Raw genomic sequence first — 55346 nt, forward strand, 5'->3', positions numbered from 1 at the left:
TTCTGGCGTTGATTTTTGGCACGCTGTTGAGTTCTCAAGGAACGGACGCTTCCTTTGTACTCACCCTCTCGGGCTTTCCTCCGGGCTTTCGTTCTTGCGTTTCAGACTCTATCAGAGTCTTTCTCGCTTGCTTTCCAGGTTCTTCGCTTTCGCGCTTTCCCTTTCCGGCGGTTCCGACTCTATCAGATCCTTTCGGGCCTGACTCCCAGTCAGCGGGTTTTGCGTTCCGGGCTGTTGGGCCCTTCCGGCGAGTGAGACAGTAGCGGATTCCCTGCCCCCGAACCTAATCGGCGGCTGCGTCCTCGGACGCGGATTCCTCATTCGCAAATACGCATGAAAACGAGACGACGAAGTGCGTCGTTTCGTTCGAATGTGTAGTGCGGGATGGCTGTCCGGGGACCGACCGGAGTCGGCGCTCACTTCGGACAACTCGAAGAACCTTACGGACCTGGGACACCTGTGTCAACCCCAGGCTGACCGCCGGCGAGGTCCCCTGCGGGCGGGCCGCGCGGGATGGCGAAACCTCACGACGTCTCGACCTCCTTCCCTCTACCCTCGATGCATGACTACGCATGCGCTCACGCTCAGCCTTCGCTGGTGGGCCGCCTGACGGCGGCCGACCTTCCACGCGAGCACGCATGCGCTCACGGCCGCCGCTTCGGCGGCCGTTTCTGTTTCTCCCCTCCCGGGAGTGGCTCGGTCGCCGGATGCGGCCGCTTCGACACCACCACTCACACAAGGGAGAGCAGGACATGACGAGGATCTTCAGCGGGATCACGCCGTCGGGGCATCTGACGCTGGGCAACTACCTGGGTGCCATCCGGCAGTGGGTCGCGGCCGAGCAGCCGGCCGGGGACGCGCTGTTCTGCGTCGTCGACCTGCACGCGCTGACCACCGAGCACGATCCGGCGCGGGTGGGCCGGCTCAGCAGGCAGGCCGCGACGCTGTTCCTCGCCGCCGGGCTGGATCCGCAGCGGTGCACCCTCTTCGTACAGAGCCACGTCGACGAGCACACCCGGCTGTCGTACCTGCTGGAGTGCACGGCCACCGACGGGGAGCTGCGGCGGATGATCCAGTACCGGGAGAAGGCGGCGAAGGCAGAGGCTTCCGGGCAGGGGGTGCGGCTGTCCCTGCTGACGTATCCCGTGCTGATGGCCGCCGACATCCTGGCGTACGGGACGGACGAGGTGCCGGTGGGTGAGGACCAGCGGCAGCACGTGGAGCTGACCCGGGACCTGGCGGTGCGCTTCAACCAGCGGTACGGCCACACCTTCAACGTGCCGAAGGCGACGGTTCCGACGGTCGCCGCGCGCGTCATGGACCTCCAGCAGCCCACCTCGAAGATGGGGAAGTCCGCCGCGAACGGCGCCGGGATCGTCTACCTGCTCGACGAGCCGGCCGTGATCACCAAGAAGGTGATGCGGGCTGTGACGGACAGCGGGGACGACGGGGTGGTCTACGACCGGGCCGCCCGGCCCGGGGTGGCGAACCTGCTGGACGTCCTGGCCGCCTGTACGGGTGGCGAGCCGGAGAAGCTGGCCACGGGGTACAGCCAGTACGGGCCGCTGAAGCGGGACGTCGCCGAGGCGGTGGTGGAGCTGCTGCGGCCCCTCCAGGAACGGCACGCGGAGCTGGCGGCCGATCCGGGTGAGGTCGAGCGGGTGCTGCGGGAGGGAGCCGGGCGGGCCCGCGCGATGGCGCGGCCGGTGGTGGACCGGGCGTACCGGGCCATCGGGCTGCTGGCGGCCTGAAGGAGGAGAGGGGACGGGAATGCGGCAGGGCCCGGCGGTGCCGGGCCCTGCCGCGAGGTGGTGCTCCGGTCAGTTGCTGCCGCCGGCGAGTTCGCGGCTGCGGTCGCGGGCGGCTTCGAGGGCTGCGATCAGGGCGGCGCGCACGCCGTGCTTCTCCAGCTCGACGATGGCGTTGATGGTCGTACCGGCCGGGGAGGTGACGGCCTCGCGGAGCTTGACCGGGTGCTCGCCGCTGTCGCGGAGCATCACGGCGGCGCCGATCGCGGCCTGGACGATCAGGTCGTGGGCCTGGGCGCGGGGCAGGCCGAGGAGGATGCCGGCGTCGGTCATCGCCTCGACGAGGTAGTAGAAGTACGCGGGCCCGGAGCCGGAGAGGGCGGTGGCCGCGTCCTGCTGGGACTCGGGGACGCGCAGGGTCTTGCCGACGCCGCCGAAGATCTCCTCGGTGTGGGCGAGGTGCTCCGCGGTGGCGTGGCTGCCGGCCGAGATGACGGACATGGCCTCGTCGACGAGGGCGGGGGTGTTCGTCATGACGCGGACGACCGGGGTGCCGGGGGCGAGCCGTTCCTCGAAGAAGGAGGTGGGAATGCCCGCGGCGCCGCTGATGACCAGGCGGTCGGCGGGGACGTGCGGGGCGAGCTCTTCGAGGAGCTTGCCCATGTCCTGCGGCTTGACGGTGAGGATCAGGGTGTCGGCGCGCTTGGCGGCCTCGGCGTTGGAGACGGACTCGACGCCGTAGCGGGTGCTGAGCTCCTCGGCGCGTTCGGCGCGGCGGGCGGTGACGAGGAGTTTCGAGGCGGGCCGGCCGCCGCGGATCATTCCGCTGAGCAGGGCCTCGCCGATCTTGCCGGTACCGAGGACTGCCACTGTCTGGGTCATGCCCGATTCACCTCGCCGAACTGTTCTGTCTGTTCTGACTGTTCTCCACATCCTTGCACCCGGGCCGGGGAGTGGGCGGGAGTGTCCGGAGTGCGGTCAGGCCCTCCGGTCGGTTCAGGGGGTCCGGCGGCGGAGGGTGGCCGCGCCGAGGGCCAGTACGAGCAGGGCGCAGGCGGCGACGATCACGGCGTCGCGGACGAAGTCGGCGGTCATGTCGGTGTGGGTGAGGACCTGCGTCATGCCGTCGACGGCGTAGGACATGGGCAGGACGTCCGAGATGCCCTCCAGGACCGGGTGCATGGTGCTGCGGGCCGCGAAGAGGCCGCAGAGCAGCAGCTGGGGGAAGATCACCGCCGGCATGAACTGGACGGCCTGGAACTCGGAGGCGGCGAAGGCCGATACGAAGAGTCCGAGGGCCGTGCCGAGGAGTGCGTCGAGCAGGGCGACGAGCAGGAGCAACCAGGGCGAGCCGATGACGTCGAGGCCGAGCAGCCAGAGGGCGAGGCCGGTGGCGAGGAGGGACTGGACCACGGCGACGGCGCCGAAGGCGAGGGCGTAGCCGGCGATGAGGTCGCCCTTGCCGAGCGGCATGGCGAGGAGGCGTTCGAGGGTGCCGGAGGTGCGCTCGCGGAGGGTCGCGATGGAGGTCACCAGGAACATGGTGATGAGGGGGAAGATCCCGAGGAGCGACGCGCCGATGCTGTCGAAGGTGCGGGGGCTGCCGTCGAAGACGAAGCGCAGCAGGGTCAGCATCAGGACGGGGACCAGCAGCATCAGCGCGATGGAGCGCGGGTCGTGGCGGAGCTGGCGCAGGACGCGGCCGGCGGTGGCGAGGGTGCGGGCGCCGTTCATCCCTGGGTCTCCCTTGCGAGGGCGTTGTCTCGGTCGCTGTCTCGATCGTTGGCTTCGTCGACCAGGCGGAGGAAGCCCTCTTCGACGGTGTCCGAGTCGGTACGGGTGCGCAGTGCGTCGGGGGTGTCCTGCGCGAGGATGCGGCCCTCGCGCATGAGGAGCAGGTCGTGGCACCGCTCGGCCTCGTCCATGACGTGGGAGGAGACGAGGATCGTCGCGCCGCGGGTGGTGGTGATGTCGTGGAAGAGGTTCCACAGGTCGCGGCGCAGGACGGGGTCGAGGCCGACGGTGGGTTCGTCGAGGACGAGCAGCTCGGGGGTGCCGAGCAGGGCGACGGCGAGGGAGACGCGGCTGCGCTGGCCGCCGGAGAGGTTGCCGGCGAGGGCGTCGGCGCGGGTGGTGAGGTCGACGTCGGTGATGGCGCGGTGCACGGCGGCGGCGCGGCGTTCCGCCGCCGGCCGGCCGGGGTCGAGGATCGCGGCGAAGTAGTCGAGGTTCTGCCGGACGGTGAGGTCGTCGTAGACGGACGGCGCCTGGGTGACGTAGCCGATGCGGGAGCGGAGCTCGGGGTGGCCGGCGGGGCGGCCGAGGACGTCGAGGGTGCCGGTGACGTGGGCCTGGGTGCCGACGACGGCGCGCATGAGGGTGGATTTGCCGCAGCCCGAGGGGCCGAGGAGGCCGGTGATGCGGCCGCGGGGGACGTCGAAGGCGATGCCGTCGAGGACGGTGCGCGGGGTGCGGCCGGTGCCGCGGCGGACGGTGAGGTCGTCGGCGTGGACGGCGGGGACGGCGGGGTCCGGTGGGGCGGCGGCACCGTCGCGCGGGTTATTCATCATGTGATGAATAATGCTCCTGGCTGTGCCGGGGCGTCAATCGGCCGGGGGCTCGGAGTTGGGGAGCTCGGCTCGGGAGCCGTTACTTCTTGCGCTTGGGGCGACGCGCGGCGGGGTTGCCCGTGCGGGCGCTGCGACGGCGCTCGAATTCGGTCTTGGCCCGCTCGTACTCGGTGCGGCGGAGCTTCTCGCCGGGGGCCTCGGTGAGGGAGCGCAGGAAGTACGCGAAGAGGGAGCCGATGAAACCGATCGCCTTGAGGCCCTTGAGGGCGGCCTCGTCGGAGGACGGGGCGGGGCGGCGGCCGAAGGACTCCCAGGTCTTGGCGAAGGCGATGGCGCTGGCGATCGCGAAGAGGACGACGACGGAGATGCTGAGGAAGGGGCCGACGTCGCCGATCTCCAGGCCCTCGTAGGCGAGGCGGAGCAGGTAGGCGGCGGCCGCGGCGGCGAGGAACGAGCCGACGGCCAGGCCGGCGCGGCGCAGGGCGTAGCCGCCGTCGTGGTTCACCCAGGTGGTCCCGAAGAACCGGATCGGCTCGGGCTCGGGGCCGGTGGGCGCGGTGGGCGCCGCGGGCGCCGGGGCCGGGGCCTGGGCCTGCGCGGCCGGCTCGGCGGGGGTGCTCTGGTCTCGCTGGTCGTCGCTCACACCAGCGATTATCCCCCGCCGGGCCGGTCGGGCCGGGTGCGTCTCACGTGTCAGACGGGGCCCGTGCGGGGCCGGGGACGGGCCGGCTCCCCTGGAGCTCGCCGGTCGAGTGCGCGGTCCGGTGCCGGGCGGCGCGGGTCGGGCGGCGCGGGTCGGGCGGCGCGGGTCGGGCGGCGCGGGTCGGGCGGCGCGGGTCGGGCGGCGCGGGTCGGGCGGCGCGGGTCGGGCGGGGCCGGGGAGGAGAGTCCCCGGCCCGGCCCGTCAGCCGCAGTGGGCGGCCACGTAGCCGTCGCTGCCCGTCTTCACGTACGCGTCCGAGACGAACTGACCGTTGCCGATGCAGTCCCAAAGGCTCGTGGTGCCGTACGGACCCGAGACGGTGGTGCCCTCGCACTGGCAGCGGATCGTGACCCAGGCTCCGAGCGTCAGGACCTTGACCACCGAGTAGTTCGTGCCGGGTCCGCTGCGCACCTTCAGCTGGACGCCGGGTGCGACCGGATAGGACTGGTAGCCCGAGTCTCCGGCGAGGCCCTGAGCCTCATTCAGGTCATTCACTTCGTTCTCAACCGACATGAAACATCTCCCCCCTTGAGCATGACGCTCTGCAACTCGCGCAGGCTAGCAGGACCTTCCCGATTCATATGAGCCATCGACTAGGCTCCGGCGGGGGTGGTCGGAGGTGCACTCACTGCGCGCGGAACGGGCCGGGTTTCCGGAATACGCCGGGCAGTACCGGCTGGAATCGGTGCTGGGTTCCGGCGGCATGGGCGTGGTGCATTTGGCCACCTCCGACTCCGGGCTGCGGCTCGCCGTCAAGGTCGTACACGCCGAGCACGCGGTGGATCCGGAATTCAGGGCCCGCTTCCGGCAGGAGGTCGCGGCCGCCCGGCGAGTGAGCGGGGCCTTCACCGCTCCCGTCGTGGACGCGGACCCGGATGCCGAACGGCCGTGGATGGCCACCCTCTTCATCGATGCCCCGACGCTCGCCGACCGGGTACGGGAGCGGTTGTTGGACGCTGCCGAGGCGGCCCGGCTCGGGGCCGGGCTCGCGGAGGCGCTGCGGGACATCCACCGGGTGGGCGTGGTGCACCGCGACCTGAAGCCCAGCAACGTCCTGATGGCGCCCGACGGGGTGCGGGTCATCGACTTCGGGATCTCCCGGCCGGCCGACAGCGATCTGCGGACCGAGACCGGAAAGCTGATCGGGACGCCGCCCTTCATGGCACCCGAGCAGTTCCAGCGGCCGAAGGAGGTGGGGCCGGCCGCGGACGTGTTCGCGATGGGCGCCGTCCTGGTGCACGCGCTGACCGGGCACGGGCCGTTCGACTCCGACAGCCACTACCTGGTCGCGTACCAGGTGGTGCACAACGAACCCGACCTCACCGGGGTGCCGCCCGCGCTCGCGCCGATCGTCGCCCGCTGCCTCGCGAAGGATCCGGCCGACCGGCCCACGCCCGACGCGCTGCTCCTCGAACTGCGGGCCGCCGCGTACCCGACGGGCGAGGAGACCCGGGCCTTCATACCGCAGCCTCGACGGCCGTCGGGCGACGAGTCGAAGCCGAGCAGTGCCGAAGTGGACACCCACCGACGGGTGCGCCTTCCCGCCGCGGGACCGAGTCGGAAGCGCAGGACCTGGCGCCTCGCCGCAGCAGCGGCTGTCACCGTGTTGCTGACGGGCGGGGCCGCCGGGGCCTACGCGGCGTTCGGGCCCGCCGGGGCCAAGGCGGGTCAGAGGGTCTCCGACAAGGGCGCGCCCGGGCGGGGGGCGGCCCCGGAAGCGCGCACGCCGTGGTCCGCCACGGTCGGCGGTCCCGGGCAGGGGAATGCGGTGACGGCCTGTTCGTGGGGGCCGGGGGCCCTTTACTGTTCCGCGCCCGGTGTCCTCGCGGCCCGACTGAACCCGACCGACGGCAGGGCGAGCTGGTCGGTACCGGCGGCGGCCGCGGCTCCCCGGACGCCAGGGGCCACGTCCACCGCGCCCGTCGTGAACGGAGACCTGCTGCTCTCCGTGACACCGGGGAGCGGAGCGCTCCAGGCGATCGATCCGGCCACCGGTGCGCTGCGGTGGCACAAGGACCTGCCGCAGGGCACGCGGACGGTGCCGTGCGGCCGGAGGGTCCTCCTCGTGACGGATTCCGGGAACGCCACGGCGGTCGATGCGGCGACCGGGAAGGCGGAGTGGTCCAAGCGCCTGGGCGGAACGGGGGCCCTGTGGGCCGTCGGCCCGGAGCAAGCGAAGGGCAGTCGCGACCTGTACGTCTCGACGCGCTCCCCCGACGGCACCTGGTCGCAGGTCGCGGCTTTCGACTCGGAGAGCGGCACGCCCCAGTGGCAACTCCGTGTGCCGGGGACCCTCGATCCCCTCGGTACGGCACAGGGCGGGCTGTACCTGCTGTCGAGCGACGCCCACGGTATGACCGGGGCGGTCGTGCGCATCGATCTGAGCTCGCGCGCGGTGCGGCGTACCGCGCTGTCGGTCTCCCAGTTGCAGGCCGAGGCCGCCGTCGGACCGGACGGGGTGGTCTACGTCATGGGCATCTCGGGCGCGCTGGCGGCCATCGGCCCCGACAAGGAGCTCTGGCGGTTGGAGACCGCCGTGAGCGCCGCCTCGCGCCCGGTCGCCGACGGCGGGCGCGTGTACATGACGGCGGCTGACGGGCGGCTGATCGGCATCGATGCCGCGGCCGGTCGGCTGGTCGGGCAGACGATCCCGCGCATGGGCAACGGCAAGGGGACCTACACCGCCACGATCCCCGCCCCCGTCGTCGCCGACGGTCGGGTGTTCGGGTCCGCGCCCGATGGGACCGTGTTCGCCGTGGATGCGGCGAACCCCGCCGGGTGGTGATGCGGCCGGCGGGGTTCGGGGGTGGTGCGGTGGGTCAGCCCAGACGGCTGACGTCGCGGACCGCGCCCTTGTCGGCGCTGGTGGCCATCGCGGCGTAGGCGCGCAGGGCCGCCGAGACCGTGCGGTCACGGTCCTTCGGGGCGTAGACGCCGCCCAGGGCCTCGTGGCGGGCCGCCAGCGTGGCCTCGTCCACCAGGAGCTCGATCGAGCGGTTCGGGATGTCGATGCGGATCCGGTCGCCGTTCTCGACGACGGCGATGTTGCCGCCCGAGGCCGCCTCCGGGGAGGCGTGGCCGATGGAGAGGCCCGAGGTGCCGCCGGAGAAGCGGCCGTCCGTCACCAGGGCGCAGACCTTGCCGAGGCCGCGGCCCTTGAGGAAGGAGGTCGGGTAGAGCATCTCCTGCATGCCGGGGCCGCCGCGCGGGCCCTCGTAACGGATGACGACCACGTCGCCCGCCGTGATCTCCTTGCGGAGGATCTTGTCGACGGCCTCGTCCTGCGATTCGCAGACGACCGCCGGGCCCTCGAAGGTCCAGATCGACTCGTCGACGCCGGCCGTCTTGACGACGCAGCCGTCGACGGCGAGGTTGCCCTTGAGGACGGCCAGGCCGCCGTCCTTCGAGTACGCGTGCTGGACGGAGCGGATGCAGCCGCCCTCGGCGTCGAGGTCGAGGCTCTCCCAGCGCTCGGACTGCGAGAAGGCGGTGGCGGAGCGGACGCAGCCGGGGGCCGCGTGCCACAGCTCCATGGCCTCGGCGGAGGCGGTGCCGGAGCGGGCGTCCCACTTCGCCAGCCAGTCCTCCAGGTTGGTGGAGTGGACCGAGGTGACGTCCTTGTTCAGGAGGCCGCCGCGGTGCAGCTCGCCGAGGATGGCGGGGATGCCGCCGGCCCGGTGGATGTCCTCCATGTAGTACGTGCCGCCGGGCGCCACGTTCGGCGCGACCTTGGACAGGCACGGGACGCGGCGCGAGACGGCGTCGATGTCCTTGAGGTCGTAGTCCAGACCGGCTTCCTGGGCCGCGGCCAGCAGGTGCAGGATCGTGTTGGTGGAGCCGCCCATGGCGATGTCGAGGGCCATGGCGTTCTCGAAGGCCTCGCGGGAGGCGATGGAGCGCGGCAGGACCGAGTGGTCGTCCTGCTCGTAGTGGCGCTTGGTGATCTCGACGATCGTGCGGCCGGCGTCCTCGTACAGGGCGCGGCGGGCGGTGTGCGTGGCGAGGACCGAGCCGTTGCCGGGCAGGGCCAGGCCGATGGCCTCGGCGAGGCAGTTCATCGAGTTGGCGGTGAACATGCCGGAACAGCTGCCACAGGTGGGACAGGCGTTCTCCTCGATGCGCAGCACGTCCTCGTCGGAGACGTTCTCGTTCGCCGCGTCGACCATGGCGTCGATCAGGTCGAGCTTGCGGACGGTGCCGTCCACCAGGGTCGCCTGGCCGGCCTCCATCGGGCCGCCGGAGACGAAGACGACCGGGATGTTGAGGCGCATGGCGGCCATCAGCATGCCGGGGGTGATCTTGTCGCAGTTGGAGATGCAGATCAGGGCGTCGGCGCAGTGCGCCTCGACCATGTACTCCACGCTGTCCGCGATCAGGTCGCGGGAGGGCAGGGAGTAGAGCATGCCGGCGTGGCCCATCGCGATGCCGTCGTCGACGGCGATCGTGTTGAACTCGCGCGGGATGGCACCGGCTGCACGGATCGCGTCGGAGACGATGCGGCCGACCGGCGCCAGGTGCGTGTGCCCGGGGACGAACTCGGTGAACGAGTTGGCGACCGCGATGATCGGCTTGCCGATGTCCTCGCTCGCTACGCCCGAGGCGCGCATTAGGGCGCGTGCGCCCGCCATGTTGCGGCCGTGGGTGACGGTGCGGGACCTCAGCTCGGGCATGGTTCACTCCCCATGAGTGCGGCTGTACGGTCAGCCGCGACTGTGGATATGGCTCAGCTACGAGGCTACGCCCACCGCTCGCGATCCGGACAGCTCGTCCGGATCCCGGGACGGGAGGGTCACTCTTCGGGCAGGTTCAGGCCTCGGTCAGGTACCGCTGCAGGGTCGGTGCGACGAGGGTCACGATGGCTTCCGGGTCCGCAGAGGCCAGCGGCTCGACCCGGACCACGTACCGCAGGATCGCGATGCCGACCATGTGCGAGGCGGCCAGTTCCGCCCGGAACGTCGGATCCGGCACGTCGAGCTCGACGGCGACCCGTTCCAGCACCCGGCGCAGCACCAGCCCGCGCAGCACCTTCGCGGCGGCTTCGTGGGTGAGCGCGGAGCGGATGACGGCGAGCAGCGGGACCCGGGTGACGGGGTTCTCCCACACGCCCAGGAAGTAGCGGGCGAGCCGCTCCCCGATGCCGTCCGGCCCCTCGCCGAGGATCGCCGGGACCACCAGGGCGGGCTCCATGCTCACCTCGATGGCGGCGGCGAAGAGGTCTTCCTTGCTGCCGAAGTAGTGGTGCACCAGCGCCGGGTCCACGCCGGCCACCTTCGCGATGCCGCGTACGGACGTCTTGTCGTACCCGCGTTCCGCGAACACCTCGCGGGCGGCGAGCCGGATGCGTTCCTGGGTGCCGGGACCGTCGTCGGCCTCGTCCTGCCTCGGCCGACCGGGGCCGCGGCGCCGCTTCACGGGCTCGCTCACGGCCGCCGGACCTCGTGCCGGCGGGCCGTCGCGGACGTCGGGGCCGTCGGAGCGGTGGCGAGGTGCAGGCGCGTGAACGCCAGCGCTTCGGCGAGATCCGCCTCCCGCTCCGCCGAGGACATGGCCCGCCGGGTGTTCACCTCGATGACGACGTGCCCGTCGAACGCACTCCCGGCCAGCCGCTCCAGCAGCTCCGCGCAGGGCTGCGTACCCCGCCCCGGGACCAGGTGCTCGTCCTTCGCCGAGCCGTTTCCGTCGGCGAGGTGCACGTGGGCCAGCCGGTCGCCCATCCGGTCGATCATCGCGGTGGCGTCGGTCCGCGCCGTCGCCGTGTGGGAGAGGTCGACGGTGAAATGCCGGTAGTCGTCCTTGGTCACGTCCCACTCGGGCGCGTAGGCGAGCATCTCGCGGTCCCGGTACCGCCACGGATACATGTTCTCGACGGCGAACCGCACGTCCGTCTCGTCGGCCATCCGCCAGATCCCGGCCACGAACTCCCGCGAGTACTGGCGCTGCCACCGGAAGGGCGGATGGACGACCACGGTCGACGCCCCCAGCCGCTCGGCGGCGGCCTGCGCCCGCTGGAGCTTCGTCCAGGGATCCGTCGACCACACCCGCTGCGTGATCAGGAGGCAGGGCGCGTGCACGGCGAGGATCGGCATCCCGTGCTGGTCCGACAGCCGCCGCAGGGCGTCCACGTCCTGGCTGACCGGGTCCGTCCAGACCATGACCTCGACGCCGTCGTAGCCGAGGCGCGCGGCGATCTCGAAGGCGGTCGCCGTGGACTCCGGGTAGACGGAGGCGGTGGAAAGGGCGACTTTCGCGGTCGGGACACGGACTGGTTCTGCCACGGGGACAGCGTACGGGGCGCGACGGACCCGGGCGGGATGGCTTTGCTCACCCGAGGCCCGCCGCTTACCGCGCGCGTACGGTGGAAATGCGGCCGCTTGCTCCCGCACAGGAGGGAAAGGTCATGCCCGAACACAGGGTCGGCACGCAGGAGGAATTCGAGGCAGCCCGCCGGGAACTCCTCGTGGAGGAGAAGAAACTCACCCGCCGCGGCGACGAGCTCGCGCGCAAGCGCCGCGAACTCCCCTGGGTACCGGTCGCGAAGGACTACCTCTTCGAGACCGCCCGGGGCACCAAACCCCTCGCGGACCTCTTCGACGGCCGGTCCCAACTCCTCGTCTACCACTTCATGTTCGGCCCGCCCTACGAGGCCGGCTGCCCCGTCTGCTCCTCGATCGCGGACACCCTCGACCCCAACGCGGTCCACCTCGCGGCCCGCGACGTCACCCTGATCTGCTCCTCGCGCGCCCCCGTCGACAAGCTCCTCGCCTACCGCGACCGGATGGGCTGGACCTTCGACTGGGTCTCCTCCGGCGGCAACGACTTCCACCGCGACCTGGGATTCCAGTACACGGAGGAGGAACTGGCCCCCTTCCTGGGCGGCGAGATCCCCCCGACCGTGATCCAGATGGCGAAGGCGACCGGCACGGACGTCCTCGGCTACGTCACCGAGGGCCCCGGCATGAGCTGCTACGCCCTCGCGGACGGCACAGTCCACCGCACGTACGTCACCACCGCCCGCGGCCTCGAACCGGCCATGGCCTACTACGGCCTCCTCGACCGCACCGCGCTGGGCCGCCACGAGGAAGGCGAACAAACCCACTGGCTGCGCCGCCACGACGAGTACGACCGGCCCTGACGGTTCCCTGGCGGGACCTTGCCGGGGCCCTGCCGGGCCCTGCCGGGTGGTCGGCCATGGCGTCGTCGGCCGGCCCGGACGGGCCGCGGACGCCGTCGGCGAGGAGCGCGTAGCGATCCGTCGCGCCGTGGATCAGCCCTGGACGGGTAACCCCCCAACCCCTCTCGCCGCCGACCGACCGAGGCCCCGACCGGACCGAGACCCCGACCGGCGGACCGGGCGGCGTGGGTGCCGCTGCGCGGAGCCGCTCCCCTACCCGCCCTTCCACCGTTCCCCGGGCTCCGCCCGGACCCCGCGCCTCAAACGCCGGCGAGGCTGAAAGACCCGCGGCTCCGCCCCGGCCCCCGGTCCTCAAACGCCGGACGGGCTGGAAGGCGGGCGCCATCCCCAGGCCGCGCCCCAAACCGGTGAGCCGGTGAGCCGGTGAGCCGGAACCAGGCTTCGGGGAAGGGAATCCCCAGCGCCCGGCGCCCCGGCCCACACCCAAGGGGGCGGGTGGGCAACCACCGACCCGGAGGCGGGGTCGAGGGGGTGGAGGCCCCGTACTCCCCCAACGGCACCCCACCCCGCCCCTACCCCACCGGCTCCCCCGGCGTCGGCAAGTGGTCCAGGCGGCGCAGGATCACGCCCTCCCGCAGCGCCCACGGGCAGATCTCCAGCGCGTCCACGCCGAACAGGTCCATCGCGCCCTCCGCGACCAGCGCGCCCGCCAGGAGCTGGTTGGCCCGGCCCTCCGAGACGCCCGGCAGGGCCGACCGCTGGGCCGTGGTCATCGCGGCCAGGCGGGGGACCCACTCCTCCAGGGACTTGCGGGTCAGGTCGCGCTGGACGTACAGGCCCTCCGCCGAGCGGGCCGCGCCCGTGATCCGCGCCAGCTGCTTGAAGGTCTTCGAGGTCGCCACGACGTGGTCCGGCGCGCCGAAGCGGCTGAACTCGCCGACCGTCCGGGCGATCTCCGCCCGTACGTGCCTGCGCAGGGAGCGGATGTCCAGCGGGTCGGGCGGGTCCCCGGGGAGCCAGCCCGCCGTGAGGCGACCGGCGCCCAGCGGGAGGGAGACGGCCGCGTCCGGGTCCTCGTCGATGCCGAACGCGATCTCCAGGGAGCCGCCACCGATGTCGAGGACCAGCAGCTTCCCCGCCGACCAGCCGAACCAGCGGCGTGCCGCCAGGAAGGTCAGCCGGGCCTCGTCGTCGCCGCTGAGCACGGGCAGGTCGATGCCGACCTCGGCCTTGACCCGCGCCAGGACCTCGTCCGCGTTCGTGGCCTCGCGCACGGCGCTGGTCGCGAAGGGGAGGACGTCCTCGCACCCCTTGTCCTCGGCGGCCTGGACGGCATCGGCGAGGACGGTGATCAGACGCTCTATGCCCTCGGGGGTGACGGCTCCGCCCTCGTCGAGCAGCTCCGCCAGCCGCATCTCCACCTTGTGCGAATGCGCGGGCTGCGGGCGCGCGCCGGGGTGCGCGTCCACCACCAGCAGGTGGACCGTATTCGAACCCACATCCAGGACACCGAGTCTCATAGGGGGAAACGCTACTGCGGCGAACGCGTAGGGGTCTCGTAAGGGGCGTTTACGCTTGGGTTTGTGCCAAATATGAAGAAGGCCGACAAGACCCGGTCGAAGAAGGACTCGGGCAAGGGCAAGGCCAAGAGCAGCCCCAGCAGCATGCAGAAGAACGAAGCCGACGAGAAGGGCCTGGACTTCCCCCGGGCCTGGGTGGAGTTCCCCGATCCCGCAGACGCGGAACAGGTCTTCCGCTGTGACCTGACCTGGCTGACCTCCCGCTGGACCTGCATCTTCGGCAGCGGCTGCCAGGGCATCCAGGCGGGCAGGGCCGACGACGGCTGCTGCACGCTGGGCGCGCACTTCTCCGACGAGGACGACGAGAAGCGGGTCGCCGAGCACGTGGCGCGGCTGACGCCGGAGTTGTGGCAGTTCCACGACGTGGGCAGTGAGACCGGCTGGACGCAGTTCGACGACGACGGCGAGAAGCAGACCCGCCGCTGGGACGGCGCCTGCATCTTCCTGAACCGGCCCGGTTTCCCGGCCGGGGCCGGCTGCTCGCTGCACATCCTGGCCCTGAAGAACGGGCAGGAGCCGCTGGAGACCAAACCGGACGTGTGCTGGCAGCTGCCGATCCGCCGTACGTACGACTGGATCGACCGGCCCGACGACACCCGCGTGCTCCAGGTGTCGATCGGCGAGTACGACCGTCGCGGCTGGGGCCCCGGCGGCCACGACCTGCACTGGTGGTGCACGTCGGCCACGTCCGCGCACGGCGCCGGCAAGCCGGTGTACGAGTCGTACAAGGCGGAGCTGACCGAGTTGATGGGCAAGGAGGGCTACGCGGCCCTCGTGGAGCTGTGCGAGGCGCGGCTGTCGTCGCTGCTGCCGATGGCTCCGCACCCGGCGGACCCGGCCTAGGGCCGCACCCGACGGACCGGCCTGGGCGGGGTCCGGCGGGGGTCCGGACCAAAGCGGACCCCCGCCGCCCCGCTGCCCCGCCGCCCGCCGACCCGCCGCCCCGCCACCGCTCACGCCCCCGGCGTGGCTCCCGGGGCCGGGGAAGCCGTTCCGCCCGGCCCCGGCGCCGGCTCGCTCGCGCCGGGCGTCGGCGTCGGGGATCCGGGCGGGATCTCGGACGGCGTCGGGGTGGGGGTCGGCGTCGGAGTGGGGGTCGGTTGCGGGTTCTCGGAGTGCCCGGGGGTCGGAGTCGGGGTCGGGACCGGAGTCGGCGTCGAGGGCGGCTGCGGTGCCGGGCGCCCCTTGCCCTGGATGGAGACCACGGTGCCGCCCGGGTCCACGCCCACCCGGGCCCTCCAGGCGCCCACGGGCTGGGCGTCGTGGTCCACGGCGATGGTCAGGGTGACCGATTCTCCTGGGGCCAGCGTGCCCGCCGTACGGCTCGCGCGCAGCCAGGGCGCGTCGGACCACAGCCGCCAGTCCACGGGGGCGCCCCCGGAGGCGGTGAGGGTGAGCACGGTGGTGCTGCCGTACGAGGACGCGACCACGGTGAGCCGGCCGGCGGCACCGGCCCGGTCCGTCACCGGCGGGCCGCTGCTGATGACCTCGACGGAGACGTCCGGGTCCTCGCTGCCCGGGGCGAAGCCGGGGGCGCCGGTGGTGGTGGCGGTGTTCCCGGTGTTCTCGTACGCGGCCAGCGGGTGGCCCTCGGTACGGGCCGTCGGGAGTTCCGACTCGCTCGCGGAGATGCGGGCGGACGTGCCGCCGACGGGCTCGGCCGTGCTGGGCGCGCCCCGGTAGGCCGCCCAGAGCGCCAGGACCGGGGCCGCGACGACGGTGGCGACGACGGTGGTGGTCACGGCGCGGGCGCGCAGCCGGTCGCGGCGGGCGGCGCGGTCCTTGGGGTCCATCGGGAAGCCGGTGCGGTCGAAGCGCGGGCCGGGGCCGCGGCTGCGGCCGCCGCGGCCGGAGCGGAGCATCGCGGCGTGGACGGCGGTACGGGGGGCCGGGACGAGCGGGAGGCCGACCGGGTCGATGCCGCCGGAGCCGGGCCAGGGGGCGCCGGCGCCCACGCGTTCGGCGACGCGGCGGCAGCGCGGGCAGTCGTCGACGTGTCGGACGAGCTCGGCGCGCAGGCTGCTGGAGAGGAGCACTCCCCCGCCGACGGACCCGGCACCGAATCCGGCCGCCCCGGCCCCGGCCCCCGTCCCGTCGTCGCCGGTGAGTCTGGAGACCGACGGGCAGTTGCCGGTCTCGACGACGGCGAGGGCGGCGCGGGTGCGTTCCACCTCGCAGGCGGCGCCGGTCAGCAGCTCGCGGGCGGCGGCCGGGGGCGTACCGAGGACGGCGGCGAGTTCGCCGACGCCGAGGCGGTGGCGGACGGCGAGTTCGAGGGCCTCGCGCTGTTCGGGCGTGGTGCCGGCGGCCTCGGGCCAGGCGAGCCGGGCCAGCTCGGTACGGCGGTAGGCGCTGACGTCAAGCGGGCGGTGCGCGGGTGTCGGGGGCGTCGCGGGGTCCGGACCTCCGTCACCACCCGGCGCACGGCCGCGCCCGGTGTGCTCCGGCGCACGCCGGGCGGAATGCGCGCCCTGTCTCGCGCGCCGCTGCTCGGCAAGCCTGCGCAGGCAGCCCCAGCGGGCCAGGGCGTACAGCCAGGCCCGCCGGTCCCCCTCGTGGGGGCAGCGGCCGGGGTACCGCTCGGCCACGGAGAGGACGTCGCCCAGCACGTCGGTGGCGGTGTCGTGGTCGCACAGCACCGACAGGCAGTACGTGAACAGGCCGTCCAGGTAGGGCTCGTGCCGGAAGGCGGGCGGCTGCTCCGCATCGAGAGGGGCGCGCCCGTGCGCCCGGTGTGCGCCGGTGCGCGGTGAGGGGTGTGCCTGGTGGCTGCTGTTCACCTGGCGACCGTAGGCGGCGCGCCGGTGACGCCTTGGAAGCCTTCAGCACATTTAGCCCTTACGGGTGAACAGATCGGTACGGCACTGACACGGGCACTGACACCGACGATGACGCCGGCGCTGACACCGGCGCTGACACCGGCGCTGGCGGCCCGGCCGCACCCTCCGTACCGGACGGAAGTCCCCGCTGTCGGTGGCGGCGGCTACCGTTGCGGCATGGCTGCCCGTACATCTCGTTCATCCGCCAAGGACCGGCCGTCCTACCGCTGCTCCGAGTGCGGCTGGACGACCGCGAAATGGCTCGGCCGGTGTCCCGAATGCCAGGCGTGGGGCACCGTCGAGGAGATGGGCGCGCCCGCCGTGCGGACCACCGCCGCCGGGCGGGTGTCGGCGGCGGCGGTGCCGATCGCGCAGGTCGACGGGCGGACGGCGACCGCGCGCAGCACCGGCGTGGACGAGCTGGACCGGGTCCTCGGCGGCGGGCTCGTGCCCGGCGCCGTCGTCCTGCTCGCCGGGGAGCCGGGCGTCGGGAAGTCGACGCTGCTGCTGGACGTGGCGGCGAAGGCGGCGAGCGACGAGCACCGCACCCTGTACGTCACGGGCGAGGAGTCCGCGAGCCAGGTGCGGCTGCGCGCCGACCGGATCAACGCGCTGAGCGACCACCTCTACCTGGCCGCCGAGACCGATCTGTCCGCCGTGCTCGGGCACCTGGACGCGGTGAAGCCCTCCCTCCTCATCCTCGACTCCGTACAGACCGTCGCCTCGCCCGAGATCGACGGCGCGCCCGGCGGGATGGCCCAGGTCCGCGAGGTGGCCGGCGCGCTGATCCGGGCGTCCAAGGAGCGCGGCATGTCCACGCTCCTCGTCGGTCACGTGACGAAGGAGGGGGCCATCGCCGGCCCCCGGCTGCTGGAGCACCTGGTCGACGTGGTGCTGAGCTTCGAGGGGGACCGGCACGCCCGGCTGCGGCTCGTGCGCGGCGTCAAGAACCGGTACGGCGCGACCGACGAGGTCGGCTGCTTCGAGCTGCACGACGAGGGGATCACCGGGCTCGCCGACCCGAGCGGGCTGTTCCTGACCCGCCGCGCCGAGGCGGTTCCCGGCACCTGCCTGACGGTGACGCTGGAGGGCAAGCGCCCGCTGGTCGCCGAGGTGCAGGCGCTCACGGTGGATTCGCAGATCCCCTCCCCGCGGCGCACGACCTCGGGCCTGGAGACCTCGCGCGTCTCGATGATGCTGGCGGTGCTGGAGCAGCGCGGCCGGATCACGGCGCTCGGCAAGCGCGACATCTACAGCGCGACGGTGGGCGGGGTGAAGCTCACCGAGCCCGCCGCCGACCTGGCGATCGCGCTCGCCCTGGCCTCGGCCGCCAGTGACGTGCCGCTCCCGAAGAACCTGGTGGCGATCGGGGAGGTCGGGCTGGCGGGCGAGGTGCGGCGCGTGACGGGCGTACAGCGCCGGCTCGCGGAGGCGCACCGGCTCGGGTTCACGCACGCGCTGGTCCCGGCCGATCCGGGGAAGGTGCCGGCCGGGATGAAGGTCGTCGAGGTCGCCGACATGGGCGACGCGCTGCGGGTACTGCCGCGCGGCCGGTCCCGTACGCCGGCGAAGGAGCGGGCCGCGGACTGACGCGCGGATCCCATGATCAGCGGGTCCGTACGGGGCTCCGCGGGGCCCCGCCTGGCCAAGCCACGGCGGGCCCGCAGCGCGCGCCGGTAGACTTCGGGATGGTCCGCCCGGCCGGAGGCAGGCGGCGCAACCCGCGACCGGAGGAGTGCAGTGGCAGCCAAGGACGGGGCAGCAGCACCCGGGAAGTCCGGCGCGAGCTCCAAGCACGAGGCGTTGATGCGCGCTTCGCTGAGCGCGGTCGCCCCTGGTCAGCCGTTGCGTGACGGCCTCGAACGGATCGTCCGCGGCAACACCGGCGGGCTCATCGTCCTCGGCATGGACAAGGCCGTCGAGGCGATGTGCACCGGCGGTTTCGTGCTGGACGTGGAGTTCACGGCGACCCGGCTGCGCGAGCTGTGCAAGCTCGACGGCGCGCTCATCCTCGACAAGGACATCACCAAGATCCTGCGGGCCGGCGTCCAGCTGGTGCCGGACGCGTCGATCCCGACGGAGGAGACGGGCACCCGTCACCGGACCGCGGACCGCGTCTCGAAGCAGTGCGGCTTCCCGGTGGTGTCGGTCTCCCAGTCCATGCGACTGATCGCGCTGTACGTGGACGGCGAGCGGCGCGTCCTGGAGGAGTCCGGGGCGATCCTGTCCCGAGCGAACCAGGCGCTGGCCACGCTGGAGCGGTACAAGCTGCGCCTCGACGAGGTCGCGGGCACGCTGTCGGCGCTGGAGATCGAGGACCTGGTCACGGTGCGCGACGTGACGGCGGTCGCGCAGCGGCTGGAAATGGTGCGCCGGATCGCGACCGAGATCGCCGAGTACGTGGTCGAACTGGGCACGGACGGGCGACTGCTGTCGCTCCAGCTGGACGAGCTGACGGTCGGGATCGAGCAGGAGCGGGAGCTCGTCATCCGGGACTACGTGCCGGAGCCGACGGCGAAGCGTTCCCGCACGGTGGACGAGGCGCTGTCCGAGCTGGACGCGCTGACCCACGCGGAGCTGCTGGAACTGCCGATCGTGGCGCGGGCGCTGGGATACACGGGCTCGCCGGAGACCCTGGATTCGGCGGTGTCCCCGCGGGGCTACCGGCTGCTGGCGAAGATCCCCCGGCTGCCGGGGGCCATCATCGAGCGGCTGGTCGAGCACTTCGGCGGGCTGCAGAAACTGCTGGCGGCCTCGGTGGACGACCTTCAGGCGGTGGACGGGGTCGGCGAGGCGCGTGCGCGCAGTGTCCGCGAGGGCCTGTCCCGCCTGGCGGAGTCGTCCATCCTGGAACGCTACGTCTAGGAGACCCTGCCCCTTCGGCTCCGCCGACCGAACGCCGTGGCCCCGCGCCTCGAACGCCGGCGGGGCTGGATTTGGCCGCTGCGTCTCGAAATCCAGCCCCTCCGGCGTTCGAGGAGCGGGGCCGGGCGGATCCCGGGAAGCGGCGGTGCGGGCGGGATCGGACAGCAGGGACGCGGGGTCCGGGGCGGAGCCCCGGGGACGGGGGCCGGGGCAAAGGCCCCCGGGTCAGTCCTGTTTGAGGACGAACGAGGCTCGGGTCACCTGCATGCCCGGCGCCTTGACCTCGACCACGTACGTGTCAGGACCCGCGGACCCCGCCGGAGGCGACTGGCACTGGTCGGGTGCGCTGAACCGGCGGTCCCAGTCCAGCGACTGCTTCGTTTCGCCGCCCGCCGGAACGCGGAAGAACGCGTTGCCCGCGCCCGTCGGGCAGTCCGCCGACGACCAGACCGCCTTGCTCGTGGCCGCCTGAAGGATGGTCACGACCGCCTGCTTCGGGCCGAGGTCGACCTTGCAGGTGCTGCCGGAGGTGTTGCGGGCGATCAGTTCGAGACGGGGCTTCTCGTTCGCCTCGTACTCGTTCTTCACGCTCTTCACCTCCCACTGCAACGCACTCGGCGCGCACGTGATGAGCGGGGAGTCCGCAGGGACGGCCGCCGAGCCGCCGGAACCACCGGAAGCGGAGGCTCCGCCGGCGCCCTTGCCGGCGCCCGGGTCCCCGTTCTTTCCCGAACCGCCGTCGGCGCCGGAGGAGGCGCCGCCGCCCGACGACTCCGCGCGGCCGCCTGGGGCGGTGCCGATCGCGGGTCCCGTGCCGGAGGGTCCGGGGGTGATCGCGGTGACGGTGTCGGGGCCCTTCTGGCCCTTGCCGTTCGTATTCGTCTTCCCCCCACCGGAACTGACGGTCCATACGGCGAGGAGCGCGAGGAGCGCGACGACGGACGCCAGCACAGCCCTCCGTCGCCAGTAGATGGAGGAGGGGAGCGGCCCGACCGGATTGCGCAGAGATCCCACGAACGGAACCTTACGAGAGTTCACGGCCCGATCAGTGCCCCACATGCCGCGCAGCGGGCTCGATTTGCCGATCATCGGCCTGCCGGCGCCATCGCGGTGGGTCAAAACCGGCCAGGCGTCTGACGCCCCGTTGACCTCGCCCTCGGTACCGTCGGTCACCATGCACAGCTCGGATCTCTATCGCGACATCACCGACTTCGCCCACTCCACCCCCGCCTGGGCGCAGTCGGCGTTCGAAGTGTGGACGGAGTACGGACTCCTCCTGTTCGGCCTGCTCTTCATAGCCGTCTGGTGGCGCTCGCGCGGACGGGCGGGCGGCCCCCGCCCGGTGGCGCTCGCCGTCCTCGCGCCGCTCGCCACCGCGGTCGCGTACGTCGCGTCCGAGGCCGTCAAGTCGGTCGTCGACGAGGAGCGGCCCTGCCGGGCCGTCGCCGGGGCCGCGGCCTCGCTCATCCCCTGCCCCGCGCCCGGGGACTGGTCCTTCCCGAGCAACCACGCCGCCATCGCGGGCGCCGCCGCCGTCGCGCTGGCCCTCGCCGTGCGCCGGCTGGCGCTGCTGACCGTGCCGCTCGCGCTGCTGATGGCCTTCTCCCGCGTCTACGTCGGCGTGCACTACCCGCACGACGTGGCCGTCGGCCTGCTGCTGGGCGGCTCCCTGGCCGCCCTCCTCGTCCTCGCGCTCACCGGCCCGGCCTGCGCGGTCATCGCCGCCATGCGGGCGAGCGGGCTCCGCCCCGCCGTCTGGTTCACCGGTCCGGGCCCGGCGTCGGAGACGACCTGACCCGAAACGTGCCAGGATGCCGTCTGCCATGACTGCTTCCGCTTCCGCATCCGCCGCCGCGTCCCCCGCCTCCTCGCACCCGTTGCACGACCCCGTCATCGCGTGGTTCGAGGAGCACGCCCGCGACCTGCCCTGGCGCCGCCCCGAGGCCGGCCCCTGGGGGGTCATGGTCAGCGAGTTCATGCTCCAGCAGACCCCCGTCAGCCGGGTCCTGCCGGTCTACGAGCAGTGGATCGCCCGCTGGCCGCGCCCCGCCGACCTGGCCGCCGAGGCCCCCGGTGAGGCCGTACGGGCCTGGGGGCGGCTCGGCTACCCGCGCCGGGCCCTGCGCCTGCACGGCGCGGCCGTCGCGATAACGGAGCGGCACGGGGGCGACGTCCCGAGCGAGCACGCGCAGCTCCTCGCGCTGCCCGGGATCGGCGAGTACACGGCGGCCGCCGTGGCCTCCTTCGCGTACGGGCAGCGGCACGCCGTGCTCGACACGAACGTGCGGCGGGTCTTCGCGCGCACCGCCACCGGGATCGAGTACCCGCCGAACGCCACCACGGCCGCCGAGCGGCGCCTGGCCCGGGAGTTGCTCCCCGCGGACGAGGAGACCGCTGCCCGCTGGGCGGCCGCCTCGATGGAGCTCGGCGCGCTGGTGTGCACGGCCAAGAGCCCGGACTGCGCCCGCTGCCCGGTGGCCGGGCTGTGCGCCTGGCGGCTCGCCGGGAAGCCGGCGCACGAGGGACCGCCGCGGCGCGGGCAGACGTACGCGGGCACGGACCGGCAGGTGCGCGGCCGGTTGCTGGCCGTGCTCCGGGAGGCCGTGGGACCCGTACCGCAGTCCGTGCTCGACACGGTCTGGGACGAGCCGGTACAGCGGGCGCGGGCGCTGGACGGGCTGGTCTCGGACGGCCTGGTGGAGCCGCTCGCGGGGTCCCTGTACCGGCTTCCGATGACGTGAGGGGGCGCGCCCATCGGTCCGGATGGCCGGCCGATGAGCGTCGGGTGACGGCCGGGTGACGTGGCGGCGACGGGATCCGAAGGGGCGTCACCACCCTTCGCCGACACGGTGGTAACCGACTCAACCATTCCGCTTCCGTCGGGAAACCCCAGCTCACAGCCGCTGTTACACAACCTATGGGTGTCCGTGCGCCCACCGAGGTCTGGACCGCACAGTGCCGTGACAACCCCTCCGTACCTTCGGATCCGTAAGACGGCGGATGAGCGGGCGGATGGCAGTGGAGGCGGTCGAGATGGCGCACGGCGATGTACTCGAATTCGAAGAGTACGTACGCACCCGGCAGGACGCCCTGCTGCGCAGTGCCCGGCGCCTCGTCCCGGACCCGACGGACGCGCAGGACCTCCTGCAGACCGCGCTCGTGCGCACCTACGGCCGCTGGGACGGCATCGCGGACAAGTCCCTGGCCGACGCCTACCTCCGCCGGGTCATGATCAACACCCGCACCGAGTGGTGGCGCGCCCGCAAGCTCGAAGAGGTCCCCACCGAGCAGCTGCCCGACGCCTCCGTCGAGGACGGCTCCGACCAGCGCGCCGACCGCGCGCTACTGATGGACATCCTCAAGGTGCTCGCCCCCAAGCAGCGCAGCGTCGTCGTCTTGCGACACTGGGAGCAGATGAGCACCGAGGAGACCGCCGCCGCGCTCGGGATGTCTGCGGGTACGGTGAAGAGCACGCTGCATCGCGCGCTGGCCCGTCTCCGGCAGGAACTGGAGAGCCGGGACCTGGACATGCGCGCGCTGGAACGCGGTGACCACACCATCCGGTACGAGGGGCGTGAGCGGTGCGCGGCCTGAACGGCCAAAACAGGGGTTCGACGGGCTTGCCCGGCAGTTCTCTGGTCCTGATGTCGGCGGGGGCGATCGTCCTCGTCGGCACTGCCGTGTTCGCGGTCGGCTGCTCCACCGGGGGCACCGGCCTGCGCGACGGCGGCCCCGCCCGCAGCGAGGCCGTGGCCAAGGCCGGCACCGGGGCTCCCGCGGTGTCCACCTCGCCCACCGAGCCCGGGGCCCCCTCCGAGTCCTCCGACGTGCACGACCCCTCCTCGCCGTCCGCCGCCCCGTTCGGCCAGGCCCTGAAGAAGATCGACCCCGTCAAGCTCCTGATGGCGGACCCCAAGGTCAGCACCGCGGTCAAGCGGGACCTCAAGCCCTGCTCGGGCAACGACTACCCGGTGGACGTGAGCTACGGGAAGGTCACCGGGGGCCCGGCCGCCGACATCGTCGTCAACGTGCTGTCCTGCGCCGACGCACTCGGCCGCGGCTCGTACGTGTACCGCCAGGACGGCGGGAAGTACGAGAATGTGTTCTCGGACGAGCAGCCACCCCTGTACGCGGAGATCGACCGCGGCGACCTGGTGGTCACCAAGCAGGTCTACGCGAAGAGCGACGCGCTCGCGTATCCGTCGGGGGAGGACGTGATCACGTACCACTGGAACGGGGAGAAGTTCACCGAGCAGGACCGGGTCCACTCGGAGTACAGCAACGTGGTCGACGGCGGGGCCCAGCCGGCCCCGGCCCTGACCCAGAAGAACTGAGGCGAGGCTTCCGCATGGCCGAGACCCATGTCCTGTTCGTCGAGGACGACGACGTCATCCGCGAGGCCACGACCCTGGCGCTGGAACGCGACGGGTTCGTGGTCACCGCCATGCCCGACGGACTGTCCGGTCTGGAGTCGTTCCGGGCCGACCGGCCCGACATCGCCCTGCTCGACGTGATGGTCCCCGGCATGGACGGCGTGAGCCTGTGCCGCCGCATCCGCGACGAGTCCACCGTCCCCGTGATCATGCTCTCGGCGCGGGCCGACTCCATCGACGTGGTGCTGGGCCTGGAGGCGGGCGCCGACGACTACGTCACCAAGCCCTTCGACGGCTCCGTGCTCGTCGCCCGCATCCGCGCCGTCCTGCGCCGCTTCGACCACTCGGGCGGCGACCGGAACGGCGGCCCGGCCCCCGACGGCGACGGCCCCGACGGGGAGCGCGGGGTCCTGTCCTTCGGTGACCTGGAGGTCGACACCGAGGGCATGGAGGTACGGAAGGCGGGCGCCCCCGTGGCCCTGACGCCGACCGAGATGCGACTGCTGCTGGAGTTCTCCTCCGCGCCGGGCACCGTGCTGTCGCGCGACCGCCTGCTGGAGCGGGTCTGGGACTACGACTGGGGCGGCGACACCCGCGTCGTCGACGTCCACGTGCAGCGACTGCGCACCAAGATCGGGCAGGACCGGATCGAGACGGTCCGGGGCTTCGGATACAAGCTGAAGGCTTGACTTCGCCCCCTCCCGGCCTCGACCGGGACTCCCCCCATGAGAAGACAGGCATGAGACGGTTCACCCTCCGGACGGGGATCCGCTGGAAGATCACCCTCGCCATCGCGGCCGTCGGCGCGCTCACCGCCGTCGCACTGAGCCTCGTGGTGCACAGCGCTGCCCGGGTCTCGATGCTGGAGAGCGCCCGTGAGGTGCAGCTGGACCGCGTGCAGTTCATCTCCCGCAACACCGACTCGGGCCGTCGGCCCATGATGGGCGCCAAGGTCAACGACCCGGAGCTGCCGGCGCAGTTGCGCGAGAAGGCCCGGTCGGGGCGGCGCGGCACCTTCGTGCAGGAGAACCCGCACGGGCTGCCGGAGGTGTGGGCCGCCGTACCGCTCGGGAACGGGCAGGTGCTGTCGCTGCACACGCAGTTCCGGGAGAGCGCCAACATGGTCCGCGACCTGGACCGGGCCCTGGTCATCGGCTCCCTCGCCGTGGTCATCGGCGGCTCGGCGCTCGGCGTGCTCATCGGGGGGCAGATCTCGCGCAGGCTGCGCAAGGCCGCGGCGGCCGCGCAGCGGGTGGCGCACGGGGACCCGGAGGTCCGCGTACGGGACGCGGTCGGGGGCGTCGTACGCGACGAGACCGACGACCTCGCGCGGGCCGTCGACGCCATGGCCGACGCGCTCCAGCAGCGGCTGGAGGCGGAGCGGCGGGTCACCGCGGACATCGCGCACGAGCTGCGCACCCCGGTGACCGGTCTGCTCACGGCGGCGGAACTGCTGCCCCCTGGGCGGCCGACCGAGCTGGTGCGGGACCGGGCGCAGGCGCTGCGCGCGCTCGTGGAGGACGTACTGGAGGTGGCCCGGCTGGACAGCGCGTCCGAGCGGGCCGAGCTGCAGGACGTGGCGCTGGGCGAGTTCGTGAGCCGACGGGTGAAGGCGCTGATGCCGGAGGCCTCGGTACGGGTGGTCGCGGACGAGATCGTCAGCACCGACCCGCGGCGGCTGGAACGGATCCTGGGGAACCTGCTGGCGAACGCCGCGCGGTACGGGCAACCGCCGATCCAGGTCGACGTGGAGGGGCGGGTCGTACGGGTCCGCGACCACGGGCCCGGCTTCCCGGAAGCCCTGCTGCGCGAAGGCCCGAGCCGGTTCCGTACGGGGTCCACCGACCGGGCGGGCGTCGGCCACGGCCTCGGGCTGACCATCGCGGAAGGGCAGGCGCGGGTGCTGGGCGCGCGGCTGACGTTCCGCAACGTGGCGGCCCCTGCGGCGTTGGCCGGCGGAGCCGGCGGGGCTGCGGGGGCGGTGGCGGTCCTGTGGCTCCCGGAACACGCCCCGACGGCCACGGGCAGCTTCCCGGTGATCCAGGTCCCGTAGGGGACCCCTCCGCCCCACCGGGTCCGGGCGAGTCCCCGTCACCCCCACGGCGCTCCGCGCCCGCGCCTCAATCGCCGGCGGGGCTGAGTATCAGCCCGTCCGGCGATTGAGGACCGGGGTCCGGGGCGGAGCCCCGGGGAACGGTGGAAGGGCGGGTAGGGGACCGGCTCCGCGCAGCGGCACCCCGGCCCGGGCCGGGGAGTGGGCCGTCGGGGCCGGGCGCGCGCCGGGTGTCCCCGGGCCTACGTCCGTGCGGGGCAGTGACTTAGCATCCCAGGCATGACCGACGGCACGAATCCTCCCAGCAATCCGCAGCCCGAGCCCGCCCCGGGGAGCGGCGGCTTCGGACCCGCGCCGGGCGGCTACGGGTTCCCGCCCGCCCAGCCCGGCGGTTACGGGTTCCCGCCCCCGCAACCCGGGCAGCCCGGCCCGCCGATACCCGGCGGCTACGGCTATCCGAACCAGCAGCCGGAGCCGGCGCCCGCGGCCTTCGTTCCGGCGCCGCAGCCGGACTGGGAGGCGATGGCCGACCGCTCCGAGGCGCAGCGTTCCCGCCGCAGGATGGTGTTCGTCTCGCTCGGCGTCGTCGGTGCGCTGCTGGCCGGCGGTGCCGGCTGGTTCTTCTTCGCGCGGAGCGAGGGCGGCGGCCCGGACAACGACAAGCCGCCGGTCGCCTCGGGCTCCCCCAGTCCCTCGCAGAGCGCCGCCGAGGAGAACGCGGTCACGGTGCCGAACGAGCCGACGCAGCTGCGTGACCGTGCGAACAACGGCCCGGCGGTGCAGCTGGCGATGAACCCGGGCGTCGAGCTGGTCAAGATGGAGAACCGCAACGAGCTGCGCCTCAAGGGTGGGGCGGAGTCCTTCGCGCAGGGCAACGAGCAGGCCGTGGACGTCACCAAGAGCTTCACCGTGACCACGCGCGTCTACAGCGTGACGGAGACGGGCACCCGCATGGCCATCAGCCAGGGGGACGGCGTCTCCTACTCCTTCGAGCTCGGCTTCGAAGTGGTGAGCGGCAAGAAGTCCTGGGTGTTCCGGGTACAGACCGGTGAGAAGGGCGCGGCCGCCACCGCCCAGCAGGTGGTCGTGGAGGCGCCCGAGGCGCTGAAGAAGTGGACCCAGCTGACCGGTACGTACGACGCCGAGAAGAAGACGATCGCGCTGTACGTGAACGACAAGGCCGCGGGCCAGGCCCAGGTCTCGGGGATCTGGGCGGGCCCGGGTCCGGTTCAGCTGGGCCGGGCCCGGCACCACGGGATCTGGAGCGGCTCGTTCGTCGGTTCGATGGACCGCATCCGGGTCTGGGACAAGGCCCTGGCCCCCGAGCAGGTGGCGGTGCTGGATTCGGGCAACCTGAGCAAGCTCGGGAAGCCGAAGCACGCCTGGCTGATTTAGATCGTGACGCCGGCGTTGCGCAGGAAGGCGACCGGGTTGACGGCCGAGCCGTAGTTCGGCGTGGTGCGGATCTCGAAGTGCAGGTGCGGGCCGCTGGAGTTGCCGGTGTTGCCGGACAGGGCTATCCGCTGGCCCTTGGCGACCTTCTGGCCGATCTTGACCTGGATCTTCGAGAGGTGCGCGTACTGCGAGTACGTGCTGTTGCCGTGCTTGATCACGATGGCGTTGCCGTAGGCCGGGCCGTCGCCGCCGCCGTTGGGGCCGGCCTTGACGACGGTGCCCGCCGCGGCGGCGTCGACCGGGGTGCCGGACGGGACGGCGAAGTCCTGGCCGGAGTGCTTGTGGGCCCACATGCCGCCGGCCTGGGCGAAGGTCGCGGACAGCGTGTACTTGGCGACGGGCTTCTCCCACGCGGCCTTGGTGGTCTGCGTCGTGTCGGCGAACGCGGCGGTCGTCCCGGCTCCCACGGCCAGCACGGCGCCGAGAGCGGTGGCGGTGACGGCGATACGGGTACGACGGGTGCTGACGCGCTTCGCGAACATGAACGGACCTCCGGGGCCGGGAACAAGGGCGGTGCCATGCCCGTCACGGGCATGAAGTGACCCGGCACGATGAAGCACATGCCGGGCTGGCCTCACCTTGGTAACCCGAGCTCCCGGACTTTCCCAAACATCCCTTTTACTACCCGGTGTCGTAGGAAGGGTGGGGCTCTGCGGCCTGTTGACTCGGCTCCCACCTGGGGTGGAGGGCTTCGACCGGCGCCCGTTGGATCTACGAATACGGCTAGTACGTCCGATTTGCCCTGTGCGGCTTGTCACCGGCGGGGGACCTCCGGCGGACCGGTTCGGGACCTTCGGCGGGCAACCGAAAAGGGGCGGCCCCGGAACCGTTCGGTTCCGGGGCCGCCCCTGGGTACTGCTCTCGCGTTACGCGCCCTTCGACAGGTCCGGGCCGGAGCCCGTGGCCTCGATCGGGGGGAGGTCCGGCAGGGCCGACTTCTCCTCGCCGCGGAAGGTGAACTTGGCTTCCTCGCCGTCACCCTCCTTGCCGACGACCACGATGTGACCGGGGCGCAGCTCGCCGAAGAGGATCTTCTCCGACAGCACGTCCTCGATCTCGCGCTGGATGGTCCGGCGCAGCGGACGGGCACCCAGGATCGGGTCGTAGCCGCGCTTGGCGAGCAGGAGCTTGGCGTCGCCGCTCAGCTCGATGCCCATGTCGCGGTCCTTGAGGCGCTCGTCGACCTTGGCGATCATCAGGTCGACGATCTGGATGATGTCTTCCTCGGTGAGCTGGTGGAAGACGACCGTGTCGTCGACACGGTTCAGGAACTCGGGCCGGAAGTGCTGCTTGAGCTCTTCGTTGACCTTCGCCTTCATCCGCTCGTAGCCGGTCTTGGTGTCGCCCTGGGCCGCGAAGCCCAGGTTGAAGCCCTTCGAGATGTCCCGGGTACCCAGGTTGGTCGTCATGATGATGACCGTGTTCTTGAAGTCCACGACCCGGCCCTGGGAGTCGGTCAGACGACCGTCCTCCAGGATCTGGAGAAGGGAATTGAAGATATCCGGGTGGGCCTTCTCGACCTCGTCGAAGAGGACGACGGAGAACGGCTTCCGGCGCACCTTCTCGGTGAGCTGGCCGCCCTCTTCGTAGCCCACGTAACCGGGGGGCGAACCGAAGAGACGGGAAACCGTGTGCTTCTCGCTGAACTCCGACATGTCGAGGGAGATCAGAGCGTCCTCGTCGCCGAAGAGGAATTCGGCGAGCGTCTTGGAGAGCTCGGTCTTACCGACACCGGACGGGCCGGCGAAGATGAACGAGCCACCCGGGCGCTTCGGGTCCTTCAGACCCGCACGGGTACGGCGGATGGCCTGGGAGAGCGCCTTGATGGCGTCCTTCTGGCCGATGACGCGGCGGTGGAGCTCGTCTTCCATGCGGAGCAGTCGCGAGGACTCCTCCTCGGTGAGCTTGAAGACGGGAATGCCGGTCGCGGTCGCGAGGACCTCGGCGATGAGCTCGCCGTCGACCTCGGCGACGACGTCCATGTCGCCGGCCTTCCATTCCTTCTCGCGCTTGGTCTTCGCCGCCAGCAGCTGCTTCTCCTTGTCACGGAGAGAAGCCGCCTTCTCGAAGTCCTGGGAGTCGATGGCCGACTCCTTGTCCCGGCGGACGGCCGCGATCTTCTCGTCGAACTCGCGGAGGTCCGGCGGCGCGGTCATCCGACGGATGCGCATCCGGGAGCCGGCCTCGTCGATCAGGTCGATCGCCTTGTCCGGGAGGAAGCGGTCCGAGATGTACCGGTCGGCCAGCGTCGCAGCCTGGACGAGGGCCTCGTCCGTGATGGAGACGCGGTGGTGGGCCTCGTAGCGGTCGCGCAGGCCCTTGAGGATCTCGATCGTGTGGGGGAGGGAAGGCTCCGCCACCTGGATCGGCTGGAAGCGGCGCTCGAGGGCCGCGTCCTTCTCGAGGTGCTTGCGGTACTCGTCGAGCGTCGTGGCACCGATGGTCTGGAGCTCGCCACGGGCCAGCATGGGCTTGAGGATGCTGGCGGCGTCGATCGCGCCCTCGGCGGCACCCGCACCCACGAGGGTGTGGAGCTCGTCGATGAACAGGATGATGTCGCCGCGGGTGCGGATCTCCTTGAGCACCTTCTTCAGGCGCTCTTCGAAGTCACCGCGGTAGCGGGAACCGGCGACCAGGGCACCCAGGTCGAGCGTGTAGAGGTGCTTGTCCTTGAGCGTCTCGGGGACCTCGCCCTTGACGATCGCCTGGGCCAGGCCCTCGACGACGGCGGTCTTGCCGACGCCGGGCTCGCCGATGAGGACCGGGTTGTTCTTGGTCCGGCGGGACAGCACCTGCATGACCCGCTCGATCTCCTTCTCGCGCCCGATGACCGGGTCGAGCTTGGATTCGCGGGCAGCCTGGGTGAGGTTGCGGCCGAACTGGTCGAGGACCAGCGAGGTCGAGGGCGTGCCCTCGGCCGGGCCGCCGGCCGTGGCCGACTCCTTGCCGCCCCCGGTGTAACCGGAGAGCAGCTGGATGACCTGCTGCCGGACTCGGTTGAGATCGGCGCCCAGCTTCACGAGGACCTGGGCGGCGACGCCCTCGCCCTCGCGGATCAGGCCGAGCAGGATGTGCTCGGTGCCGATGTAGTTGTGGCCGAGCTGGAGGGCCTCGCGGAGCGACAGCTCCAGGACCTTCTTCGCCCGCGGGGTGAAGGGGATGTGGCCGGACGGGGCCTGCTGGCCCTGACCGATGATCTCCTCGACCTGCTGGCGAACAGCCTCGAGCGAAATCCCGAGGCTCTCCAGGGCCTTAGCGGCGACACCCTCACCCTCGTGGATCAGACCCAGAAGGATGTGCTCGGTGCCGATGTAGTTGTGGTTGAGCATCCGGGCTTCTTCCTGAGCCAGGACGACAACCCGCCGCGCGCGGTCGGTGAACCTCTCGAACATCGTTTATCGCTCCTCAGAGCGGTCGGGCAGTTCGGGGTCGGTCCCCGCCCTGTCCTTCCGCATGCTAGTCCCGCGGGGCGGGACAGCTCATTCCAACTGCCGACATCCGTCCACGGCTCACCCCCACGTCGGTGAGGAAAACCGGCTGTTAGAGCCGACTACTGCTCCAACTCGATGGTGCGAGACGATGTTCCCGCAGGCCAGGCAGATACCCGTCATGCGTGTACGCCGATGGCGAACGGAAGCCGTTCAAATCTGCGTGTCGCCCCGATCCACTAGGAATGTCTTACCCGTAAGGACTGACACTCCATGCCGGCGGCACCGGTTCCCTCAGCTAAGGGCGAACACGGTTCCGTCCCGAATACGGGGCTCCGGCCTCACGGATGTTTACGTTCTGCATCACCGTGAGTGCGGTGTGTCACCCCGACCGTAACCCAGGGCCGTTTCCGGAGTTGCTCCGGACATGGCCGCAACCTGCCCCGGAGTCCGTCCGGCGGGATCCCCTCAGCAGACCGTCGCGCCGACCGCGCGGCCCACCGCCGCCGGGGCCGTCCCCGGGCCGCGGACGCCGCCCTGGGAGGAGGCGTGCGCGGGCTGGTACGAGCGGGTGCTCGGGTGGACCGTCCTGGGCCCGGCGCCCGGCGGGCTCGCCACGGGCACCCGGTTCGACGTCCTGGAGCTGCCGTCCGACGCGGGAGCGGCGCTGCTGCGCAGGCCGGTCCCCAAGGGTCCGGTCGCGCTCGCGGGGCGCCGGATGCACTTCCTGGTAGCAGCGGGCGGCGCGGAGGAGCTGGACGGGCTGCTCGACTGGCTGGAGTGGGGCGGGGTCGCCCTGGACCTCGCGGCCCTGGGCGCGGGTGGCCGGATCACCGCCCCGGCTCCCCCGGGGTCGGCCCTCGGGAAAAGCCCTCGGGGGGCCGCCGTGTGGCTGCGACCCCCCGAGCAGGGGTGTGAGGCACTGCTGCCGGCCCTGCCCGGTCCCGGGCGGGCCGCCGGGCCCGCTCGCGGGCCCGATCTCGTACGTCTGGTGGCGGCGGCGGCGACGGAATGCCACCGGGCGCGCCTGAGGCGGCGTACGCCCCTACGGGAAACCGCGGGTCAGCGGTTCTCGTAGGCCTCCTTGATGTCGGCCGGGACGCGGCCGCGGTCGTTGACGTTCAGCCCCTGGGCCTTGGCCCAGGCGCGGATCTCGGCGGTGTCCGTGCCGGCCGTCGCGGCGGCGCGGGCCTTGGAACCACGGGCCGCGGTGGCCCGGCCACCGGTACGGCGGCCGCCCTTGGTGTACGGGTCGAGCAGGCCGCGGAGCTTTTCAGCGTTGGCGGTGGTGAGGTCGATCTCGTAGGTCTTGCCATCCAGAGCGAACGTCACAGTCTCGTCCGCCTCGCCACCGTCGAGGTCGTCGACAAGAAGGACCTGAACCTTCTGTGCCACCGGGATTTCCTTTCATCGAAAAGCAGTACGCGGAAAGGAAACCGCTTTTGCCTGGAAAACACAAACCCCCGGGGAGAGGTTCAGGACCGCAACGAGGCGGGAAACGTGCGCGATTCGGACATAGGCCACAGGCGGGCGACGCACGGGAAAAACCACGGTGATCGATCAGAGGTGCAGAAGCATCCGACTGTTGCCCAAGGTGTTCGGCTTCACTCGTTCGAGACCGAGGAACTCGGCGACACCCTCGTCATAGGAACGAAGCAGCTCCATGTAGACATCCGTCTCGACCGGCGTCTCGCCGATCTCGACGAACCCGTGCTTGCGGAAGAAGTCCACTTCGAAGGTGAGGCAGAAAACCCGGCTCACGCCGACGTCGCGGGCCGTGCGCAACAACTGCTCCAGTACGCGATGGCCGACGCCGGCGCCCTTCGACTCGCGGTCGACGGCGAGAGTGCGCACTTCGGCGAGGTCTTCCCACATCACGTGGAGAGCGCCGCAACCGACCACCTGACCGTCCGAGACGCGTTCCGCGACCCAGAACTCCTGGATGTCCTCGTAAAGGACGACCGGCGCTTTGTCGAGCAGGATCCGTTGCTGTACGTACTGGTCGAGCAGACGGCGCACCGCGCGGACATCACCGGTGCGGGCACGGCGGATCGTCACTGTTTCTGCGGGCGCGGCGGATGCGGCGGAAAACTCTCCCATGCGACGGGACGCTATCGTCCCGGCTCCTCCGCCCGCTCGCCGGAGTCCCCTTCGGCTTCCGGCGCGGCGGCGGCCGTCTCGTCGTCGTGCTGGACGATGCGCACGGCGTCACGGAGGGCTTCGCGCTGTTCCGCCGACATCATGCCGAAGAAGGCCACGAGGGCGGCGGCCGGGTTGTCGCTCGTGGACCACGCTTCGTTCATCAGTGCGGCCGAGTAGGCGGCGCGGGTGGAGACCGCCGTATATCGATAGGCGCGGCCTTCGGCTTCCCGGCGGACCCAGCCCTTCTGATGAAGATTGTCCATAACGGTCATGACCGTGGTGTAGGCGATGGACCGTTCCTGCTGGAGGTCTTCCAGTACTTCCCGAACGGTGACCGGGCGGTTCCACTGCCACACCCGCGTCATGACGGCGTCTTCGAGTTCTCCCAAGGGGCGAGGCACAAACAGCACGATAGTGCGGGTTGTGTGGAATTGCCCGACCATTCGGGGAGCAACGCGCAAGAAAATCGGGCGCACGGCGGGTGGTGCCGTACGCCCGTCGCCCCGGAAGGGGCTACTTCGGCTGCTGCGCGGCCTCGGCCCGGGAGATCACCGCGTCGACCGCCGCGTCCTCCTTGGCCTTGTTCGCGCCGCCCTGTGACTTCACGATCGTCCTGACGAGGGCGATGAAGAACGCGGCCATCACGACGGGGGGCACGAGCGCGGAGACGTAGTCCATGCCGACAGCGTAGCCAGTGCCGCCGTGCTAGCCGACGGCGCGGTCGGCCGCCGGGGGCGGCGGGGTGGGCTTGCGGCGGGGCGGGAAGACCTCACCCGGCGTAGGGATCGGCTTCTCGGGCCGCGGGGGCTCCTTCGGCCGGGGTTCGGGGGACGGCCGCCGGTCCTGGCCCCCGGCCAGCGCCAGCAGCCGCGTACGGGGCGCGGGGGCCGTCGACAGCCTTCGTCGTACGGAGCGCTCCGCGATGCCCTGGGCCCGGTCCAGCAGTGCGGCGGCGAGCGGGTTCGCGCGCAGGGCCCGCAGGGCGGCGAGGTCGTCGGGTACGGGCTCGTAGCCGGCCGCCAGGGCGTCCTGGAGCAGTTCCAGGTACCCGGGGAGGCTGCCGGGCAGAGCGCCCCGGTAGCGGGCGAGGTCCTCCAGGAGGAACGCTCTGAGCCGGCACGCCTCCTGGACCGCGTCGTCCACCGACTGCGCGAGGCGCAGGCAGTCCTGGACCTCCGGGGCCGTGAGGGGTGCCGTGGAGGACTGGAGGGCGTGGGCGAGCGAGCGCCTGAGCACGAGCAGTTCGGCAGCGCTGAACGCCATGCCGCCGCGGGATCCGTAGGGCGTGGGCATGGGCCGAAGATACGCGCTAATCGGACAAAATCCCCTCAGGGCGAGGGGTGCGGCGCGGCGGTTTCCCCTATCCGGATTCCTTGACCGCGCGCAGGAAATCGGCCCAGGCGGCCTGGGTCGTGGCGAGCACGAGGTGGGCCGGATCTGCGCGGTCCGCGACGCGGACGAGGGAGCCGGGGGTGGCGGAGACGTAGACGCAGGCGTCTCCTTCACCGCAGAACGAGGACTTCTGCCAGGCGCTTGGCGCGGGCTGGACGGTCATGGTGTCTCCTCCGGTCCCAGGAATTCCCATCGGAGGGACGGTAACCCCGTGGCCGGAGTTCGCCGGTCGTTTTCGCGGAATTCGGTGATTCGCGTGCCGGTTCCGGGGGCGGTGGGCGGGGGTGCCGATGCGCGGAGCCGGTCCCCGCCCCGCCCTTTCTCCGTTTCCCGGGGATCCGCCCCCGCACCCCGCGCCCCGAACGCCGGCGAGGCTGCAGGATCGGGGCTCCGCCCCGGACCCCCGGTCCTCAAACGCCGGACGGGCTGAAATGCCGCCCCCGGGCCCGCTACAGCCTCGCCGTGAAGTCCGCGACCGCATCCGTCACGTCCGCTGCGGTCCAGGACAGGCCGGGGCCCGTTACCGTCACCTCGGTCATGGACACACCCGGCACGACCGTCGGAGACCACCGGCGGAACAGGACCCGGCCCGTCTCCTCCGCCGTGCGCAGCCCCGTTTCCGTCAGGTGCGCCGCCTCGAAGGGCAGGCAGACCTGGAACTGGTGGGTGTGCGGGACCTCGGGGTGGACCCGGGACCAGGCCACGCCCGAGGCGGCGAGCGCCGCGCGCAGGGCGTCGGCGACCAGGCGGGCGTGGTCCACGTACGCCGGCAGCCGGGGCAGCTCGCGCTCCAGGCCCGCCAGGGCGGACAGGGCGGCGGGGAACTGGCGGAAGACGCGGCCGCCGTAGCGGTGGCGCCAGACCCTGGTCTCCTCGACGAAGTCGGCCGTGCCCGCCAGGCAGGCCCCGCTGATCCCGCCGAGGGACTTGTAGAAGGACACGTAGACCGAGTCCGCGAGGGCGGCGATCTCGGGGAGCGGGCGCCCGAAGTGGACCGTGGTCTCCCAGAGCCGGGCCCCGTCGAAGTGGACCGCCGCCTCCCGCTCCCGGGCGGCCTCCACCACCTCCTCCAATTCCTCCCAGGTGGGCAGGAGGAAGCCCGCGTCGCGCAGGGGCAGCTCCAGCATCAGCGTGCCGAAGGGCTCGGGGAGGGAGGCGACCTCCGCGGCCGTGGGCTGGCGGGGCTCGGTGGTCGGGTGGACCACCCGCAGACCGGAGACGACCGACAGCGCCTCCCCCTCCCACCGCTCCGGGTGGCTCATCGGGTGCAGGGCGACGGCCTCGTTCCCGGTACGACCCGCCCAGCAGCGCAGGGCGATCTGCTGGGCCATGGTGCCGGTGGGGAAGAACGCGGCGTCCTCGGTGCCGAGCAGCTCCGCGACCCGGCGCTCCAAGGAGGCGACCACCCCGTCGCCGTAGACGTCGGCCGGTTCGTCCGGGTCGTGGGGGGCGTCCGTCAGCCGCGCCAGCAGCTCGCCCAGGGTGGCCTCGCCCGGGCCCCGGCCCAGGGTGTGCTCCGCCGCGCGCCAGGCGGCCACCAGGCGGCGCTCGTACGCCGTGTCCTCGCTCTGATCGGTCATGGCCCCGATCATCGCCGACCGGGCGGCCGCGGCCCCGGGGCCGGTGCCGGGCGGCGTGAGGCGGTGAAGCTTTCCGGTCAGGGCACTAGCATGGCGGCGTATCGTCCGGTACCCCCCGCGGACTGGAACGGAAGGCCCTTCCCGCGTGAATCCATCACTGCAGCCGCGCCCCGCACGGCTCGCCGTCGGCGTCGTCGGAGCCGGCCGGGTCGGCCCCGCGCTGGCCCGTGCGCTCCAGCAGGCCGGGCACCGGCCCGTCGCGGTGTCCGGAGTCTCGGACGCGTCCGTGCGCCGGGCCGCCCGGATGCTGCCCGACGTGCCGCTCGTAGCGCCCGCGCAGGTGCTCGAACTGGCCGACCTGGTCCTGCTCACCGTGCCCGACGACGCGCTGCCGGGCCTCGTGCAAGGCCTGGCGGAGACCGGCGCGGTCCGGCCCGGGCAGCTCCTCGTGCACACCTCCGGCCGGTACGGGACCTCCGTGCTCGACCCGGCCCGCCGGGTGGGTGCGCTGCCCCTGGCCCTGCACCCCGCGATGACCTTCACCGGCACCGAGGTCGACGTGCAGCGGCTGGCCGGCTGCTCCTTCGGCGTCACCGCCCCCGAGGAGCTGCGGCTCGCGGCCGAGGCGCTGGTCATCGAGATGGGCGGGGAGCCCGAGTGGATCGCGGAGGAGGCCCGTCCGCTCTACCACGCGGCCCTGGCCCTGGGCGCGAACCACCTGGTCACCCTGGTCGCCCAGTCGATGGAGCTGCTGGCCAAGGCCGGCGTCGAGCACCCCGACCGGATGCTCGGCCCGCTGCTCGGCGCGGCCCTGGACAACGCCCTGCGCTCCGGGGACGCCGCCCTGACCGGGCCGGTGGCCCGCGGTGACGCCGGCACGGTCGCCGCGCACGTCTCGGAGCTGCGCAGGCACGCGCCGGGCACGGTCGCCGGGTACCTGGCGATGGCCCGTACGACCGCGGACCGGGCCCTCGCGCACGGTCTGCTGAAGCCCGAACTCGCCGAGGACCTGCTCGGCGTGCTCGCCGACGCCGAGCCGGAAGGGGACAGCGCACCGTGAGCGAACTGCTGCTCGACACCGCCGAGGAGCTGCGGAAGCTCCCGCGGAACGGCCGCCGGGCCGTGGTGATGACCATGGGCGCCCTGCACGAGGGCCACGCCACCCTGATCCGCTCGGCCCGTGAGCTGGCCGGGCCGCAGGGGCAGGTCGTCGTGACCGTCTTCGTCAATCCCCTGCAGTTCGGGGCGAACGAGGATCTGGACCGCTACCCGCGCACCCTCGACGCCGACCTCGCGATCGCCGAAGGGGCGGGCGCCGACGCGGTGTTCGCACCGGCCGTCGAGGAGGTGTACCCGGGCGGCGACCCGCAGGTGCGGATCAGCGCCGGTCCGATGGGCGGGCGCCTCGAAGGGAGCACCCGTCCGGGGCACTTCGACGGGATGCTGACCGTCGTCGCCAAGCTGCTCCACCTGACCGCCCCGGACCTGGCGCTCTTCGGGCAGAAGGACGCGCAGCAACTGGCCCTGATCCGGCGGATGGTGACGGACCTGAACTTCCCCGTGGAGGTGGTCGGCGTGCCGACCGTCCGCGAGGAGGACGGGCTCGCGCTGTCGTCCCGCAACCGCTACCTCTCCCCCGTCGAGCGGCACACGGCCCTGGCCCTGTCGCGCGCCCTGTTCGCGGGGCAGGACCGGCTCGCCGCGCAGGCCGCGCTGCGGGCCCGCGCCGAGGCCGCCCCGGCCAGCGACGAGCGGGCCACGGCCCTGGCCCGGCTGGGCGAGATCCGCGCCTCCGCCGACGCGCACGCCGTTTCGGCGGCGGGCGGTGGGCTGCCGGACGCGGTACGGGCCGCCGCGCGGCACGTGCTGGAGGAGGCGGGCCGGCACGAGCCTCCCCTCGTACTGGACTACCTGGCCCTGGTGGATCCGCGGGACTTCACCGACGTCGGGCCCGAGTTCACCGGGCAGGCCGTGCTGGCCGTCGCGGCGAAGGTGGGCGCGACCAGGCTGATCGACAACATTCCATTGGAGTTCGGAGCACACACGTGAGCACCCCAGGCAGAGCCGTCCCGTCGGGCGGCGCAGAAGCGGGCGCGGGCACGGGCACGGGTGCCGGTCCCGGCACCGGCATACGGCTGCACGCGCCGGCCCCCGGCTGGGCCGTCGACGCCGACGTCGTGGTCGTGGGTTCGGGCGTCGCGGGGCTGACGGCGGCGCTGCGCTGCGCCGCCGCGGGCCGCCGTACGGTCGTGGTCACCAAGGCCCGGCTCGACGACGGTTCCACCCGCTGGGCGCAGGGCGGCATCGCCGCGGCCCTCGGCGAGGGCGACACCCCCGAGCAGCACCTCGACGACACGCTGGTCGCGGGCGCGGGCCTGTGCGACGAGGAGGCCGTACGGCTGCTCGTCACCGAGGGACCGGGCGCGGTGCGCCGGCTGATCGAGGCGGGCGCCGTCTTCGACACCTCCGCGCAGACCGGTGAGATAGAGCTGACCCGGGAGGGCGGCCACCACCGGCGCCGGATCGCGCACGCGGGCGGCGACGCCACCGGCGCGGAGATCTCCCGGGCGCTCGTCGAGGCCGTGCACGCGGCGGGCATAGAGACGGTGGAGAACGCGCTCGTACTGGACCTGCTCCAGGACGCGGAGGGCCGGACGGCCGGGGTGACCCTGCACGTCATGGGCGAGGGCCAGCACGACGGCGTCGGCGCCGTCCACGCGCCGGCCGTCATCCTCGCGACCGGCGGCATGGGCCAGGTGTTCTCCGCGACCACCAACCCTTCGGTGTCCACCGGTGACGGCGTGGCGCTCGCTCTGCGGGCCGGCGCCGAGGTCTCGGACCTGGAGTTCGTGCAGTTCCACCCTACGGTGCTGTTCCTCGGCCCGGACGTCGAAGGCCAGCAGCCGCTCGTCTCGGAAGCGGTCCGCGGCGAGGGCGCGTACCTCGTCGACGCGGACGGCGTCCGCTTCATGCTGGGGCAGCACGAGCTGGCCGAGCTGGCCCCCCGCGACATCGTCGCCAAGGGCATCACGCGCCGCATGCTGGAGCAGGGCGCCCTGCACATGTACCTGGACGCCCGGCACTTCGGCGCCGAGATGTGGGAGCAGCGCTTCCCCACCATCCTGGCCGCCTGCCGTTCGCACGGCATCGACCCGGTGACCGAGCCGATCCCGGTCGCGCCCGCCGCGCACTACGCGTCCGGCGGCGTCCGGACGGACCTGCACGGTCGGACGACGGTCCCCGGCCTGTACGCCTGCGGCGAGGTCGCCTGCACGGGCGTGCACGGGGCGAACCGGCTGGCCTCCAACTCCCTCCTGGAGGGCCTGGTCTTCGCCGAGCGCATCGCCGAGGACATCGTCCGCGGCGCGCCCTCGGGCAGCGGCCCGGGCGTCCCGGTCCCCGCGACCGGTCCGCTGCAGCCCGCGGAGGCCCGGTACGAGATCCAGCGGATCATGACGGAGGGCGCGGGCGTGCTGCGCTCCGCCGAGTCGCTGCGCACGGCGGCCGAGGCCCTCGAATCGCTGTACGCGACCGCCCTGGGCGAGCTGGAGGCGCACGGCAAGACCGCCGAGCCGGGTGTGGACACCTGGGAGGCGACGAACCTGCTGTGCGTGGCGCGGGTGCTGGTCGCCGCCGCCGAGCGGCGGGTGGAGACCCGCGGCTGCCACTGGCGCGAGGACCACCCGGACCGGGACGACGCCCACTGGCGCCGCCACCTCGTGGTGCGGCTGTCCGCGACCGAGCGGCGGGCCCTGGTCGTCACCCCCACGGACTCCGCGGACTTCCCGTCCGTGCGCGTCCCCCTGAACACCGCGGACATCGCCGATACCGCGAACGCCGCGAACCCCCCGAGCCTGGAGCAGTGACCGTGAGCACCCCCGAACTTCCCCTGATCGACCAGAACGACGGCGGCTGCGGCGACGACTGCGCCTGCGGCGACGGCGAGGAGACCGGCCTGGACCCGGCGCTGGCCCAGCTGCTGGTGGACGCGGGCCTGGACCCGATCGAGGTCGAGGACATCGCCCACATGGCGCTCTCCGAGGACCTCGACGGCGGGGTCGACGTGACCACCGTGGCCACCGTCCCCGAGGACGCCGAGGCCGTCGCCGACTTCGTCGCGCGCGAGAACGGCGTCGTGGCGGGCCTGCGCATCGCCGAGGCCGTGTTCTCCGTGGTGTGCACGGAAGCCTTCGAGGTGGAGCGGCACGCGGAGGACGGCGACTCCGTCGAGGCCGGGCAGCTGCTGCTGTCCGTGCGCTCCCGCACCCGCGACCTGCTGACGGCGGAGCGCAGCGCGCTGAACATCCTGTGCCGCCTGTCCGGCATCGCGACCGCCACCCGCCGCTGGGCGGACGTCCTCGACGGCACGTCGGCGAAGGTCCGCGACACCCGCAAGACCACCCCGGGGCTGCGCGCTCTGGAGAAGTACGCGGTGCGCTGCGGCGGCGGCGTCAACCACCGGATGTCGCTGTCGGACGCGGCGCTGGTGAAGGACAACCACGTGGTGGCGGCCGGCGGCGTCGCGCAGGCCTTCAAGGCCGTACGGGAGGCCTTCCCGGAGGTCCCGATCGAGGTCGAGGTCGACAACCTGGAGCAGATCGGCGAGGTCCTGGAGGCGGGCGCCGACCTGATCCTGCTGGACAACTTCACCGTCGAGCAGACCGAGCGGGCCGTGGCCCTGGTCGCGGGCCGCGCGGTGCTGGAGTCCTCGGGCCGCCTCACGCTGGACACCGCCCGGGCGTACGCCGAGACCGGCGTGGACTACCTGGCGGTCGGCGGGCTGACCCACTCCTCGCCGATCCTGGACATCGGCCTCGACCTGCGCGAGGCGGTGTAACCGATGCTCCTCACCATCGACGTAGGCAACACCCACACGGTCCTGGGCCTGTTCGACGGTGACGAGATCGTCGAGCACTGGCGCATCTCGACCGACCCGCGGCGCACGGCCGACGAGATGGCCGTGCTGATGCAGGGCCTGATGGGCATGCACCCGATGCTCGGCAGCGAGCTGGGCGACGGGATCCACGGCATCGCGATCTGCTCGACGGTGCCGGCGGTCCTGCACGAGCTCCGCGAGGTGACGCGCCGCTACTACGGCGACGTGCCCGCGGTGATCGTGGAGCCCGGTACGAAGACGGGCGTGCCGATCCTGATGGACAACCCGAAGGAGGTCGGCGCGGACCGCATCGTGAACGCGGTCGCGGTGGTCGAGCTCTACGGGGGCCCGGCGATCGTGGTCGACCTCGGTACGGCGACCACGTTCGACGCGGTGTCCGCGAAGGGCGAGTACGTGGGCGGGGTCATCTCGCCCGGCATCGAGATCTCGATGGAGGCGCTCGGCATCCGGGGCGCGCAGCTGCGGAAGATCGAACTGGCCCGGCCGCGGAACGTGGTCGGCAAGTCCACGGTCGAGGCGATGCAGTCGGGCGTGGTCTACGGGTTCGCGGGGCAGGTCGACGGGATCGTGACCCGGATGGCCAGGGAACTGGCCGGGCCGTCGGGCAACCCGGAGGACGTGCGGGTGATCGCGACGGGTGGTCTGGCGCCGATCGTCCTCGGCGAGTCCTCGGTGATCGACGACCACGAACCGTGGCTGACCCTGATCGGGCTCCGCCTGGTGTACGAGCGCAACGCGCCGAGCTTCGCCTAGGCCCGGCGGCGCCTGAACAGTCTGGCCACCGCCGCCCGCCAGGGGTGTCCTGCCGGGCGGCCGTCCAGGACCGCCTGGAACTGCTCGTACGTGCGGGCGGCGCGGAGGGTGGCGATGTCGTCGCGGCCGGGCGGGGGCGGCGGGGGGTCACCGTGCTGTGACGCCCGGTAGGTGTCGATGAGGTACTGCTCGATGGCGGTCATTCCTCCACCCTGCGCCTGCCCTGGCCGACCCGCACGACGATTGACGACGGCCGTCAATCGGCCGGCCCGGACCGCTGCGCGGGGCTCCGGCCGCGGCTTCGCCGCCGGGGCTCCGCCCCGCACCCCGCGCCTCAAACGCCGGCGGGGCTGGAATTGCCCTCCGGGCAATCCGGCCCGCGCGGCCGGTGATGCGTGCACGCACGTCCAGGCCGACGCCGGCAGAAACCAGCCTCGCCGGCGTTTGAGGCACGGGGTCCGGGGCAGCGCCCCGGCAGCGGCGCCGCAGACGAACACCGGCAGAGCGCACCGGCGGCGCCGCAGCCGAACCACCCGGCCGGACCCGCCGCGCCGCGCGGACCGCACCACCCCTCCGGGGAGAATGGGTCGATGAGCGTCACCATCGACATCGCCGGGCTCCCCCAGGGGCGGATCTCCTTCTCCCCCTCGCCCCTCGCAGAGCTCTGCATGGCGCTGCACGCGCTCTCCCAGCCCGCCCACCACCCGGCGCTCGCCTCCTGGACCGCCGCGACCACCGCCGCGCTCGATCCGGGCCTCGCGGACCGGCTGCTGGAGGCGGACTTCATGTGGCGGAGTTCCTTCTCCGACATCTTCATGCCCTTCGCCGGCGTCCCCGGCGGGAGCGGGCTGCCCGCCGCGACCCTCGCCGAGGAGCTCGACGTACTCGACCGGCTCGACGACGAGCGGTTCGTACGGGCCGCCCTGGAGCACTGCTGGCTCGCGCTCTACAACGAGGGCGTGCCCTCCCCTCTCACGGACCCCCTGGCCCGCGCCAGGGCCCTGGAGACGGCCGCCGCGCGCGGCCCCCGGCAGTTGGACTTCTCCCTGCGGCTGCTGGACGACCCGGCCGGGGTCCGGGTGTGGATGCGGCGGCTCCTGGAGGACTGCGAGGAGGCCTTCTTCGCCGAGACCTGGCGGCGGATCGAGCCCGGCCAGAGCGCGGACGCCCGGCACAAGACCGAGGTCCTGCGCCACAAGGGGCTGCCGGCCGCGCTGAAGGAGGTCTCCTCGGCGCTGAGCGTGGACGAGGGCCGCACCACCATCACCGCCGACAAGATGGTCAACGGCCAGACCACCGCCACCGATCCGCGAATAGGCGCCGGGCTGGTGTTCGTACCGACCAACTTCGGCTGGCCGCATCTGCTCGTGCTGCACGCGCCGGGCTGGCGTCCGGTGGTCCACTATCCGCTCGGCACCCCCGAACCGGTCTCCGAGCCGGGCTCGGTGGAGCTGCTCCAGCGGCGGATGGAGGCCCTCGCCCATCCGATGCGGATGATGCTGTGCCGGAGCCTGGCGCGGGCCCCGTACACGACCAGCGAGTTGGCGGCCGTGTACGGCATCACCGCGCCGGAGGTGTCGCGGCACCTGTCCGTCCTGAAGAAGGCCGGTCTGCTGCACACGCGCCGTCAGGGTCGGTACGCCCAACACCAGTTGGACCTGGCGGCCGTGGCCCGCATCGGCTCGGACTTCATCGAGGGGATCCTCCGCTAGCGTCCACCCGCGCCGCCCCGGGGGAAACTGCCTCCGAGTTGCCGCCAAGTCGCCGATATGCGGAATTCACAAACCGGAATCAGTGAAAAGTCTGGCCAGAGTGACCCGTTGCTGCTTAACGTGCGTCCACCGCTCCTCCCTGCTCGCACTTATGCCGTGGAAGGACCCTGCATGCCCTCACGCCGTATAGCCGCAGCAACCGCCGCCCTGGCGGTCGCGGCCCTCGTCTCCCCGTTGATGCTCGCCGGTCCGGCCGGGGCCACGAGCCCCGCGAGCGATGCCGCGAGGGGTGACGCACTGGCCAGGAAACTGGTGAAGGACTCGACGGGCAAGGGTGCCTACAACCACCTGAAGGTGCTCCAGTCGATCGCCGACTACAACAACGGGACCCGGGTCGCCGGTTCCAAGGGCCACGAGCAGTCCGCCAAGTACGTCGAGGCCGTGATGAAGGCGGCCGGCTACAAGGTCACGAAGAACGAGTTCGACTTCGTGTACGTCGAGTCCATCGCCGAGAAGCTCACGGTGAACGGCGCGAACGCGCACGACGTCCCGATCCACCTGATGACGTACACCACGAGCACCCCGGCGGGCGGTGTCACCGCCCAGGTCGCCGCCGCCCCGGTCGACGCGGACGGGACGAACGGCTGCGAGCCGGGCGACTTCGCCGCCGGCGCCTTCACCGGCAAGATCGCCCTGATCAAGCGCGGCGGCTGCACCTTCGCGGCGAAGCAGGCCAACGCCGCGGCCGCGGGCGCGGTCGGCGCGATCATATGGAACAACACCGACGGCGCCCTGAACGGCACCCTCGGCGACCCGAACGTGGGCAAGGTCCCGACCGGCGGCATCACCATGGCCGAGGGCCAGAAGCTCGCCGCCGAGGTCGCGGCCGGGCCGGTCGAGGTCACCCTCGACGTCCGGGAGCTGCGCGAGAACCGCAAGACGTACAACGTCATCGCGGAGACCCAGGGCGGCGACGCGGACAACACCGTGTTCCTCGGCGCCCACCTCGACTCGGTCGCGGCGGGCCCGGGCATCAACGACAACGGTTCGGGCTCGGCCGGCATCCTCCAGGTCGCACAGCGGCTCGCGAGCAGCCAGAACAAGATCAAGAACAAGGTCAAGTTCGGCTGGTGGTCGGCGGAGGAGTTCGGCCTGCTCGGCTCGGAGGCGTACGTCGACGGGCTGACGGAGGCGCAGAAGAAGCAGATCAAGCTCTACCTGAACTTCGACATGATCGCCTCGCCGAACTCCGCGTACTTCGTCTACGACGGCGACGACTCGGACAAGACCGGCGCGGGCCCCGGCCCCGAGGGCTCCGCCCAGTTGGAGAAGGGGATCACCGACTTCCTCGACTCCAACAACATCCCGCACGAGGGCACGGACTTCTCCGGGCGCTCGGACTACGGCCCGTTCATCGCGGTGGGCATCCCGTCCGGCGGCACGTTCACCGGCGCCGAGGGCATCATGACCGCCGAGCAGGCCGCGAAGTTCGGCGGCAAGGCGGGCGTCGCCTACGACGTGAACTACCACGCCAAGGGCGACACCCTCGCGAACATCGACCAGAAGGCGCTCGACATCAACGTCGACGTCATCGCGAACGCGGTCGGCCACTACGCCTTCGACCTGGCGCCCCTGTCGAAGCCGGTCGTCTCCGCGCCGAGCACCGGCACGGGCAGCGGCGGCGGTCTGCACGCGGGCCACGACGACGTCGTGGAGTAGCGGAGCGGTTCGGCAGTCGGCGAACAGGCCGTGTGGGGCCGGCATCCCGTTCGGGGTGCCGGCCCCTTCCGCGTCAGTCGGCCTCGGTGTCCGGCCACGGCGCGATGCCCGCCGGCTGGCAGAGCCAGAGGAAGTCCCCCAGCCCTCCCCGGGCGGTCAGTTCCGCCGCTTCCCCGGCGGAGGCGAGGCGGCGGACGTAGCCGGCCGGGTCCGTGGAGGCCAGGGCCAGCGGGGGACGGGCCCCCGAGACGCCGAGGGCGGTCAGCGCCTCGCGCTGGGTCAGCAGCACCGCCCCGGGGCCCGCGCAGGAGTCCAGGGCCACGTGGGCGGTGACGTCGCAGCCGCCGTCCGGGACGGGCCGCACCTCCCGGCCCGCGCGAAAGCCCGTCAGGGTGCCGTACGGCGGCCGCGTCTCCCGGGTGTGCGCGTAGTCCACCGCCACCGCCAGGCCCCGCTCCACGGTCGTCGCGGCGGCCGCCCAGGCCTCGTCGCGGGCCCGCCCGATCTCCGCCCGGCCCTCCTGCTCCGCGCCGGGCCACCAGCGCTCCAGCCAGGCCCGGTCCTCGGCGTCGAGGGGGTCGCCCGGGGACTCCTCGCCGTCGCTCGCGACCAGTACGTACCGGCCGTCCTCGGCGATCTCCAGCGGGACGTTGTCCAGCCACTCGTTGGCGAAGAGGAGTCCCGTCGTCCGCTCGGGCGGCCGCGCCACCCACTCGATCCGGGGGTCCAGCCCGGCCGGCCGCTCCGCGCACTCGACCGCGTACGGCCGCACCCTGGCGGCCACCGCTGCGGGCAGCGCGGCGAGCACCCCGGCCACCAGCTCGCCCCGGCCGGCCGCCATGTCGACCAGGTCCAGCTCCTGCGGGTGCCCCAGCCGCCCGTCCACCCACAGCAGGAGCCGGGCCACCGCCCCCGCGTACAGCCCCGAGGCGTGCACCGAGGTGCGGAAGTGGCCGGCGGGCCCCGGGCCGCCCGGGCGCACGTAGAAGCCGCCGGGTCCGTACAGTGCGGTCTCCATCGCCGTCCGCCACCTGACCGGACGCTCGACTTCTGGCTGAGTGCTCATCGGGCAAAGGTTAAGTTCACCGTCCACCTTGGGGAGTACGCCCCCTCCGGGAGGTTGGCACCTCTGGTTGACTCCAGCACCTGTCGCCGTTCCCTACTCTGGGTTACGTGCAGCGCCTCTACGACTTCCTCCGCAGACACCCGACGGGCGTCGACAGCTTCTGGGCTGTCCTCCTCTTCGGGGCCTCGATGCTGAACGTCGCGGTCGAGGGTTCCACGAGCGCGCTCATGAAGCTCGCGACCGTCCCCGTGGTGCTCGCCATGAGCACCGCCGTGGCGCTGCGCCGCAAGTGGACCCAGGCGATGTTCTGGCTCACCCTCGGCGCGGGGGTCTACCAGCTGGCCCTGGGCATCACCGCGGAGGTCTGGAACCTCGCCCTGTTCGTCATCCTCTTCACCGTCGCCGCGAGCGACGTCCCCCGCTGGGTCTCCCGCACCGCGCTGGGCTGGGGCGTGGCGGCCGCCCCGCTCTACTTCGTGCGGTTCGGGGTGGACAAGGGCTCGAACGACGTCGACAACGTCCTCTTCGCCGTCTTCATGATCGTCCCCTTCGTCCTGGCGTGGGTGCTGGGCGACTCGCTGCGCACCCGCCGGGCCTATTACGCCCAGCTCATCGAGCGCAACCAGCGGCTGGAGAAGGAGCGCGAGGCCCAGTCGAAGGTGGCCGTGGCCGCCGAGCGCGCCCGGATCGCCCGCGAGCTGCACGACGTCGTCGCGCACAACGTCTCGGTGATGGTGGTCCAGGCCGACGGCGCCGCGTACGTCATGGACGTGGCCCCCGAGCAGGCCAAGGAGGCCCTCCAGACGATCTCCGGGACGGGCCGCCAGGCGCTGGCCGAGATGCGCCGGCTGCTGGGCGTCCTGCGCACCGGCGAGCCGCAGGAGTCCGAGGACTACGTGCCGCAGCCGGACGTCGAGCAGATCGAGGTCCTGGTCGAGCAGGTACGGGCGGCCGGGCTCGCGGTGGACTTCGAGGTCGAGGGCGCCCCGCGGCGACTGCCGAGCGGCGTGGAGCTGACGGCGTACCGGATCGTGCAGGAGGCTCTGACGAACACGCGCAAGCACGGCGGCCCGGACGCGAAGGCGAGCGTGCGGCTGGTCTACTTCGACGACGGGCTCGGCCTGCTCGTCGAGGACGACGGGCGGGGCGCCGCGCACGAGTTGTACGAGGACGGCGGCGCCGACGGCGCCGGGCACGGACTGATCGGCATGCGCGAGCGGATCGGTATGGTCGGCGGAACCCTGGACGCGGGGCCGCGGCCCGGCGGAGGGTTCCGGATCAGCGCACTGCTCCCGCTGAAGAAGCAATGACGATGACGAGGACGAGGTAACCGATGTCCATCCGCGTGATGCTCGTAGACGACCAGGTGCTGCTGCGCACCGGTTTCCGGATGGTGCTGGCCGCACAGCCGGACATGGAGGTCGTCGCCGAGGCGGGCGACGGCCTGGAGGCCCTGGAGGTGCTGCGCTCCACGAAGGTGGACGTGGTGCTGATGGACGTCCGCATGCCGAAGCTCGACGGGGTCGAGGCGACGCGGCGGATCTGCGAGCCGGAGGAACACCCGAAGGTCATCATCCTGACCACCTTCGACCTGGACGAGTACGCCTTCTCCGGGCTGAAGGCGGGGGCGAGCGGCTTCATGCTGAAGGACGTCCCGCCGGCCGAGCTGCTCGCGGCGATCCGCTCGGTGCACAGCGGGGACGCGGTGGTCGCCCCGTCGACGACGCGGCGGCTGCTGGACCGGTTCGCGCCGATGCTGCCGACGACCACGCAGGAGCCTCAGAACAAGGAGGTCGAGCGGCTGACGGAGCGCGAGCGCGAGGTCATGCTGCTGGTGGCGCAGGGGCTGTCGAACGGCGAGATCGCGGGCCGCCTCGTGCTGTCGGAGGCCACGGTCAAGACGCACGTGGGTCGGATCCTGACGAAGCTGAACCTGCGCGACCGCGTGCAGGTGGTGGTCCTGGCGTACGAGACGGGCCTGGTCCGCGCGGGCGGCGGCGCCGCGTAGCCGGCCGTCGTACGGGCCTCCCCGCCCGGGCGGACCGTGCGGCGGCGCCGCGTAGCCGGCCGTCGTACGGGCCTCCCCGCCCGGGCCGTGCCGGCGCCTGGCGGGGAGGCCGCGGGGTCAGCGCGTGATGAACTCACAGCCCCCGACGACGACGTCGAGCGCCGCGCTGTCCGCCACCAGCAGGTCGGAGCCGCTGCCGCATTCGATCCGGTCATAGCCGCCGTTGCGGCTGACGATGGTGTCGTTGCCGCCCCTTCCGTTGAAGGTGGTGGCCGACGGCGCGGAGTTCCAGCCGTCGCGGTCGGTGAGCCGGTCGTTCCCGTCGCCGCCGATGATCGTGTCCTGGCCCTCGCCGCCGTCGATGTCGCTCGGGATCGAGGTCTTGTTCTCGGCCCTGTCGTCCCGATCGCCGAGGGACGCCTGGATCCGGGTCACACCGGTGCCGCAGCGCACGGAGTGGCTCGTCACCTGCTGACAGCCGGGGCCGGCCGTGAGCGTGCTCGCCGAATCCGTGACCAGCAGGTAGCCGGGAGCGGTGTCGAACGTGACGTTGTTGACCTCCCCCGCGAGGGCGGAGAAGAGCACGGTGCCGCCGTTGCGGATCACGAACGACGGTGCCGCGGACGCGGGGGCGGCGAGCGCCACCGACAGGGCGAACGCGGTCAGGGCGGGGGCGGCGAAGCGGAGGTACGGGTTCATGGGTGTGCAGTCCCTCTGGGTTGCGGGGTCGCCGGATCGGGTCGAGGATCCGTCGCCCCGTTCGCTACCCGGAGTCACCGGTGGGCCCGTGTGATCATCGGAGAGTTACCTCCTGTGCCACGCCCGACCCCCCGTCCGGCCCTGAACGCGCTACGTCATCCAGCGGTCCGGGCGGGCCGAGGCCCGCGAGGTACGGGCGCGGGCGGCCTGGGCGGCCAGCAGCTCGGCGGCCTCACCGGCCCCGCGCAGCCGGGCGGTGACCGTACCGTTCGCGCCGGTGTCCACGTGGACGTCGGCGAGACCGCGGACGCGTTCCCAGGGGCCCTGGGTCAGCCGGACGCTCTGCACCTTGGCGTGCGGGACGATCTCCGTACGCCGGCACAGCCGACCGCGCCGGGCCGCGAACACGTCCCGGGAGACGGCCAGGCCGTACCCCTTCCACCACACCGGCACCACCCAACGCGCGGCCGTCCGCGGCGAGCCGTCGAAGGTCAGCCCCGCCGGGTCCACGCCCGGCAGGATCCGCGCGATCAGCGCGTGCGCGGCGGCCCTCGGGGCCACCGGGACCAGCAGCCCGTTCTTCGAGCCGGCCACGGCCAGCTCCACCCGGACCCAGCCGCGCCGGCGCCACAGCAGCGGCTCGACGATCCGTACGCTCTGGACGCGACCGGGCGGCACCGTCTCGTGCGCCCGGTCCAACAGCCCGTGGTCCAGGCGCAGCCCGTCGGGGGACTCGGCGACGGTCCAGTCGTACTCGGCGAGGAAGCGGCCCGCGCTGCCCTTCCAGACCGCGCCCGCCAGCGGCAGCAGCACGACGAGGGCCGCCCACGGGCTGGGGCTGAACGTGAACACGAGCACCAGCGCGGTGAGCCCGCCGACCAGCGTCGCCGAGAAGCCGAGGCTCAGGACGAGGGACAGCACGAGCTCGCGCGGCCCGACCCGCAGCAGCTCCCGCTCGGGGGCCTCGCCGAGCCGCACCGCCTCCTCGGGGGCGAAGCCCGCGGCCCGGGCGAGGAGCTCGGCGCGCAGGGCGACGGCCTCCTTCTCCCCGAGGAAGGCCAGCTCGTCCTTGTCCTCGGTGCCGATCACGTCGAGCCGCAGCGAGGCGACCCCGGTCAGCCTGGCCAGCAGGGGCCGGGTGACGTCGACGGCCTGGATCCGATCGAGCCGGATGTGCGCGGCGCGGCGGAAGAGCAGCCCGCTGCGGATGCGCAGCTCGGTGTCGGTGATGGCGTAGTGGGTGAACCACCAGCTCAGCAGCCCGTACACGCCGAAGACCAGGACCAGACCGAGGACGACCGTCACCCGGAGCGGGGCGGACAGCTCCCCGATCCACTCCTGCGCGCGCTCGCCCTGCTGGGCTATCACGCCGACGGTCGCCGCGATCGGCACCCAGGCCCGCCGCAGGGGGGTGAAGGGATGCAGCCGCCTGCCCGCGGCGGACCCTGCGGCGGAGGCCGCGCCCGCAGGGGTCGAGGGCTGCGGGGGCACGCCCACCGGGGGCGGGGTCACGCCGTCGGGGTGCAGGGGGACTCCTTCAACGGGACCGGAGGTCACAGGCCCGCCGACCTTGCCTCGCCGAGCTCCGTCAGGCGGTCGCGCAGGCGTTCCGCCTCGGCCGGGGCCAGGCCGGGGATCTTGGCGTCGGTGGCCGCGGCCGCCGTGTGCAGCTGTACGGATGCCAGCCCGAAGCGCCGCTCCAGCGGGCCCGAGGCGACCTCGACGAGCTGCATCCGCCCGTACGGGACCACGGTCTCCTCCCGCCACAGCACGCCCCGGCTGATCAGCAGGTCGTCCGCGCGTTCCGCGTACCGCCACGACCGCCAGTTCCGCCCCAGCAGCACCCAGCCCCAGACCGCGGCCGCCGGCCACACCAGCGCGAGGCCCGCCCACGCCGGTCCCGCCAGCCCCAGCAGAACGCCGGTCGCCGCGGCGAGGAGCACCGTCCACACCACCAGCAGCATCCGCCGCATCACCAGCAGCCCACCCGGCAGCCCCACCCACCCGGGCGACGCCGTCTCACCCACTGTCCCCGTATCCATCCCCACACCCTAGGGCTGAGACAATGCCCGCATGACGGAGACCACGGTCGGTATCGGCGGCGCGGCGGAAAGCACCGACATGGTGCTCAACATCGGCCCCCAGCACCCTTCCACACACGGTGTGCTGCGCCTGCGCCTCGTCCTGGACGGGGAGCGGATCGTCAGCGCCGACCCCGTGGTCGGCTACATGCACCGCGGCGCCGAGAAGCTCTTCGAGGCCCGCGACTACCGGCAGATCGTGATGCTCGCGAACCGCCACGACTGGCTGTCCGCGTTCTCCAACGAGCTCGGCGTGGTCATGGCCGTCGAGCGGATGCTGGGCATGGAGGTCCCCGAGCGCGCCGTGTGGATGCGCACGCTGCTCGCCGAGCTGAACCGGGTGCTGAACCACCTGATGTTCCTCGGCTCCTACCCCCTCGAACTGGGCGGGATCACCCCGATCTTCCACGCGTTCCGCGAGCGCGAGGAGCTCCAGGCCGTGATGGAGGAGATCTCCGGCGGCCGCATGCACTACATGTTCAACCGCGTCGGCGGCCTCAAGGAGGACCTCCCCGCCGGCTGGCTCGGCCGCGCCCGCGAGGCCATCGCCGACGTCCGCACCCGCATGGACGTCTACGACAAGCTGGTCCACGGCAACGAGATCTTCCGCGGCCGCACGCGGGGCGTCGGCGTCCTGTCCCGCGAGGCGGTGCACGCGTACGGCGTCTCCGGCCCCATCGCCCGCGCCTCCGGCGTCGACTTCGACCTGCGCCGCGACGAGCCGTACCTGGCCTACGGCGAGCTCCAGGACGTCCTGAAGGTCGTCACCCGCACCGAGGGCGACTGCCTGGCCCGCTTCGAGGTGCTGCTCGACCAGACCCACAACGCCCTCGACCTGGCCGTGGCCTGCCTGGACCGCATGGACGAACTGCCGCCCGGCCCGATCAACCAGCGCCTGCCCAAGGTGCTGAAGGCGCCCGAGGGCGAGACGTACGCCTGGACCGAGAACCCCCTCGGGATCAACGGCTACTACCTGGTGTCGAAGGGCGAGAAGACCCCGTACCGCCTGAAGCTGCGCAGCGCCTCCTACAACAACATCCAGGCCCTGTCGGTACTGCTCCCCGGGCAGCTCGTCGCGGACATGGTGTCGATCCTCGGCTCGCTGTTCTTCGTCGTCGGCGACATCGACAAGTGACGATCCTCGCCCCGTGACGGGGGGCGATTCCCTTCAGCCCGCGCGAGCGGGCTTGGGGCTTCACGCATCCGCCTCTGGCCGGTGGCCGGGACTCGCATCCTGGGGATGCTGCGCGTGCTGTTGATGTCCGAGCCACCCGTCCGGCGGGCTCGGGCCTCGATCTCCATCGAGGCGTTGTGGTCGGCGTCGTCCTCGTGTCCGCACCGCGTGCAGGCGAAGAGCCGGCCGCATCCCTGACGGGGGGAGGGTCCGGGCTGGAGCCTGCTCAGCCCCGACATGCACGCCCCCCGGGTCAACTTCCGCGACGCGCCCGCGACGACGGCCGACTTCGAGGAGCGGCACGCCTGGCTGTCCACGGCCGAGGACTCCCCCTTCGTCCGCACCTTCGTGATGTACCGGCGGGACGCCGAGGGCGCGGACCTGCTGCGCGGCCGGGTCCTGACCCGCATCGACGCCGCGAAGGGCAAGACCGAGAGGGAACTCGGCGGGGAGGAGGAGCTCTTCGACGTCATCGGCGGCGTCTTCGGGCGCCGACTCGACGACCTGATCCCGGCGGACCGGGCGGTGCTGTGGGACCGGGTGGGTCGAGCACACGCCGCGTGGCTCGCATCCCGGTCGTGACGGTGCCCGGACGTAAGGTGAGGAAATGACCACCACCACCGGCATATTCACGGGGTACTTGCGGCGACTCGGCATCACCGAGCCCCATGTCCCGTCCGTCGAAGGGCTGTTCGCCCTCCAGCGCGCCCACCTCGAACGCGTCGCGTACGAGAACATCGACATCCAGCTCGGCAGGCCGCCCGCCATCGACCCCGAGCTGTCGGCGGTCCGCTTCGGCGCCGGGCGGGGCGGCTACTGCTTCCACCTCAACGGCGGTTTCGCCGCCCTCCTGGCATCGCTCGGGTACGACGTCACCCTGCACGTCGGCGGGGTGGACGAGGACCCCGCCGCACGGAAGGCCAACGGCAACCACCTCGCGCTGACCGTACGCGTCGACGGCGAGGCCTTCTTCGTCGACGCCGGGCTGGGCGACGGCCCGTACGAGCCGCTGCCGCTGCGCGAAGGCACGTACGAGCAGGGCGGGTTCGGCTACCGCATGGAGCCGCTCGACGGTCCCGAGCCGGGCTGGACGTACCACAACCCCGGTGGCCCGTTCCCCGTCATGACCTTCCTGTCCGCCCCTGCGACCATGGCCGACTTCGACGCCGAGCACCTGCGGCTCTCGACCGCCCAGGACTCCCCCTTCGTACGGACCTTCGCGGCGCTGCGCCGCGACGCCACGGGCATCGACCTGCTGCGGGGGCGGGTGCTGAGCCGCGTCGACCCGGAGAAGGGGCCCGTCGAGCGGGAACTGGGCGGCCCCGAGGAGCTGTTCGACGCGCTGTCGGGTGTCTTCGGGCTGGAGCTCGGCGAGCTGTCCGCGGCCGACCGGGAGGAGCTGTGGGCGGGGGTGCAGCGGGCCCACGAGGAGTGGCTGGCCTCCCGCCAGGGCTGACGTCCTCGGGTGCGGCGGAGCCGGCGCGACGGGCCCATGTCGGTGGCGGCCGGTCGGTGCGGCGGAGCCGGTGCGGCGGGCCCATGTCGGTGGCGGCCGGTCGGTGCGGCCGGCCGATGTCGGTGCGGCAGGGCAGACTTGGTCCCATGTCCCACTCTCCCCGCCGGGCCTGCCCGACCTGCGGCCGCGACTGCGCCGTCACCGCCGGCCGGATCGCCCGCCACGACCCTCCGGCCGGGCGGAGCCGCGGCGACATGGTGTCCTGCCCGGGATCCCGGGCCCGGGTGGTCCTGGGCGCCTCGGCCCCGGTGCTCGACGGCTTCGTGCTGCCCGAGCACCCGGGGCAACTCCCGCTGTTCTGAACGCGGGTAGGGGGGTTTACCCCCCTCGACGGGCGGGTGGCGACCGGATGTCGGTGCGCGCGGGCCCTCCGTAGCGTTCCCGTCATGACGAACACACGGATACCGAAGCGGTGGCTGCGGCGCGGGGCCGCGGCCGTGGCCCTCGCGGCCGTACTCGGCGGGATCGCCGCCCCCGCCGCCCTGGCCGTGCCCACGGCCGCGTCCCAGGGCGCCGCGCAGCGCGGGGCCCTGCTCTCCGTCACCCCGGTCGGCGACCTGGACCGCGCGGGCGTCACCGCGTACATCTCAGGCTTCGGCATGGACGCGGGCACCGTCCGCCACGGGATCAGCGCGTACCGGCTCACCTACTCCACCGTCGACCCCCAGGGCCGCCCGACCACGGCCACCGGTCTGCTCGTCCTGCCGCAGGGCGGCCCGCGCCGCCTCGACCTGGTCTCCGACACCCACGGCACCACCGCCCACAAGGACGACGCCCCGTCCGGCGGGGCCGGCTACAACCGGCTCACCCCGTACCTGCACGCCGCGGCCGGCCGGGCCGTGGCGGCCCCCGACTACCTGGGCCTCGGCGGCGGGCCGGGCCCGCACCCGTACGTGGACACCGCCTCCTCGGTCACCGCCTCCGTGGACATGCTGCGGGCCGCCCGCACCGCCGGGGACCGGCTGGGCCGCCCCCTCACCCGGGACGTGTACGCCACCGGCTTCTCGCAGGGCGGCCAGGTGGCGATGGCCCTGGGCCGCGAGCTGTCCCGGCCCGGCAGCGGCTTCCGGCTGCGGGCGCTGGCCCCGATGGCCGGGCCCTACGACCTGAGCGGCTCCGAGCTCCCCGGCATCACCGACGGCCGGGTCGCGCCGCGCACCGCCGTCTTCTACCTCTCGTACTTCCTCACCGCGCAGAACCGGCTGCACCCGCTCTACAAGGACCCGGCCGAGGTCTTCCGCGCACCTTATGCACAGGCTGTGGAAAGTCTGTTCGACGGGAGCCACCACGAGGAGGAGATCGTCGGAGCACTGCCCGCGACACCGCAGGAGCTGCTCACCCCGGAGTGGTACGAGAACGTCCGCGCCCCGCGCGGGGAACTGCGTGCGGCCCTCGCGGCGAACGACGGCGCGTGCGACTGGAAGCCGGCCGCGCCGGTGCGCCTCTACACGGGCAGCGCCGACACCGACGTGCCGATCGCGAACAGCCGTGCCTGCGCCGCGGACCTGGCCCGCCACGGGGTTCGGGCCCGCGTCGTCGACCAGGGTCCGGACGCGGACCACGTCACGACGGCGATGCGCTCGGCCCCGCAGGTGAGCCGCTGGTTCGACTCGCTGTCCCGCTAGCGGCCTAGGAGATGGCGGTACGGAGGCGGACCACGTCGATCGGCTCCGTCTCGTCGTGGGCCGTCAGGTCGATGACCTCGCCGGCCGCGGAATCGGTCCGGTCGGCCGCCTGCCCGGCGGGGGCCTCGGCGGAGGGCTGCGCGGTCTCCGCGTCGTGGACGGCGAGGGCCTCGGCGCCGACCACGTCCGCCAGGTCCTCGTTCTGGACCGCCTCGATGGCCGCGCGGGCCTGCGCGGCGTTCTTCGTACCGAAGAA

General features: G+C 72.6%; 54 protein-coding genes (1 of these 54 running past the window's edge). 28 read left to right on the forward strand and 26 right to left on the reverse strand.

The genetic code is table 11. From position 1 onward, the window contains the following. Positions 1 to 752 precede the first annotated feature (752 nt). Positions 753 to 1751, forward strand: coding sequence for a tryptophan--tRNA ligase (gene trpS, locus ACFYYJ_RS00005; protein WP_389127378.1), 999 nt, complete (start codon positions 753 to 755; stop codon positions 1749 to 1751). A 69-nt stretch (positions 1752 to 1820) separates the two neighbouring features. On the opposite strand, the gene proC is transcribed toward trpS, so the two are convergent. From proC to ACFYYJ_RS00030, 5 genes are all read right to left on the reverse strand, one after another. Further along, a complete protein-coding gene (gene proC / locus ACFYYJ_RS00010) occupies positions 1821 to 2630 on the reverse strand; it encodes a pyrroline-5-carboxylate reductase (RefSeq protein WP_384582163.1) in 810 nt (269 codons plus the stop codon). Positions 2631 to 2744: 114 nt separating this feature from the next. Then, positions 2745 to 3482 carry an ABC transporter permease gene (locus tag ACFYYJ_RS00015; protein ID WP_384582165.1) on the reverse strand — a complete coding sequence of 246 codons (738 nt, stop codon included), beginning with the start codon at positions 3480 to 3482 and terminating at the stop codon, positions 2745 to 2747. Further along, a complete protein-coding gene (locus ACFYYJ_RS00020; RefSeq protein WP_389127381.1) occupies positions 3479 to 4318 on the reverse strand; it encodes an ABC transporter ATP-binding protein in 840 nt (279 codons plus the stop codon). Before ACFYYJ_RS00020 ends, ACFYYJ_RS00015 begins: the two co-directional genes overlap by 4 nt. 79 nt (positions 4319 to 4397) lie before the next feature. After that, positions 4398 to 4961, reverse strand: coding sequence for a hypothetical protein (locus tag ACFYYJ_RS00025; RefSeq protein WP_389127383.1), 564 nt, complete (start codon positions 4959 to 4961; stop codon positions 4398 to 4400). Positions 4962 to 5222: 261 nt separating this feature from the next. Next, the gene (locus tag ACFYYJ_RS00030) at positions 5223 to 5534 is read right to left on the reverse strand and encodes a peptidase (protein WP_385131817.1); all 312 of its coding nucleotides are present in this window, start codon (positions 5532 to 5534) and stop codon (positions 5223 to 5225) included. A 106-nt stretch (positions 5535 to 5640) separates the two neighbouring features. Here ACFYYJ_RS00030 and ACFYYJ_RS00035 point away from each other — a divergent pair, with 106 nt between their 5' ends. Beyond that, the gene (locus tag ACFYYJ_RS00035) at positions 5641 to 7806 is read left to right on the forward strand and encodes a serine/threonine-protein kinase (protein ID WP_389127385.1); all 2166 of its coding nucleotides are present in this window, start codon (positions 5641 to 5643) and stop codon (positions 7804 to 7806) included. Between the two features lie 34 nt (positions 7807 to 7840). Here the strand turns inward: ACFYYJ_RS00035 and ilvD are convergent, their stop codons facing one another. The 3 genes from ilvD to ACFYYJ_RS00050 form a co-directional block, all read right to left on the reverse strand. Then, positions 7841 to 9691 carry a dihydroxy-acid dehydratase gene (gene ilvD, locus ACFYYJ_RS00040; RefSeq protein WP_385364050.1) on the reverse strand — a complete coding sequence of 617 codons (1851 nt, stop codon included), beginning with the start codon at positions 9689 to 9691 and terminating at the stop codon, positions 7841 to 7843. Positions 9692 to 9827: 136 nt separating this feature from the next. Beyond that, the gene (locus ACFYYJ_RS00045; protein ID WP_385131824.1) at positions 9828 to 10445 is read right to left on the reverse strand and encodes a TetR family transcriptional regulator; all 618 of its coding nucleotides are present in this window, start codon (positions 10443 to 10445) and stop codon (positions 9828 to 9830) included. Next, positions 10442 to 11296, reverse strand: a complete 855-nt coding sequence (locus tag ACFYYJ_RS00050) for a sugar phosphate isomerase/epimerase family protein (RefSeq protein ID WP_385131825.1) — start codon at positions 11294 to 11296, stop codon at positions 10442 to 10444. Before ACFYYJ_RS00050 ends, ACFYYJ_RS00045 begins: the two co-directional genes overlap by 4 nt. Before the next feature lie 122 nt (positions 11297 to 11418). On the opposite strand from ACFYYJ_RS00050, the gene ACFYYJ_RS00055 reads away from it, so the two are divergent. Then, entirely contained in the window at positions 11419 to 12153 is a 735-nt protein-coding gene (locus ACFYYJ_RS00055; RefSeq protein ID WP_389127387.1) for a DUF899 domain-containing protein, read from the forward strand. A gap of 572 nt (positions 12154 to 12725) precedes the next feature. Here the strand turns inward: ACFYYJ_RS00055 and ACFYYJ_RS00060 are convergent. After that, positions 12726 to 13673: a Ppx/GppA family phosphatase gene (locus tag ACFYYJ_RS00060; RefSeq protein ID WP_385131829.1), complete on the reverse strand. Its 948-nt coding sequence runs from the start codon at positions 13671 to 13673 to the stop codon at positions 12726 to 12728. A gap of 144 nt (positions 13674 to 13817) precedes the next feature. On the opposite strand from ACFYYJ_RS00060, the gene ACFYYJ_RS00065 reads away from it, so the two are divergent. After that, positions 13818 to 14576 carry a hypothetical protein gene (locus tag ACFYYJ_RS00065; protein WP_384756110.1) on the forward strand — a complete coding sequence of 253 codons (759 nt, stop codon included), beginning with the start codon at positions 13818 to 13820 and terminating at the stop codon, positions 14574 to 14576. A gap of 110 nt (positions 14577 to 14686) precedes the next feature. Here ACFYYJ_RS00065 and ACFYYJ_RS00070 read toward each other — a convergent pair whose 3' ends face one another. Next, on the reverse strand, positions 14687 to 16513 hold the full coding sequence (locus ACFYYJ_RS00070) for a hypothetical protein (protein ID WP_385131830.1): 1827 nt from the start codon (positions 16511 to 16513) through the stop codon (positions 14687 to 14689). A 216-nt stretch (positions 16514 to 16729) separates the two neighbouring features. On the opposite strand from ACFYYJ_RS00070, the gene radA reads away from it, so the two are divergent. Both radA and disA read left to right on the forward strand, forming a co-directional pair. Then, a complete protein-coding gene (gene radA / locus ACFYYJ_RS00075) occupies positions 16730 to 18142 on the forward strand; it encodes a DNA repair protein RadA (RefSeq protein WP_384582185.1) in 1413 nt (470 codons plus the stop codon). A 150-nt stretch (positions 18143 to 18292) separates the two neighbouring features. After that, complete coding sequence (gene disA / locus ACFYYJ_RS00080) at positions 18293 to 19417, forward strand: DNA integrity scanning diadenylate cyclase DisA (protein WP_384756098.1); 1125 nt, start codon at positions 18293 to 18295, stop codon at positions 19415 to 19417. Positions 19418 to 19642: 225 nt separating this feature from the next. Here disA and ACFYYJ_RS00085 read toward each other — a convergent pair whose 3' ends face one another. Next, a complete protein-coding gene (locus tag ACFYYJ_RS00085; protein ID WP_389127390.1) occupies positions 19643 to 20431 on the reverse strand; it encodes a hypothetical protein in 789 nt (262 codons plus the stop codon). A 160-nt stretch (positions 20432 to 20591) separates the two neighbouring features. Between ACFYYJ_RS00085 and ACFYYJ_RS00090 the strand changes: the two genes are divergently transcribed. From ACFYYJ_RS00090 to ACFYYJ_RS00120, 7 genes are all read left to right on the forward strand, one after another. Beyond that, positions 20592 to 21212, forward strand: a complete 621-nt coding sequence (locus tag ACFYYJ_RS00090; protein ID WP_385131835.1) for a phosphatase PAP2 family protein — start codon at positions 20592 to 20594, stop codon at positions 21210 to 21212. Between the two features lie 28 nt (positions 21213 to 21240). Then, positions 21241 to 22158 carry an A/G-specific adenine glycosylase gene (locus ACFYYJ_RS00095; RefSeq protein WP_389127392.1) on the forward strand — a complete coding sequence of 306 codons (918 nt, stop codon included), beginning with the start codon at positions 21241 to 21243 and terminating at the stop codon, positions 22156 to 22158. Between the two features lie 292 nt (positions 22159 to 22450). Next, entirely contained in the window at positions 22451 to 23011 is a 561-nt protein-coding gene (locus ACFYYJ_RS00100; RefSeq protein WP_376660303.1) for a SigE family RNA polymerase sigma factor, read from the forward strand. Beyond that, positions 22999 to 23751, forward strand: a complete 753-nt coding sequence (locus tag ACFYYJ_RS00105; RefSeq protein ID WP_385364045.1) for a hypothetical protein — start codon at positions 22999 to 23001, stop codon at positions 23749 to 23751. Before ACFYYJ_RS00100 ends, ACFYYJ_RS00105 begins: the two co-directional genes overlap by 13 nt. A 14-nt stretch (positions 23752 to 23765) precedes the next feature. After that, complete coding sequence (gene cseB, locus ACFYYJ_RS00110; RefSeq protein ID WP_385131842.1) at positions 23766 to 24479, forward strand: two-component system response regulator CseB; 714 nt, start codon at positions 23766 to 23768, stop codon at positions 24477 to 24479. A 50-nt stretch (positions 24480 to 24529) separates the two neighbouring features. After that, positions 24530 to 25843, forward strand: coding sequence for a two-component system sensor histidine kinase CseC (gene cseC / locus ACFYYJ_RS00115; RefSeq protein ID WP_384756082.1), 1314 nt, complete (start codon positions 24530 to 24532; stop codon positions 25841 to 25843). 279 nt (positions 25844 to 26122) lie between these two features. Further along, complete coding sequence (locus ACFYYJ_RS00120) at positions 26123 to 27238, forward strand: LamG-like jellyroll fold domain-containing protein (RefSeq protein ID WP_389127395.1); 1116 nt, start codon at positions 26123 to 26125, stop codon at positions 27236 to 27238. On the opposite strand, the gene ACFYYJ_RS00125 is transcribed toward ACFYYJ_RS00120, so the two are convergent. Further along, positions 27235 to 27780 carry a M23 family metallopeptidase gene (locus ACFYYJ_RS00125; protein ID WP_385367008.1) on the reverse strand — a complete coding sequence of 182 codons (546 nt, stop codon included), beginning with the start codon at positions 27778 to 27780 and terminating at the stop codon, positions 27235 to 27237. The two genes, ACFYYJ_RS00120 and ACFYYJ_RS00125, sit on opposite strands and share 4 nt — an antisense overlap. A 384-nt stretch (positions 27781 to 28164) precedes the next feature. After that, complete coding sequence (locus tag ACFYYJ_RS00130) at positions 28165 to 30690, reverse strand: ATP-dependent Clp protease ATP-binding subunit (RefSeq protein ID WP_384751098.1); 2526 nt, start codon at positions 30688 to 30690, stop codon at positions 28165 to 28167. Between the two features lie 463 nt (positions 30691 to 31153). Here ACFYYJ_RS00130 and ACFYYJ_RS00135 point away from each other — a divergent pair, with 463 nt between their 5' ends. Next, on the forward strand, positions 31154 to 31804 hold the full coding sequence (locus ACFYYJ_RS00135) for an SCO3374 family protein (protein WP_389127398.1): 651 nt from the start codon (positions 31154 to 31156) through the stop codon (positions 31802 to 31804). Here the strand turns inward: ACFYYJ_RS00135 and ACFYYJ_RS00140 are convergent. The 7 genes from ACFYYJ_RS00140 to ACFYYJ_RS00170 form a co-directional block, all read right to left on the reverse strand. Then, positions 31789 to 32121, reverse strand: coding sequence for an Lsr2 family protein (locus ACFYYJ_RS00140; protein WP_384582209.1), 333 nt, complete (start codon positions 32119 to 32121; stop codon positions 31789 to 31791). The genes ACFYYJ_RS00135 and ACFYYJ_RS00140 overlap by 16 nt on opposite strands. A gap of 165 nt (positions 32122 to 32286) precedes the next feature. Continuing rightward, positions 32287 to 32826 carry an amino-acid N-acetyltransferase gene (locus ACFYYJ_RS00145; RefSeq protein ID WP_385130612.1) on the reverse strand — a complete coding sequence of 180 codons (540 nt, stop codon included), beginning with the start codon at positions 32824 to 32826 and terminating at the stop codon, positions 32287 to 32289. 11 nt (positions 32827 to 32837) lie between these two features. Then, entirely contained in the window at positions 32838 to 33269 is a 432-nt protein-coding gene (locus ACFYYJ_RS00150) for a BlaI/MecI/CopY family transcriptional regulator (protein WP_385130610.1), read from the reverse strand. Positions 33270 to 33381: 112 nt separating this feature from the next. Further along, positions 33382 to 33546 carry a hypothetical protein gene (locus ACFYYJ_RS00155; protein WP_385130608.1) on the reverse strand — a complete coding sequence of 55 codons (165 nt, stop codon included), beginning with the start codon at positions 33544 to 33546 and terminating at the stop codon, positions 33382 to 33384. Positions 33547 to 33573: 27 nt separating this feature from the next. Then, positions 33574 to 34161, reverse strand: coding sequence for a hypothetical protein (locus ACFYYJ_RS00160; protein WP_385130605.1), 588 nt, complete (start codon positions 34159 to 34161; stop codon positions 33574 to 33576). A gap of 67 nt (positions 34162 to 34228) precedes the next feature. Continuing rightward, positions 34229 to 34423 (reverse strand): DUF397 domain-containing protein, encoded by a 195-nt coding sequence (locus tag ACFYYJ_RS00165; RefSeq protein ID WP_384751082.1) that lies wholly within the window; start codon positions 34421 to 34423, stop codon positions 34229 to 34231. A 286-nt stretch (positions 34424 to 34709) separates the two neighbouring features. Then, the gene (locus tag ACFYYJ_RS00170; protein WP_389127402.1) at positions 34710 to 35840 is read right to left on the reverse strand and encodes a threonine aldolase family protein; all 1131 of its coding nucleotides are present in this window, start codon (positions 35838 to 35840) and stop codon (positions 34710 to 34712) included. A 145-nt stretch (positions 35841 to 35985) separates the two neighbouring features. Between ACFYYJ_RS00170 and ACFYYJ_RS00175 the strand changes: the two genes are divergently transcribed. The 5 genes from ACFYYJ_RS00175 (at position 35986) to ACFYYJ_RS00195 (ending at position 41490) form a co-directional block, all read left to right on the forward strand. Beyond that, entirely contained in the window at positions 35986 to 36900 is a 915-nt protein-coding gene (locus ACFYYJ_RS00175; RefSeq protein ID WP_385130600.1) for a Rossmann-like and DUF2520 domain-containing protein, read from the forward strand. Beyond that, entirely contained in the window at positions 36897 to 37889 is a 993-nt protein-coding gene (panC, locus tag ACFYYJ_RS00180) for a pantoate--beta-alanine ligase (protein WP_385130598.1), read from the forward strand. The genes ACFYYJ_RS00175 and panC overlap by 4 nt, the downstream gene beginning before the upstream one ends. Positions 37890 to 37969: 80 nt before the next feature. Beyond that, positions 37970 to 39706 carry an L-aspartate oxidase gene (locus ACFYYJ_RS00185; RefSeq protein WP_385130619.1) on the forward strand — a complete coding sequence of 579 codons (1737 nt, stop codon included), beginning with the start codon at positions 37970 to 37972 and terminating at the stop codon, positions 39704 to 39706. Between the two features lie 2 nt (positions 39707 to 39708). Next, positions 39709 to 40677, forward strand: coding sequence for a carboxylating nicotinate-nucleotide diphosphorylase (gene nadC / locus ACFYYJ_RS00190; RefSeq protein ID WP_384751071.1), 969 nt, complete (start codon positions 39709 to 39711; stop codon positions 40675 to 40677). A 3-nt stretch (positions 40678 to 40680) separates the two neighbouring features. After that, entirely contained in the window at positions 40681 to 41490 is an 810-nt protein-coding gene (locus ACFYYJ_RS00195) for a type III pantothenate kinase (protein ID WP_384582225.1), read from the forward strand. Here the strand turns inward: ACFYYJ_RS00195 and ACFYYJ_RS00200 are convergent. Continuing rightward, positions 41487 to 41693: a hypothetical protein gene (locus ACFYYJ_RS00200; RefSeq protein ID WP_385130595.1), complete on the reverse strand. Its 207-nt coding sequence runs from the start codon at positions 41691 to 41693 to the stop codon at positions 41487 to 41489. The genes ACFYYJ_RS00195 and ACFYYJ_RS00200 overlap by 4 nt on opposite strands. A 387-nt stretch (positions 41694 to 42080) precedes the next feature. Between ACFYYJ_RS00200 and ACFYYJ_RS00205 the strand changes: the two genes are divergently transcribed. Then, positions 42081 to 43202: a DUF5937 family protein gene (locus tag ACFYYJ_RS00205; RefSeq protein ID WP_389127406.1), complete on the forward strand. Its 1122-nt coding sequence runs from the start codon at positions 42081 to 42083 to the stop codon at positions 43200 to 43202. A 171-nt stretch (positions 43203 to 43373) separates the two neighbouring features. Beyond that, on the forward strand, positions 43374 to 44921 hold the full coding sequence (locus ACFYYJ_RS00210; protein WP_385130590.1) for a M28 family metallopeptidase: 1548 nt from the start codon (positions 43374 to 43376) through the stop codon (positions 44919 to 44921). A gap of 73 nt (positions 44922 to 44994) precedes the next feature. On the opposite strand, the gene ACFYYJ_RS00215 is transcribed toward ACFYYJ_RS00210, so the two are convergent. Further along, positions 44995 to 45987 (reverse strand): SAM-dependent methyltransferase, encoded by a 993-nt coding sequence (locus tag ACFYYJ_RS00215; RefSeq protein ID WP_389127409.1) that lies wholly within the window; start codon positions 45985 to 45987, stop codon positions 44995 to 44997. A 107-nt stretch (positions 45988 to 46094) separates the two neighbouring features. On the opposite strand from ACFYYJ_RS00215, the gene ACFYYJ_RS00220 reads away from it, so the two are divergent. Both ACFYYJ_RS00220 and ACFYYJ_RS00225 read left to right on the forward strand, forming a co-directional pair. Continuing rightward, on the forward strand, positions 46095 to 47297 hold the full coding sequence (locus ACFYYJ_RS00220) for a sensor histidine kinase (protein ID WP_385130587.1): 1203 nt from the start codon (positions 46095 to 46097) through the stop codon (positions 47295 to 47297). A 23-nt stretch (positions 47298 to 47320) separates the two neighbouring features. After that, entirely contained in the window at positions 47321 to 47995 is a 675-nt protein-coding gene (locus ACFYYJ_RS00225) for a response regulator (RefSeq protein WP_384582237.1), read from the forward strand. 117 nt (positions 47996 to 48112) lie between these two features. Here the strand turns inward: ACFYYJ_RS00225 and ACFYYJ_RS00230 are convergent, their stop codons facing one another. From ACFYYJ_RS00230 to ACFYYJ_RS00240, 3 genes are all read right to left on the reverse strand, one after another. Further along, on the reverse strand, positions 48113 to 48694 hold the full coding sequence (locus tag ACFYYJ_RS00230) for a hypothetical protein (protein WP_389127412.1): 582 nt from the start codon (positions 48692 to 48694) through the stop codon (positions 48113 to 48115). A gap of 150 nt (positions 48695 to 48844) precedes the next feature. Further along, a complete protein-coding gene (locus ACFYYJ_RS00235; RefSeq protein WP_389127414.1) occupies positions 48845 to 50206 on the reverse strand; it encodes a PH domain-containing protein in 1362 nt (453 codons plus the stop codon). Between the two features lie 41 nt (positions 50207 to 50247). Then, on the reverse strand, positions 50248 to 50736 hold the full coding sequence (locus tag ACFYYJ_RS00240) for a PH domain-containing protein (RefSeq protein ID WP_385130579.1): 489 nt from the start codon (positions 50734 to 50736) through the stop codon (positions 50248 to 50250). A gap of 31 nt (positions 50737 to 50767) precedes the next feature. On the opposite strand from ACFYYJ_RS00240, the gene ACFYYJ_RS00245 reads away from it, so the two are divergent. From ACFYYJ_RS00245 to ACFYYJ_RS00265, 5 genes are all read left to right on the forward strand, one after another. Continuing rightward, positions 50768 to 51910, forward strand: a complete 1143-nt coding sequence (locus ACFYYJ_RS00245) for an NADH-quinone oxidoreductase subunit D (protein WP_384751040.1) — start codon at positions 50768 to 50770, stop codon at positions 51908 to 51910. Between the two features lie 276 nt (positions 51911 to 52186). Further along, a complete protein-coding gene (locus tag ACFYYJ_RS00250) occupies positions 52187 to 52531 on the forward strand; it encodes an arylamine N-acetyltransferase (RefSeq protein ID WP_389127417.1) in 345 nt (114 codons plus the stop codon). Between the two features lie 25 nt (positions 52532 to 52556). After that, positions 52557 to 53405: an arylamine N-acetyltransferase gene (locus ACFYYJ_RS00255; protein WP_389127418.1), complete on the forward strand. Its 849-nt coding sequence runs from the start codon at positions 52557 to 52559 to the stop codon at positions 53403 to 53405. A 146-nt stretch (positions 53406 to 53551) separates the two neighbouring features. Beyond that, entirely contained in the window at positions 53552 to 53767 is a 216-nt protein-coding gene (locus ACFYYJ_RS00260; protein ID WP_385130571.1) for a hypothetical protein, read from the forward strand. Between the two features lie 84 nt (positions 53768 to 53851). Then, positions 53852 to 55090, forward strand: a complete 1239-nt coding sequence (locus ACFYYJ_RS00265) for an alpha/beta hydrolase (RefSeq protein ID WP_385366359.1) — start codon at positions 53852 to 53854, stop codon at positions 55088 to 55090. A gap of 4 nt (positions 55091 to 55094) precedes the next feature. Here ACFYYJ_RS00265 and ACFYYJ_RS00270 read toward each other — a convergent pair whose 3' ends face one another. Further along, on the reverse strand, positions 55095 to 55346 hold the 3' end of the coding sequence (locus tag ACFYYJ_RS00270) for a hypothetical protein (RefSeq protein WP_389127420.1). It continues 765 nt past the right edge of the window; 252 of the gene's 1017 nt are visible here — the last part of the coding sequence; its start codon lies beyond the right edge, outside the window; the stop codon is at positions 55095 to 55097.

It is taken from the genome of Streptomyces sp. NPDC002467 (genome assembly GCF_042889825.1).
Classification (GTDB): domain Bacteria; phylum Actinomycetota; class Actinomycetes; order Streptomycetales; family Streptomycetaceae; genus Streptomyces.

Coding starts and splice junctions, on each gene's coding strand:
- trpS (WP_389127378.1), top strand. CDS start 753: ATGACGAGGATCTTCAGCGGGATCACGCCGTCGGGGCATCTGACGCTG.
- proC (WP_384582163.1), bottom strand. CDS start 2,630: ATGACCCAGACAGTGGCAGTCCTCGGTACCGGCAAGATCGGCGAGGCC.
- ACFYYJ_RS00015 (WP_384582165.1), bottom strand. CDS start 3,482: ATGAACGGCGCCCGCACCCTCGCCACCGCCGGCCGCGTCCTGCGCCAG.
- ACFYYJ_RS00020 (WP_389127381.1), bottom strand. CDS start 4,318: ATGATGAATAACCCGCGCGACGGTGCCGCCGCCCCACCGGACCCCGCC.
- ACFYYJ_RS00030 (WP_385131817.1), bottom strand. CDS start 5,534: ATGTCGGTTGAGAACGAAGTGAATGACCTGAATGAGGCTCAGGGCCTC.
- ilvD (WP_385364050.1), bottom strand. CDS start 9,691: ATGCCCGAGCTGAGGTCCCGCACCGTCACCCACGGCCGCAACATGGCG.
- ACFYYJ_RS00055 (WP_389127387.1), top strand. CDS start 11,419: ATGCCCGAACACAGGGTCGGCACGCAGGAGGAATTCGAGGCAGCCCGC.
- ACFYYJ_RS00060 (WP_385131829.1), bottom strand. CDS start 13,673: ATGAGACTCGGTGTCCTGGATGTGGGTTCGAATACGGTCCACCTGCTG.
- ACFYYJ_RS00065 (WP_384756110.1), top strand. CDS start 13,818: ATGCAGAAGAACGAAGCCGACGAGAAGGGCCTGGACTTCCCCCGGGCC.
- radA (WP_384582185.1), top strand. CDS start 16,730: ATGGCTGCCCGTACATCTCGTTCATCCGCCAAGGACCGGCCGTCCTAC.
- ACFYYJ_RS00090 (WP_385131835.1), top strand. CDS start 20,592: ATGCACAGCTCGGATCTCTATCGCGACATCACCGACTTCGCCCACTCC.
- ACFYYJ_RS00095 (WP_389127392.1), top strand. CDS start 21,241: ATGACTGCTTCCGCTTCCGCATCCGCCGCCGCGTCCCCCGCCTCCTCG.
- ACFYYJ_RS00100 (WP_376660303.1), top strand. CDS start 22,451: ATGGCGCACGGCGATGTACTCGAATTCGAAGAGTACGTACGCACCCGG.
- cseB (WP_385131842.1), top strand. CDS start 23,766: ATGGCCGAGACCCATGTCCTGTTCGTCGAGGACGACGACGTCATCCGC.
- cseC (WP_384756082.1), top strand. CDS start 24,530: ATGAGACGGTTCACCCTCCGGACGGGGATCCGCTGGAAGATCACCCTC.
- ACFYYJ_RS00120 (WP_389127395.1), top strand. CDS start 26,123: ATGACCGACGGCACGAATCCTCCCAGCAATCCGCAGCCCGAGCCCGCC.
- ACFYYJ_RS00125 (WP_385367008.1), bottom strand. CDS start 27,780: ATGTTCGCGAAGCGCGTCAGCACCCGTCGTACCCGTATCGCCGTCACC.
- ACFYYJ_RS00130 (WP_384751098.1), bottom strand. CDS start 30,690: ATGTTCGAGAGGTTCACCGACCGCGCGCGGCGGGTTGTCGTCCTGGCT.
- ACFYYJ_RS00135 (WP_389127398.1), top strand. CDS start 31,154: ATGGCCGCAACCTGCCCCGGAGTCCGTCCGGCGGGATCCCCTCAGCAG.
- ACFYYJ_RS00145 (WP_385130612.1), bottom strand. CDS start 32,826: ATGGGAGAGTTTTCCGCCGCATCCGCCGCGCCCGCAGAAACAGTGACG.
- ACFYYJ_RS00155 (WP_385130608.1), bottom strand. CDS start 33,546: ATGGACTACGTCTCCGCGCTCGTGCCCCCCGTCGTGATGGCCGCGTTC.
- ACFYYJ_RS00160 (WP_385130605.1), bottom strand. CDS start 34,161: ATGCCCACGCCCTACGGATCCCGCGGCGGCATGGCGTTCAGCGCTGCC.
- ACFYYJ_RS00165 (WP_384751082.1), bottom strand. CDS start 34,423: ATGACCGTCCAGCCCGCGCCAAGCGCCTGGCAGAAGTCCTCGTTCTGC.
- ACFYYJ_RS00170 (WP_389127402.1), bottom strand. CDS start 35,840: ATGACCGATCAGAGCGAGGACACGGCGTACGAGCGCCGCCTGGTGGCC.
- ACFYYJ_RS00195 (WP_384582225.1), top strand. CDS start 40,681: ATGCTCCTCACCATCGACGTAGGCAACACCCACACGGTCCTGGGCCTG.
- ACFYYJ_RS00200 (WP_385130595.1), bottom strand. CDS start 41,693: ATGACCGCCATCGAGCAGTACCTCATCGACACCTACCGGGCGTCACAG.
- ACFYYJ_RS00205 (WP_389127406.1), top strand. CDS start 42,081: ATGAGCGTCACCATCGACATCGCCGGGCTCCCCCAGGGGCGGATCTCC.
- ACFYYJ_RS00210 (WP_385130590.1), top strand. CDS start 43,374: ATGCCCTCACGCCGTATAGCCGCAGCAACCGCCGCCCTGGCGGTCGCG.
- ACFYYJ_RS00215 (WP_389127409.1), bottom strand. CDS start 45,987: ATGAGCACTCAGCCAGAAGTCGAGCGTCCGGTCAGGTGGCGGACGGCG.
- ACFYYJ_RS00225 (WP_384582237.1), top strand. CDS start 47,321: ATGTCCATCCGCGTGATGCTCGTAGACGACCAGGTGCTGCTGCGCACC.
- ACFYYJ_RS00230 (WP_389127412.1), bottom strand. CDS start 48,694: ATGAACCCGTACCTCCGCTTCGCCGCCCCCGCCCTGACCGCGTTCGCC.
- ACFYYJ_RS00240 (WP_385130579.1), bottom strand. CDS start 50,736: ATGGATACGGGGACAGTGGGTGAGACGGCGTCGCCCGGGTGGGTGGGG.
- ACFYYJ_RS00245 (WP_384751040.1), top strand. CDS start 50,768: ATGACGGAGACCACGGTCGGTATCGGCGGCGCGGCGGAAAGCACCGAC.
- ACFYYJ_RS00250 (WP_389127417.1), top strand. CDS start 52,187: ATGCACGCCCCCCGGGTCAACTTCCGCGACGCGCCCGCGACGACGGCC.
- ACFYYJ_RS00255 (WP_389127418.1), top strand. CDS start 52,557: ATGACCACCACCACCGGCATATTCACGGGGTACTTGCGGCGACTCGGC.
- ACFYYJ_RS00260 (WP_385130571.1), top strand. CDS start 53,552: ATGTCCCACTCTCCCCGCCGGGCCTGCCCGACCTGCGGCCGCGACTGC.
- ACFYYJ_RS00265 (WP_385366359.1), top strand. CDS start 53,852: ATGACGAACACACGGATACCGAAGCGGTGGCTGCGGCGCGGGGCCGCG.